50 protein-coding genes (1 of these 50 running past the window's edge) are annotated in these 57,671 nt (G+C 34.5%); 33 read left to right on the forward strand and 17 right to left on the reverse strand.

Annotation, left to right across the window (positions count from 1 at the left end):
* Positions 1 to 105 precede the first annotated feature (105 nt).
* The 6 genes from PKK00_06820 to PKK00_06845 all read left to right on the forward strand — a co-directional run bounded on the left by PKK00_06820 (position 106) and on the right by PKK00_06845 (position 5,001).
* Positions 106 to 330: a ferredoxin family protein gene (locus PKK00_06820; GenBank protein ID HNW98106.1), complete on the forward strand. Its 225-nt coding sequence runs from the start codon at positions 106 to 108 to the stop codon at positions 328 to 330.
* 22 nt (positions 331 to 352) lie between these two features.
* A complete protein-coding gene (locus PKK00_06825) occupies positions 353 to 1,435 on the forward strand; it encodes a 3-methyl-2-oxobutanoate dehydrogenase subunit VorB (GenBank protein HNW98107.1) in 1,083 nt (360 codons plus the stop codon).
* 3 nt (positions 1,436 to 1,438) lie between these two features.
* Complete coding sequence (locus PKK00_06830; GenBank protein ID HNW98108.1) at positions 1,439 to 2,206, forward strand: thiamine pyrophosphate-dependent enzyme; 768 nt, start codon at positions 1,439 to 1,441, stop codon at positions 2,204 to 2,206.
* Between the two features lie 42 nt (positions 2,207 to 2,248).
* A complete protein-coding gene (locus PKK00_06835) occupies positions 2,249 to 2,803 on the forward strand; it encodes a 2-oxoacid:acceptor oxidoreductase family protein (protein HNW98109.1) in 555 nt (184 codons plus the stop codon).
* Between the two features lie 59 nt (positions 2,804 to 2,862).
* A complete protein-coding gene (locus PKK00_06840) occupies positions 2,863 to 3,633 on the forward strand; it encodes a TIGR02757 family protein (GenBank protein ID HNW98110.1) in 771 nt (256 codons plus the stop codon).
* A gap of 123 nt (positions 3,634 to 3,756) precedes the next feature.
* Positions 3,757 to 5,001, forward strand: a complete 1,245-nt coding sequence (locus tag PKK00_06845; protein ID HNW98111.1) for a hypothetical protein — start codon at positions 3,757 to 3,759, stop codon at positions 4,999 to 5,001.
* A gap of 29 nt (positions 5,002 to 5,030) precedes the next feature.
* Here the strand turns inward: PKK00_06845 and PKK00_06850 are convergent, their stop codons facing one another.
* The 3 genes from PKK00_06850 to PKK00_06860 all read right to left on the reverse strand — a co-directional run bounded on the left by PKK00_06850 (position 5,031) and on the right by PKK00_06860 (position 9,225).
* Entirely contained in the window at positions 5,031 to 7,250 is a 2,220-nt protein-coding gene (locus tag PKK00_06850; protein HNW98112.1) for a cation:proton antiporter, read from the reverse strand.
* 186 nt (positions 7,251 to 7,436) lie between these two features.
* Positions 7,437 to 7,712, reverse strand: coding sequence for a hypothetical protein (locus tag PKK00_06855; GenBank protein ID HNW98113.1), 276 nt, complete (start codon positions 7,710 to 7,712; stop codon positions 7,437 to 7,439).
* Between the two features lie 199 nt (positions 7,713 to 7,911).
* Entirely contained in the window at positions 7,912 to 9,225 is a 1,314-nt protein-coding gene (locus PKK00_06860) for a HAMP domain-containing sensor histidine kinase (GenBank protein ID HNW98114.1), read from the reverse strand.
* Between the two features lie 257 nt (positions 9,226 to 9,482).
* Here PKK00_06860 and PKK00_06865 point away from each other — a divergent pair, with 257 nt between their 5' ends.
* The 8 genes from PKK00_06865 (at position 9,483) to PKK00_06900 (ending at position 17,003) form a co-directional block, all read left to right on the forward strand.
* Complete coding sequence (locus PKK00_06865; GenBank protein ID HNW98115.1) at positions 9,483 to 9,812, forward strand: PadR family transcriptional regulator; 330 nt, start codon at positions 9,483 to 9,485, stop codon at positions 9,810 to 9,812.
* 30 nt (positions 9,813 to 9,842) lie between these two features.
* On the forward strand, positions 9,843 to 11,492 hold the full coding sequence (locus PKK00_06870) for a PspC domain-containing protein (protein ID HNW98116.1): 1,650 nt from the start codon (positions 9,843 to 9,845) through the stop codon (positions 11,490 to 11,492).
* Positions 11,493 to 11,607: 115 nt separating this feature from the next.
* Positions 11,608 to 12,405: an N-acetylmuramic acid 6-phosphate etherase gene (gene murQ, locus PKK00_06875; protein HNW98117.1), complete on the forward strand. Its 798-nt coding sequence runs from the start codon at positions 11,608 to 11,610 to the stop codon at positions 12,403 to 12,405.
* A gap of 27 nt (positions 12,406 to 12,432) precedes the next feature.
* Positions 12,433 to 13,107 (forward strand): hypothetical protein, encoded by a 675-nt coding sequence (locus tag PKK00_06880; GenBank protein ID HNW98118.1) that lies wholly within the window; start codon positions 12,433 to 12,435, stop codon positions 13,105 to 13,107.
* A 127-nt stretch (positions 13,108 to 13,234) separates the two neighbouring features.
* Positions 13,235 to 13,804 (forward strand): hypothetical protein, encoded by a 570-nt coding sequence (locus PKK00_06885; protein ID HNW98119.1) that lies wholly within the window; start codon positions 13,235 to 13,237, stop codon positions 13,802 to 13,804.
* A gap of 23 nt (positions 13,805 to 13,827) precedes the next feature.
* Complete coding sequence (locus PKK00_06890; GenBank protein ID HNW98120.1) at positions 13,828 to 15,039, forward strand: serine hydrolase; 1,212 nt, start codon at positions 13,828 to 13,830, stop codon at positions 15,037 to 15,039.
* A 12-nt stretch (positions 15,040 to 15,051) separates the two neighbouring features.
* Complete coding sequence (locus PKK00_06895) at positions 15,052 to 15,612, forward strand: DNA-3-methyladenine glycosylase I (GenBank protein ID HNW98121.1); 561 nt, start codon at positions 15,052 to 15,054, stop codon at positions 15,610 to 15,612.
* A complete protein-coding gene (locus PKK00_06900; protein HNW98122.1) occupies positions 15,588 to 17,003 on the forward strand; it encodes a M20/M25/M40 family metallo-hydrolase in 1,416 nt (471 codons plus the stop codon). Before PKK00_06895 ends, PKK00_06900 begins: the two co-directional genes overlap by 25 nt.
* Before the next feature lie 2 nt (positions 17,004 to 17,005).
* Here PKK00_06900 and PKK00_06905 read toward each other — a convergent pair whose 3' ends face one another.
* Together PKK00_06905 and PKK00_06910 are read right to left on the reverse strand one after the other, a co-directional pair.
* Entirely contained in the window at positions 17,006 to 18,265 is a 1,260-nt protein-coding gene (locus tag PKK00_06905) for a tetratricopeptide repeat protein (protein HNW98123.1), read from the reverse strand.
* The gene (locus PKK00_06910) at positions 18,255 to 18,839 is read right to left on the reverse strand and encodes a sigma-70 family RNA polymerase sigma factor (protein HNW98124.1); all 585 of its coding nucleotides are present in this window, start codon (positions 18,837 to 18,839) and stop codon (positions 18,255 to 18,257) included. Before PKK00_06910 ends, PKK00_06905 begins: the two co-directional genes overlap by 11 nt.
* 250 nt (positions 18,840 to 19,089) lie before the next feature.
* On the opposite strand from PKK00_06910, the gene PKK00_06915 reads away from it, so the two are divergent.
* From PKK00_06915 to PKK00_06940, 6 genes are all read left to right on the forward strand, one after another.
* Positions 19,090 to 20,373: a KamA family radical SAM protein gene (locus PKK00_06915; protein ID HNW98125.1), complete on the forward strand. Its 1,284-nt coding sequence runs from the start codon at positions 19,090 to 19,092 to the stop codon at positions 20,371 to 20,373.
* Between the two features lie 31 nt (positions 20,374 to 20,404).
* A complete protein-coding gene (locus PKK00_06920) occupies positions 20,405 to 21,382 on the forward strand; it encodes a hypothetical protein (protein ID HNW98126.1) in 978 nt (325 codons plus the stop codon).
* A gap of 2 nt (positions 21,383 to 21,384) precedes the next feature.
* Positions 21,385 to 22,356, forward strand: coding sequence for an ATP-grasp domain-containing protein (locus PKK00_06925; protein HNW98127.1), 972 nt, complete (start codon positions 21,385 to 21,387; stop codon positions 22,354 to 22,356).
* Positions 22,357 to 22,365: 9 nt separating this feature from the next.
* A complete protein-coding gene (locus PKK00_06930) occupies positions 22,366 to 22,845 on the forward strand; it encodes a GNAT family N-acetyltransferase (protein ID HNW98128.1) in 480 nt (159 codons plus the stop codon).
* Between the two features lie 207 nt (positions 22,846 to 23,052).
* A complete protein-coding gene (locus tag PKK00_06935) occupies positions 23,053 to 24,939 on the forward strand; it encodes a YgiQ family radical SAM protein (protein ID HNW98129.1) in 1,887 nt (628 codons plus the stop codon).
* Positions 24,936 to 26,186, forward strand: a complete 1,251-nt coding sequence (locus tag PKK00_06940; GenBank protein HNW98130.1) for an NAD(P)/FAD-dependent oxidoreductase — start codon at positions 24,936 to 24,938, stop codon at positions 26,184 to 26,186. Before PKK00_06935 ends, PKK00_06940 begins: the two co-directional genes overlap by 4 nt.
* A gap of 84 nt (positions 26,187 to 26,270) precedes the next feature.
* Here the strand turns inward: PKK00_06940 and PKK00_06945 are convergent, their stop codons facing one another.
* The 5 genes from PKK00_06945 to PKK00_06965 form a co-directional block, all read right to left on the reverse strand.
* Positions 26,271 to 27,437 (reverse strand): hypothetical protein, encoded by a 1,167-nt coding sequence (locus PKK00_06945; GenBank protein ID HNW98131.1) that lies wholly within the window; start codon positions 27,435 to 27,437, stop codon positions 26,271 to 26,273.
* 131 nt (positions 27,438 to 27,568) lie between these two features.
* A complete protein-coding gene (locus tag PKK00_06950; protein HNW98132.1) occupies positions 27,569 to 28,195 on the reverse strand; it encodes a hypothetical protein in 627 nt (208 codons plus the stop codon).
* 61 nt (positions 28,196 to 28,256) lie between these two features.
* Complete coding sequence (locus PKK00_06955; protein HNW98133.1) at positions 28,257 to 30,422, reverse strand: tetratricopeptide repeat protein; 2,166 nt, start codon at positions 30,420 to 30,422, stop codon at positions 28,257 to 28,259.
* A 22-nt stretch (positions 30,423 to 30,444) separates the two neighbouring features.
* On the reverse strand, positions 30,445 to 32,586 hold the full coding sequence (locus PKK00_06960) for a glycosyltransferase family 39 protein (protein ID HNW98134.1): 2,142 nt from the start codon (positions 32,584 to 32,586) through the stop codon (positions 30,445 to 30,447).
* A 37-nt stretch (positions 32,587 to 32,623) separates the two neighbouring features.
* The gene (locus PKK00_06965; GenBank protein HNW98135.1) at positions 32,624 to 33,832 is read right to left on the reverse strand and encodes a DUF1343 domain-containing protein; all 1,209 of its coding nucleotides are present in this window, start codon (positions 33,830 to 33,832) and stop codon (positions 32,624 to 32,626) included.
* Positions 33,833 to 34,198: 366 nt separating this feature from the next.
* Between PKK00_06965 and PKK00_06970 the strand changes: the two genes are divergently transcribed.
* The 9 genes from PKK00_06970 (at position 34,199) to PKK00_07010 (ending at position 45,295) form a co-directional block, all read left to right on the forward strand.
* Entirely contained in the window at positions 34,199 to 35,428 is a 1,230-nt protein-coding gene (locus PKK00_06970) for an ABC transporter permease (protein ID HNW98136.1), read from the forward strand.
* 23 nt (positions 35,429 to 35,451) lie between these two features.
* Positions 35,452 to 36,435, forward strand: coding sequence for a two-component regulator propeller domain-containing protein (locus PKK00_06975; protein HNW98137.1), 984 nt, complete (start codon positions 35,452 to 35,454; stop codon positions 36,433 to 36,435).
* Positions 36,435 to 37,115 carry a DNA alkylation repair protein gene (locus tag PKK00_06980; GenBank protein HNW98138.1) on the forward strand — a complete coding sequence of 227 codons (681 nt, stop codon included), beginning with the start codon at positions 36,435 to 36,437 and terminating at the stop codon, positions 37,113 to 37,115. Before PKK00_06975 ends, PKK00_06980 begins: the two co-directional genes overlap by 1 nt.
* Before the next feature lie 128 nt (positions 37,116 to 37,243).
* On the forward strand, positions 37,244 to 37,999 hold the full coding sequence (locus tag PKK00_06985; protein HNW98139.1) for an NADPH-dependent oxidoreductase: 756 nt from the start codon (positions 37,244 to 37,246) through the stop codon (positions 37,997 to 37,999).
* Between the two features lie 237 nt (positions 38,000 to 38,236).
* Positions 38,237 to 42,625 (forward strand): gliding motility-associated C-terminal domain-containing protein, encoded by a 4,389-nt coding sequence (locus PKK00_06990; GenBank protein HNW98140.1) that lies wholly within the window; start codon positions 38,237 to 38,239, stop codon positions 42,623 to 42,625.
* A gap of 99 nt (positions 42,626 to 42,724) precedes the next feature.
* Positions 42,725 to 43,138 carry a secondary thiamine-phosphate synthase enzyme YjbQ gene (locus PKK00_06995; GenBank protein ID HNW98141.1) on the forward strand — a complete coding sequence of 138 codons (414 nt, stop codon included), beginning with the start codon at positions 42,725 to 42,727 and terminating at the stop codon, positions 43,136 to 43,138.
* A gap of 263 nt (positions 43,139 to 43,401) precedes the next feature.
* Positions 43,402 to 43,974 (forward strand): redoxin domain-containing protein, encoded by a 573-nt coding sequence (locus PKK00_07000; GenBank protein HNW98142.1) that lies wholly within the window; start codon positions 43,402 to 43,404, stop codon positions 43,972 to 43,974.
* 29 nt (positions 43,975 to 44,003) lie between these two features.
* Complete coding sequence (locus tag PKK00_07005) at positions 44,004 to 45,104, forward strand: DUF6485 family protein (GenBank protein ID HNW98143.1); 1,101 nt, start codon at positions 44,004 to 44,006, stop codon at positions 45,102 to 45,104.
* Positions 45,105 to 45,109: 5 nt separating this feature from the next.
* Positions 45,110 to 45,295, forward strand: a complete 186-nt coding sequence (locus PKK00_07010; GenBank protein HNW98144.1) for a hypothetical protein — start codon at positions 45,110 to 45,112, stop codon at positions 45,293 to 45,295.
* 73 nt (positions 45,296 to 45,368) lie between these two features.
* Here PKK00_07010 and PKK00_07015 read toward each other — a convergent pair whose 3' ends face one another.
* The 3 genes from PKK00_07015 to PKK00_07025 form a co-directional block, all read right to left on the reverse strand.
* A complete protein-coding gene (locus PKK00_07015; GenBank protein HNW98145.1) occupies positions 45,369 to 46,982 on the reverse strand; it encodes a S41 family peptidase in 1,614 nt (537 codons plus the stop codon).
* Positions 46,983 to 47,079: 97 nt separating this feature from the next.
* Entirely contained in the window at positions 47,080 to 47,934 is an 855-nt protein-coding gene (locus PKK00_07020; protein ID HNW98146.1) for a zinc ribbon domain-containing protein, read from the reverse strand.
* Positions 47,935 to 47,937: 3 nt separating this feature from the next.
* A complete protein-coding gene (locus PKK00_07025) occupies positions 47,938 to 48,720 on the reverse strand; it encodes an SAM-dependent chlorinase/fluorinase (GenBank protein ID HNW98147.1) in 783 nt (260 codons plus the stop codon).
* 141 nt (positions 48,721 to 48,861) lie between these two features.
* Between PKK00_07025 and PKK00_07030 the strand changes: the two genes are divergently transcribed.
* Entirely contained in the window at positions 48,862 to 49,809 is a 948-nt protein-coding gene (locus tag PKK00_07030) for a PhoH family protein (GenBank protein HNW98148.1), read from the forward strand.
* A gap of 153 nt (positions 49,810 to 49,962) precedes the next feature.
* On the opposite strand, the gene PKK00_07035 is transcribed toward PKK00_07030, so the two are convergent.
* Positions 49,963 to 50,406 (reverse strand): hypothetical protein, encoded by a 444-nt coding sequence (locus PKK00_07035; protein ID HNW98149.1) that lies wholly within the window; start codon positions 50,404 to 50,406, stop codon positions 49,963 to 49,965.
* 273 nt (positions 50,407 to 50,679) lie between these two features.
* On the opposite strand from PKK00_07035, the gene PKK00_07040 reads away from it, so the two are divergent.
* A complete protein-coding gene (locus tag PKK00_07040; GenBank protein HNW98150.1) occupies positions 50,680 to 51,636 on the forward strand; it encodes a phosphoribosylaminoimidazolesuccinocarboxamide synthase in 957 nt (318 codons plus the stop codon).
* A 145-nt stretch (positions 51,637 to 51,781) separates the two neighbouring features.
* On the opposite strand, the gene PKK00_07045 is transcribed toward PKK00_07040, so the two are convergent.
* From PKK00_07045 to PKK00_07055, 3 genes are read right to left on the reverse strand one after another with little or no spacing between them, the layout of a single operon-like run.
* Positions 51,782 to 53,425 carry a S8 family peptidase gene (locus PKK00_07045; protein HNW98151.1) on the reverse strand — a complete coding sequence of 548 codons (1,644 nt, stop codon included), beginning with the start codon at positions 53,423 to 53,425 and terminating at the stop codon, positions 51,782 to 51,784.
* Positions 53,426 to 53,467: 42 nt separating this feature from the next.
* Positions 53,468 to 54,349: a transglutaminase-like domain-containing protein gene (locus PKK00_07050; GenBank protein HNW98152.1), complete on the reverse strand. Its 882-nt coding sequence runs from the start codon at positions 54,347 to 54,349 to the stop codon at positions 53,468 to 53,470.
* A gap of 10 nt (positions 54,350 to 54,359) precedes the next feature.
* Entirely contained in the window at positions 54,360 to 55,232 is an 873-nt protein-coding gene (locus tag PKK00_07055; GenBank protein HNW98153.1) for a nucleoside phosphorylase, read from the reverse strand.
* A gap of 90 nt (positions 55,233 to 55,322) precedes the next feature.
* Here PKK00_07055 and PKK00_07060 point away from each other — a divergent pair, with 90 nt between their 5' ends.
* Together PKK00_07060 and PKK00_07065 are read left to right on the forward strand one after the other, a co-directional pair.
* Positions 55,323 to 56,198 (forward strand): universal stress protein, encoded by an 876-nt coding sequence (locus tag PKK00_07060; protein HNW98154.1) that lies wholly within the window; start codon positions 55,323 to 55,325, stop codon positions 56,196 to 56,198.
* A gap of 253 nt (positions 56,199 to 56,451) precedes the next feature.
* Positions 56,452 to 57,671, forward strand: partial view of a PAS domain S-box protein gene (locus tag PKK00_07065; protein ID HNW98155.1) — the 5' portion only. Its footprint extends 79 nt past the window's final position; the window shows 1,220 of its 1,299 coding nt (coding positions 1–1,220); the start codon lies at positions 56,452 to 56,454; the stop codon falls past the right edge of the window.

A 57,671-nucleotide genomic window follows, 5' to 3' on the forward strand; every position in this document is an offset into this window, starting at 1 on the left:
ACACTATTAAAGCGTTTTGATTTTTCCCTGCTTTTTTCCTGAGGAAACTCCAAATTTTTTTATAACTTAGCAGCAATTAATAAAAATTATTAGGAGACATATAAAATGGCAAAATTAAAAGGTGCAATCGTTATTGATATCGAACGATGCAAAGGATGCGAAGTATGTTTAGGCGCATGCCCCGAAGAAGTTATTGCTATGGCAAAAGCAGTAAATGGCAAGGGATATCATTATGCCGAACCGGTAAAAAGTGATAATTGTACCGGCTGTACTAATTGTGCAGTTGTATGCCCTGACGGCGTTATCACAGTTTACAGAGTTAAAATTTAAAAATTAATAAAATATTTTTAAAATGAAAGAATTAAGATTAATGAAAGGTAACGAAGCAGTTGCAGAAGCTGCAATTCGTGCCGGTGCTGACGGATATTTCGGATACCCGATTACACCTCAATCGGAAGTGCTCGAATACCTGATGGCAGAGAAACCCTATGAAAGAACAGGAATGGTTGTTCTTCAGGCTGAAAGTGAAGTAGCAGCAATCAATATGTGTTATGGCGGCGCTTCCTCAGGAAAAAAAGTAATGACATCATCTTCAAGTCCGGGAATAAGTCTGAAAATGGAAGGTATATCCTATATGGCAGGTGCTGAATTGCCTTGCCTTATACTCAATGTAGTTCGCGGAGGCCCCGGTCTTGGAACTATACAGCCTTCACAATCTGATTACTTCCAGGCAACAAAAGGCGGCGGACATGGCGACTACAGGCTCATTGTTTTAGCTCCCGCATCAGTTCAGGAAACATATGATTTTGTAAAACTCGGTTTCGACCTTGCTTTCCAATATAGAAATCCTGTAATGATTTTGTCTGACGGCGTTATCGGACAGATGATGGAAAAAGTTGAACTTGATGAACAGGTTCCCCGTCGTACTCACGAACAAGTAGTTAAAGAATGTCCCTGGGCTACAACCGGAAAAACTCCCGACAGGCAAAGAAATATCATCACTTCGCTTGACCTCGATTCAGCAAAACAGGAAAAACATGTTTTGAAACTTGGCGAAAAATATAAAAAGATAGAAGAAACAGAAGTTCGTTTTGAAAAAATAAATTGCGATGATGCCGAATATATTTTTGTAGCATTCGGTTCAAGCGCACGAATTTGTCAGAAAGCTGTTGACCTTGGAAGAGCTAAAGGTATTAAAGTGGGATTGCTAAGACCAATCACTTTATTCCCTTTCCCTAAAAAACCAATTGCCGAACTGGCAAACAAAGTAAAAGGAATGTTGACTGTAGAAATGAATCTTGGACAAATGATAGAAGATGTAAAACTTGCAGTTAACGGTAAAGTAAAAGTTGAGCATTTTGGACGTACCGGTGGTATCATCCCATCACCCGAAGAAGTTTTAAAGGCTCTTGAACAAAAAATTATAGGAGGTTAAAAAATGACAAGAGAAGAAATTATAAAACCCGAAAATTTAGTTTATAAAAAAACAAAACTTTTCACTGACAAACCTCTTAGTTATTGCCCGGGTTGCGGTCATGGTACTACTCACCGCCTCATCCTTGAAACTATTGAAGAAATGGGTATCCAGGATAAAACTATTGGTGTTGCACCTGTAGGTTGTTCTGTTCTTGCATACGAATTCATGGATATTGATATGCAGCAGGCTGCTCACGGTCGTGCTCCTGCACTGGCAACTGCAATAAAAAGATTAAACCCCGATCAGTTTGTGTTTACCTACCAGGGCGATGGCGACCTTGCTGCTATTGGTACTGCTGAAACCATTCATGCATGTAACAGAGGCGAAAACATTACTATTATTTTTATAAATAATGGAATATATGGTATGACCGGTGGACAAATGGCTCCAACAACATTACCGGGAATGAAAGCATCAACCTGTCCTTATGGAAGAGATGTTGCGATGATGGGAAACCCATTAAAAATGACCGAGATTGTTGCTACTTTACCCGGTACATATTATGTTACACGCCAATCTGTTCATACACCGGCAGCAGTTCGTAAATGTAAAAAGGCTATACGTAAGGCATTCGAAAATCAGAAATTAAATAAAGGAGTATCGTTTGTTGAAGTGGTTTCAAATTGTAACTCCGGTTGGAAAATGACTCCCGTTGCTGCTAACAAATGGATGGAAGAAAATATGTTTCCTTTCTATCCACTTGGAGACATTAAAGTCCCGAAAGAATAATCAACTTTGAACATTGAAACTTAAACTTAAACTTTAGAAAAAATGACCGAAGAAATAATCATAGCCGGATTTGGCGGACAAGGCGTACTCTCAATGGGAAAAATTCTTGCTTATTCAGGAATCATGGGAAATAAAGAAGTCAGCTGGATGCCTTCATACGGCCCCGAAATGAGAGGCGGTACTGCCAATGTAACTGTAATCATCAGCGATGAAAGAATCAGTTCACCTATTCTTTCTGAATTTGATACAGCAATTATCCTGAACCAGCAATCGATGGATAAATTTGAAAAATCGGTAAAAAAAGGCGGTTGCCTTATTTATGATGGTAATGGAATTACTCGCCATCCCGAAAGAAAAGATATCAATATCTATCGTATCGATGCTAATGATGAAGCCGCAAAACGCGGAATCCAGAAAGTTTTTAACATGATGGTATTAGGTGGTTATCTTAAAATTAAACCTATTGTATCATCTGAATTCATTCATAAAGGACTGGAGAAATCTTTACCCAAAAGACATCACAACCTTATTCCTGATAACGAAAAAGCTGTGGAAATAGGAAAAGAAATCATCAAACAAATTCACAAAGCGAATTAATAAAATTTTATTTTTTCAAAAGCCTTCCTGGTAAGGAAGGCTTTTTTTTGCTTTAAAATATGGATGAAAAAAGTTTAAAAAAACTTCTCGATTTAAAATATAAACAATTCAATACGGTAGAATTTATTTCCTCCGATCCGGTTTCTATTCCTCATCTTTTCTCAAAAAAAGAAGATATTGAGATTTCAGGATTTCTCACTTCAACCATTGCATGGGGGCAAAGAACTACTATCATAAAAAATTCATTAAAACTAATGGATATGATGGATATGAATCCGCATGATTATGTTTTAAATGCCAATAAATACGATTTACGAATATTAAGAAAATTCGTTCACCGCACTTTCAATGGAAATGATTGTTTGTATTTCATAAAGTCATTGAAACATATTTATAAAAAGTACGGCTCCCTGGAAAATGCATTTCTGGTGGGTTATGATAAGGATAAAACTATTCGTACATCAATTATTGAATTCAGAAAAATATTTTTCTCACTGGTTCACGACCCGCATACAGAAAAACACATTTCCGATCCTCTTAAAAATTCATCATGTAAAAGATTAAATCTTTTTCTTCGTTGGATGGTTCGCAAAGACAATAATGGCGTTGACTTTGGAATATGGAAAAAAATTCCTTCCTCTGCCCTGCTTTGCCCGCTTGATTTACATACCGGCAATGTTTCAAGAGAACTCAGAATTACAACCAGGACAAAAAACGACTGGATTGCCGTAGAAGAAATTACTGATAAACTAAAAAAATTCGACCCTACAGATCCTGCAAAATATGATTTTGCACTTTTTGGTATAGGTGTTAATAATATTCAAAAATAATTCCTGTCATGCTGAGTTCATCGAAGTGTGACCAAGCGAAAATAAGTCATGCTTTGCATAAACTTAGCATGACATAACATATCAAAAAGAATTTTGTAATTTTACAATAGAAAAAATATTTTTATGAAAATTGCAGTAGTAGGTTTTGGCGCAGCAGCCATAGGTTTTATTGAAAAACTTAAAAATTCGGAACATGAAATTCATGTTTTCGAAAAAAGTCCTGATATATATTCTTCAAGTATTTCAGGTATCCGTGCCGACGGAAAACTTTTTGTTTCAAAGGAAATGGGCGGCGATATCGACATTGACCTTATGCTTCAAAAAAAACTGGTTGATTTTTATATCAACCACACCGAAAATAAAAGTATTGAAAGAGGAACATCATTCGGCAATACCGAATATTACGATAAGTTTTACAAAAAAGGATTTCAGCCTATCAATGCAGAGTTCTATCACTTAGGAACCGACCAGCTGAAAGAAGTACTTTATCATATTTATGAAAATTTTAAATCCTGTACCAATATTCATTTTCATTTCGATTTCAATGTTACCTCTGTTGAAAAATCGAACGGACAAATAAAAATAAACCACACCGAACTGTTCGATAAAGCCGTGGTTGCCGTGGGACGCAGCGGTCATCCCCTGATAAAGACCATCATAAAAAAATCACCAAAATTAATTCTTGATAATACCAAAGTAGATCTAGGAATACGCTTTGAACTTCCTGATCATATCGTTGCTGACCTTAATAAAGAAATGTACGAATTTAAAGTTCGTTATAAAAGCCGCACCGGGTATATTGTCCGCACATTCTGCAACAACCCATCCGGCTTTGTAGTGCTCGAAAATTATGGTGATTTCACAACTGTTAATGGTCATTCCAAATTGAAAGAGAAAAGCAGGAACACTAATTTCGCTATTCTTTCTACCATACAGCTAACCGAACCTTTCAATGATCCAACAGGATATGGTTCACATATTGCAAAAATGTCAAATTTACTTGCCGGACAAGGTAAAGTGATTTTGCAAACCTATCAGCATTTCAAAGATTCTAAACGAACCAAAAATCTTTATCGTGTTCATCCTACTCTTGAAAAAGACAAATATATACTTGGCGATATAAACCTTGCTTTCCCGCGCCGAATCATCGAAAGCATTATTGATTTTATTGAACATCTAAATGATGTGATACAGGGAATTTCAAATCCAGACAACCTGGTTTATGCACCCGAAATAAAATTTTATTCAAATAAATTAAATAACAATTTGTATCCGAATTTAAAATTCATTGGTGATTGTTCGGGGCATACCCGTTCCATTATTTATGCAACAGCGCACGGATATATGATTGCAGAAAGTTTTAATTAAAATTTTCAAAACGATAATGCTATTTCAATTTAACCTGTAAATTCTTTCATTAAAATTTTTATTCGTTTCTCATTTCCTACTATCCATACTTTATCATTTATCTCAAATACAAGGTCGGATTCAGGGTTTAGAATACGGCTGCCATTCCTTTCTATCCCCACCACTAAACTGTTAGAACGTTCACGGATTTTTGATTCACGAATATTTTTATTGATAAGTTTAGATTTTTCACCAACAGTAAAATGATGCAGCGATACTTTTTGCTTTGTATTTTCAATCAGTGATTCTCTAACAGAAGACTCAAGGTAAATTTTAAATTTCTGTAATTGCTCATCTGTTCCTATTACTGAAATCTTATCATGAGGATATAAACGCTGCTGCCTTGTTGGCACATTAATCACAATATCGCCACGTTCGATCATTGCGATATTAACTCCGAATACTTCTCGTACCTGTATTTCCGATAAGGTTTTCCCAACATAGGGTGATTGCGCATTTAATTCAAAAACCGTAATATGCGTGTCCCATGGGGTTAAAGCTTCATTTTTATCTGCAGTCTTCGTTTCCCGTCCATTGAAATTATTAAAAAAACTCGTTTCAATTTTTCCATAAAATGTCTTTATCTTTTTTGAAAAGATCACAAGTATGATACAAGAAACAATAGCAGCTCTAAAGGCTGTCCATGGGGAAAACAAGCGATCAAACAAAAAGCCCATATAAAAAACCGCTAATGCAATTCTTGATAATTGTAAAATAATCAGAGGTCCGCGTTGTGATGTTTTTAACCATACATTAGCATACGCCTGGCCATGTATTCTGCGGAAAGCAAGCGCCCACAAAAATGGCGATAATACAATAAAAGCAAAAACAGCAATAAATATTTGATTCCATCCATTATTAATAAATAACGGGGCAACGTATTTCGTAATTAATATAATGATTGTGATAATAATTACTGAATAAACTATAAGGTTAATAAAATAAGAACGTAATAATATTTTCCAATCGCTTATCTCATTTATGTTTTGCGCTCCTACACTATATGTTTCCAATGCCTTCTTCCACTTCTTTGGGAGTTTGATCTCAATAAGTTTATAAACAGGTTCAGATAAGCGAATCATATAAGGTGTAGTGAATGTAGTTAGTATTGATACAGCTACTGCTATGGGATATAGAAAATCGCCTGTTACTTTTAGCGAAAGCCCTAAGGCTGCAATAATAAAAGAAAATTCACCAATTTGCGAAAGGCTCATCCCCGACTGTACAGCAATTTTCAGAGGTGTACCGGCAGCTAATGCTCCTATTGCAACAAAAAATGGTTTGCCAAGTAATAACACAAATATTGCTGCAATAATGGGAATAATATGTTGTAGTATCATTTGAGGAACGATCAACATACCCACGGATACAAAGAAAATTGCACCAAAAAGATTTTTTACAGGTTTAATGATAATCTCAATTTTATCCGCTTTAATAGTTTCTGCCAGGATAGAACCCATTATGAATGCACCGAGCGCTGATGAAAACCCTGCGTATGTTGCCAGTACAACCATAGCAAAACATAATGCCAATGATACAATCAGAAGTGTTTCTTCATTCATCAATGAACGAAGTTTTTTTAAAATAGTAGGTATAAAAAATATTCCCGAAACAAACCAAAGTACAATAAAAAAAACCAATTTTAAAACAGACATGAACATTTCGCTTCCCGAAAAAGTCTTGCTTACAGCCACTGTTGAAAGTAAAACCATAAGTATAACAGCAGTTAAATCCTCAATGATTAATACCCCGGTTACAATACCTGCAAACTTTTGGTTCTTCACACCCAATTCATCAAAAGCGCGAATAATAATAGTAGTAGATGCAATAGCAAGTATTCCGCCCAGGAACAAACTATTTATTGTGTTCCATCCTAACATAATACCTACGCCATAACCTAAAAGCATGGTAAGCGTTATTTCTGTCAGTGCTGTTACAGCTGCTACTCCGCCAACTTTTAATAATTTTTTAAAACTGAACTCCAGTCCCAGTCCGAATAGAAGAAATATCACACCAATATCTGCCCATGTTCTGATACTTTTAATTTCAACAATGGTAGGAAACAAATGGAAATTCGGACCTACTAAAAACCCTGCAATGATATACCCCAATACCACCGGTTGTTTTAATTTTTTAAATACCAGGGTAACAATTGCAGCGGAACCAAGAATAAGCGCCAAATCATTTATAAGCGGAGGTAAATGTAACATGATAATAACAGGAGTATTTCTTTATCTGTTGTTATAATTTAGATTTTCTATTTTCAAAAATACAAAAATCAGCCGATAATTCTCTTTTAATAATTTTTGAATTTTGAAAATTTTATAAATTGGGAAAACAAATAAGTATTAAAATATGATAGAAATATTAAAGAAACAAATACAGGAATATTTTGATTATTCTTTCTTTTTATACCAGCCTGCTAAAAACAAAATCCCTATCAGTAAAGCAATCCCTGCAAATTCAATAGAATAAGCAAGCATGTACCATTCAAATGAATAAATCATCACATTCGCCACCATCTGTCCGATATACAGCAACCCTGCAAGAATAAAAACAATACCCCCAACAATTTCATATTTCCATGAAATAATTAGTACTGCCAATAAAATAAGTGTTGGTATATTGTGTATGAACAAACCTAAAAGCATTTGCCAAAAAGTTAATTGCATCGAAAAAATATCTAATGACATTAATGCTAGGAACAATATAAATAACAGTGAAAGTACCCGCGGTAACCAATATACAAAACGGTTAATTTTATATTGCATGATTAATTCTATGTTTGAAAATTTTTCGAGATACTTTTTCCAAATATATTAAATTAATATTCCCTGTAACCGCTTGAATGAATTTATAAAATCAAACTATTTATTTAGGAAGGGTAAATTTAAAAGTACTGCCTGAATTCAATTTACTTATGACCCAAATCCTGCCATTATGTTTTTCAACGAATTCCTTGCAAAGTATAAGTCCAAGGCCTGTACCAAATTCATTTGAAGTACCCGGAGTGGAATATTTTACCTCAATTTTGAAAAGTTTTGACATATCTTCCTCGGGAATTCCAACACCTTCGTCGGTTATTGAAATTTCCACTTCGTTATGTTTGTTTATTTCTGAACGGATAAATATTTTACCATCGGAATGTGAATATTTTATTGCATTTGTCAGAAGGTTCCTGATTATAATTTTTAACATATTATAATCTGCCTTTACTACCATTCGCTTATCAACATCCTCTATTAAATTTATTTTCTTTTCCGACATCTGGCTTTCAATAACCAACAAACATTCCTGTATCACATCGTGCAAATTAAGTTCAGAAGGTTCGAATTGAATGGTGCCTTTCTGTGTCATTGACCATTCCAAAAGGTTTTCAAGTAAATTATAACCCCGCTTTGATGATTCCTCGATCATTTTTAATCGAATGAGAATTTCTGAGGATGAAAAATTTTCATAGTCTGCTAAGAGCTGACGCGAAAGACCTAATAAATTATTGAACGGATTCTTCAGATCATGAGAAATGATAGAGAAAAACTTGTCTTTGGTTGCATTCAGGCTTTTCAGCTTTTCGGCATGTTGTTCAACTTTTAATCTTTCCTTGTCGTAATTCTGTTTTAGCAAAACAGCAATAACTCCAAAAATAACAAGGGAAATAATCATACTCGTTGACAGATCAAGTATCCTGGTCTCCTGGCTGGCATACTTTAAAACAAAATCAGGATATTTAAGTCCTATTAGCACATAAGCTATTGCAAGGGAAAGGTAAATACCAAATATCAGCCAGTATTTTTTTTTCGAATTACTGTATATAAAAGCAAAAGTTCCTAAAAAGAAATAAAATGTACCTGCACCTTCCACACCCTGGCTGTAATACCAAATCATTGAAAGTGCACTAATACAAATTATTTGAAAATATATTTCAAGATATTTGGTTATTTTTTTATATGATGATAAATAAAAAAACAAACCGAAAATAACACCGTATAAAACCAAAGCTATATTGAACTCCAAAGGAAATCCTACAAAAATATTAGCTATTATTGATAGGAAACATGCAAATGCCGCAAAAAAAGTAAGGATATTGAAAATTAAATTTTCAATAGGTAGTTCTTTCTGGTTGCCCACCAAAAAAAGACCAATTTTATTTAATACTCTTGACATCTTTAATTTTAACTGTTTCAAAGTTAAGAAATTTTAATTAAACTATAAAATTTTATTTGAAGTCGAATTTATGCTCAATTTATTTATAAAACCTAAAATTACCGTTACAGAAAATATAAACCTCCGGATAAATATTCTCATGTAAAATATTATAATTTTTACTCACTGATTATCAGCATATATGAAAATATTTTAAAATATTTTAGTACTATGTCTTGCATAATACTAATTTTATTATGTATCTTTGTATCGCAATATTCTATTTAAAACATATAAACATGAATACAGATAATTCACAAGCACAAATGAGAAAAGGAGTTCTTGAACTTTGCATCCTTTCCATACTTGCAAAAGAAGACTCTTATGTGCCCGACATTATTGATAAGTTGAAAGAATCAAAACTTATAGTAGTGGAAGGCACACTTTACCCCCTGATGACCCGATTAAAAAATGACGGCTTCCTGACCTATAACTGGGAGGAATCGCGCTCGGGTCCGCCCCGGAAATATTATAAGCTTACAGCCTTAGGTAAAACATTATTAAAAGATCAGAAAAAATCATGGGACGATCTTGTTGATTCTGTTAATAAAATAGTTTATTCAAAATAACTTATATTTAAACTTTAAAACTTTTATAAAATGAAAAAAACGTTCACCATAAATATCAGCGGCATCATCTTCCACATTGATGAAGATGCTTTTGAGAAACTGAACATTTACCTCGATACTATTAAAGGGTATTTCACAAACTCGGAAGGTAAAGATGAAATCATTGCCGACATTGAAGCAAGAGTAGCCGAAATGCTTCAATCAAAAATTTCGGAACAAAAACAAGTCATCAATATTGATGATATAAATGAAGTGATAACTATAATGGGCAAACCCGAACAGATAGGTGGCGAGCAGGCTTCCGATGATAAAAAACAAACTCACGAAACAAGAAAAAGCCGCAGGCTTTATCGCGACCCCGACAATAAAGTGCTGGGAGGTGTTTGCGGTGGTATAAGTGCGTATTTCAATATGGACCCTATTTGGATTCGTATTGCATTTGTTGTTGCTCTTTTTGTTTTTGGTTCAGGTCCTTTATTATATATCATACTTTGGATTATTATTCCTGAAGCTCGTACTACTGCAGAAAGGCTGGAAATGCGGGGGGAGCCCGTTAATATTTCCAACATTGAAAAAACCATCAATGAGGAAATAGACGGACTCAAAAAAAGATTAAACAACCTGAAGAACGATACTAAGGATGCTTATAACAAAAATTTTAAATCGATCCATCCTCAATCTGTAGCTGAGAAATTCATTGATTTTTGCCTGATTTTGTTAAAACTTTTTATTCGTTTTATTGCAATATTCATTGGTGTTATTTTTATAATAATAGGGATTTTCCTGGTAACCGGGTTTATTTCATCTTTCATTAATTCAAATGATATTATATGGATATCGTCAATGGGAATTTCAAATTTTTCATTTCCTGTTTTCCTGAAACTCTTTATCAGCTCCCCTGCTCAAATCACATTTGCTCTTACAGGACTGTCGCTGCTTATAGGAATTCCCTTACTTATGCTTATTTATAACGGAATAAAACTTATATTTAATTTTAAATCGAAAAAACGTTTTGTTGGAATTTCTTCTGTATCGCTATGGTTTGCCGGGCTTATCATTTGCATTATTGTCAGCCTGGGAGTACTGAATAATTTTTCGCATAAAGCTGTTGTAACAAAAAGTCATACCATTACTCAACCCACAAATGGTTTATTAAAAGTGTATGTGAAAAAAGATAATACTATCGACAACCTTTCAGAATACGATAACCGGTTTTATATCGGACAATGGAACCTTCTTTCAGTAAATGATAAAAGCATGCATTTTGGTTTACCAGAACTGGTAATAGTAAGAAGTGAAAACGATAATTACCAGATGCTAACATATTACAGTTCCAAAGGCGCAAATAAAAGTGATGCAGAATTCAATATCAGTAAAATCAATTATAACTTTTTACAGAATGATACCGCTTTAACTCTTGAACCATTTTATAAACTTCCGGAAAAAGAAAAATGGAGAGCACAGAATATTCGTATTGTAATAAAAGTTCCTTTATGGAAATGCATCTACTTAAGTCCGGAAACAGGAAACATGCTTCAATATAAAAATGACCATTATGATTATGAAAGAGAAATTGCAGGAAAAACAATGGTTATGACAGATAACGGGTTAAAAGAATATTCGCCCTCAATTCCTGCAAGCAATACAAACACTGTAAAAAGTGATACTTTAAAAAAATAAAATTTGATTGATTAATAAATTTTGATTGTGTAAAAAAGGTCATGAATGTCATGACCTTTTTTTATTGGAAGTAGTAATATTTTTTATATACTTTTGATCAATATAAAAAATTAAAATGATCACCGAAAAAGAATCGAATTATAGCAACATAGAACAGATGAGTGTTGCAGAAATTATCAGTCATATCAATAATGAAGACAAAAGCGTTGCTTTAGCTATTGAGAAAGCGCTTCCGCAAATCGAAAAAGTAATTGATGTTGTTATCGAAAAAATGCAAAATGAAGGACGCTTATTTTATATTGGCTCGGGAACCAGCGGAAGACTCGGTATTATTGATGCTGCCGAATGCCCTCCCACATTTGGCGTTGACTATGATACCGTGATCGGATTGATTGCCGGCGGTGATAAAGCTATACGCAAAGCCCAGGAACACGCTGAAGACAGCTTCATATCAGGTTGGGAAGACCTTCTCGCACATGAACTGAATGAAAATGATTTTGTAATCGGAATTTCCGCATCGGGAAATACTCCCTATGTTGTTGGTGCTTTGCAGAAATGCAGCCAGTATGGAATTTCCACTGCATGTATTACCAACAACGAAAATACCCCTCTTGCTAAAGAAGCTCTTATTCCTATTGAAATCATCACCGGCCCTGAATTTATTACCGGAAGCACCCGAATGAAAGCTGGTACCGCAACAAAAATGATTTTGAATATGATCAGCACTACGGTAATGATTAAACTGGGAAAAGTGAAAGGCAATAAAATGATTGATATGAAACTGTTAAATAATAAACTTATTGAAAGAGGCACAAAAATAATCATGGATACACTTTCGCTTGATCATGATGAAGCAAACGCATTATTGTTAAAAAAAGGAAGTGTCAGAAAAGCCATCGAAAATCCGGAATAATTTTTTTATCTTTGATAAAACTATTTTATGAAAACCAAATATTTTATAATTATCTTCCTGCTTATTACTGCTGCTTCCATTTCTACATTAACCGTTTCATGTAAAAAAAATAAAAATGTTATTACTATTAACGGGCATATCTTTAATCCTTATTCAAATCAATATGTTGAAAATGCAACAATAATCATATCATCATCTAAAATAACTTCCGGTTTTTATAACTCCAACTATACTGATATTGCAACTACCACATCCGATGCAAGCGGTGCTTTCAGCTTTGAATTCGACCAGGAAAAATCATCAGGTTACCGTTTTTATATATACAAGGAAAATTATTTTGACAGAACCATTGATATTGCTGATGCCGATATTCAACCTGAAAATACCTATACTCCTACTTTTGAACTCTATTCGGAAGGGTATCTTAAACTGCATGTAAAAAATTCAAGTCCTTTTAATGATAACGATTTCATTGGGTATTCATATAATGATATCGATGAAATAAACTGCGCTACCTGTTGTTCAAACACTGTTTTTAAAGGTTATGGCAAAACATACGACACTACTTATAAATGCAAAACATACGGCAGTAAGGATGTTAAAATAAACTGGCATGTTACCAAATTCGGATCTGATGTAGCCTTTTCTGATACTTTATTCTGCAACCCTTTCGATACTACATACTACGAAATCCTATATTAACAGAATACCATTTCCCTTATTCCCCTATTCCATATACCTCTATACCAAATAACTTTTTTAACTTTTCACACTTTTACTTTTAATTTTCAGAAAAATTTCATTAAATTTATACCTTAAATACATTAGCATGCACGACATTGAGCCATACTGGTCATGGAGGGAATTGTACATAGCATCAGAAGATGAGCGTTCACCATTCTATCGAAGGAGATACAGCGAGTTTGAATTTTCAAATACCATATATAATTATTACATCCATCCACAATGGGATTTTTTTGGTTCACGAACCCTGTATTTAAAAATCCTTTATACTGATTACGATACTGGCTTTTGTATATTGGAATTTATAGGTGAATGGAACGATTGTTTGTATAACGACATTATGTTCCTGAAAAGAAATATTATTGAGCACCTTGAAAAAGAAGGAATAAAAAAATTTATTCTGATTGGTGAAAATGTTTTAAACTTTCATTCTTCTGACGACTGCTACTACCAGGAATGGTTTGAAGACATTGAAGACGGGTGGATTGCAGCAGTAAATTTCAGAAATCATGTATTACAGGATTTCAAAACAGCAAGGATACATTATTATATTACATTCCATAAAGAATTAAACGACCTGAACTGGCGAAATTATTTACCTTTTCAAATGTTTGAGAAAGTTGAAAGTGTGATGACAAAACGCTTATCTTTCTAAATTCACTTTTACTTAACACAAGTATGAAAAAAAATATCTTAGTTATCATTTCTGCACTTTTCATTATTTCATTGTTAATGCAATCGTGTTATGTGGGACGTTTCTTCTACTGGAATTTTGCAGACATAAATGACTATAAAAAATTTCCATATATGGAAATTTCAAAACCCGGAACAGCATTCACTTTTCACAAAACATCATCATCTTATAAATTCGATACTATTGGTTATAATAAAACAACCTATCCATTCGATGACTTCATTAAACAAAATAATAGCGTCGCATTTCTGGTTATAAGAAACGACACGATTCTTTATGAGAAATATTTTATGGATAGAGATCAGTCATCCTATGTACCTTCTTTCTCAATGGCAAAATCATTTATATCGGCACTTGTAGGCATAGCTGTTTCTGAAGGAAAAATAAAAAGTGTTCAGCAACCTGTTACCGACTATATTCCTGAACTTAAAGATAATGATGAAAACTTTTCAAAGATCACAATTGAGAATTTGCTCAACATGCGTTCGGGAATTCTTTTTAAAGAAAATTATTTTAGTCCGTTCGGAAATATTGCAAAAGGATATTACGGACAAAACCTTACGGGTCAGATAAAAAAATTAAAAATTAAAAATGATCCCGATACCGAATTTGAATATGTAAGCGAAAACACTCAACTCCTTGCATTCATAGTTGAGCGCGCCACTGGAAAAAAAATCCCTGAATACTTACAGGAAAAAATATGGCAGCCACTCGGAATGGAATATGATGCTACATGGAGCATCGACAGCAGGAAACACAAAGAAGCAAAAGCATTCTGCTGCCTTAATGCAGTAGCACGTGATTATGCAAAATTCGGCAGACTCTTTCTGAATAAAGGGAACTGGAACGGAAAACAAATCATTCCGGAAGATTGGGTAAAAAAGTCAACAGTTATCGATAATAATTCAAAAGATTTATTTTATTCATACCAGTGGTGGCATAATATAGATTATAAAAAAATTGAAGATACTGCCAGTATAGCCGGTACCGAAAAAAAATTCATAAGAACAATCAAAAATAAAAAAGACGAAAGTGTAACTTATCTTCGTATACCTATGAACGATTTTTTTGCTGATGGATTCCTGGGTCAGTTCATTTATGTTTATCCTGAAAAAAATATTATTATGATCAGGCTGGGAAAAGCATCGAAAGTGAATTGGACGAAAATCATGAATAATATTGCTCAGAAACTTTAATAAAGAACCATTATGAAAAACCGCTGCCCATGGCCTAATGATGACAAACTTATGATTGCATACCATGATAAAGAATGGGGTATTCCGGTACATGACGACCGTAAACTTTTTGAATTCATGGTGCTTGATGCATTCCAGGCAGGGTTGAGCTGGAAAACAATCCTACACCGTCGTGAAAATTTCTGTAAAGCCTTTGATAATTTCGATTATCATAAAATTGCAAAATATTCGGAAATTAAATATCAAAAACTTCTTACCGATGAATCTATAATCAGGAATCGCCTGAAGATACAAGCAACTATTGAAAATGCAAAAGCTTTTATTAAAGTGCAAAAAGAGTTTGGCAGTTTTGATAAATACATCTGGCAGTTTGTAAACAACAAACCTATTGTCAACAAATGGAAATCGATTTCAGAAATCCCTGCTTTTTCAAAAGAATCGGACTTAATGAGCAAAGACCTTAAAAAACGCGGGTTCAAATTCGTAGGAACAACAATTTGTTACGCATTCATGCAGGCTGCCGGGTTGGTTAACGATCATATTGTTTCATGTTTCAGATACGAAGAAGTATAAAAAAGATATATAAAATATCGCTCGTAATTTTTATATGCTCAATAAGCATACAATATTCATTTTCTCAAACCGACACACCCGAAAAAATTCTTTCTGACTATATTAAAATTAAATCAACACAAGGGTACGAAAGCGAAGCAGGAATTTTTCTTTCCAATTTCTGTTCATCAAAAGGTTTGCATGTGAAAATATTTTCCGATGAAGATTCATCATACAATTTCGCGGCATCACTTTACCCGTTATCAACAAACAAACCCAATATCATTCTGCTTAATCATCTTGATGTTGTTCCGGCTAATGATTCAACCGAATGGCAATTTCCACCTTTTTCAGGAACCATATATAATAATAAGGTATGGGGTCGTGGTGCAATAGATTGCAAAGGTCTTGCCGTAATTCAGCTTATGGCTATGCTTCCCTTTATTGATGCTGCAAAAGAAAAAGATTTGCCTTATAATGTTACCTTATTATCTGTATCGGGCGAAGAAACAAACTCTGAAAAAGGCGCAGGGCTTATTACTTCAAAATTTTTAAATGAATTAAACCCTATAGTTGTTTTTGGTGAAGGCGGCGCGGGAGTAAAAAATGTGATATCGTCTGACACCACAAAACTGATTTTTGGAATTTCCGTTTCCGAAAAAAAATCATTATGGCTTAAACTGGATGTTTATTCCGAATCCTTTTCGCATGGAGCAGTTTCATCCGACCTGTATGCAAATAAAAAACTTTTAAGGGTTCTTATTAAACTCCTTGATGAAAAAAAATATATAAAATTCGATGATGTCCTAAGAAATATGTTTCGCAAACTTGGGAATATGGAAGGCGGAATCAGAGGGTTTTTCATTAAGCGGATCAATTGGGATATTTTCTGGCCACTTTTAAAAAAGGAGTTTGAAGAAGGCAAACCATTACATCTTTTAGTTTATAACACTTTTACCATTACCAATATTTCCAACCCCAATGTTCCATCAAATCAAATAGCCAGCAATGCATCAGCTATCCTTGATTGCAGGTTATTACCGGGAACCGATTCTGCAAAATTTATAAAAAAAATTAAAAACACAGTTGGACCAAAAGTTAAAGTTACAGTTCTTTCTTCAAATCCAGATGCTTTGGCATCGCCACTGGATACCTTTTATTTATGCATGGAAAAAAAACTTAAAGAAAAATACCCGGGTTGCGAAGTTATGCCCGTTCTATTCCCTGCCACTACCGATAATAACTATTTCAGGAATAAAGGAATCAATACATACGGTATTATACCGGTGTATTTAAGTATGCAATCCATACAGAGTACTCATAACAAAAACGAACAAATTTCGATTGAGGAATTATATAAAGGAATAGAGGTCTTTAAAAGTTTTATTTCGGATATCAATAAGAAAGAATAAAATTAATTTTTTATCTCTTTCAGTTTTTCTTCAGCCTGTTTTTTAAAATTGCCTTTTGCTTTAATAATGTCTTTCAGTATTTTTTCAGCTTCCGAATTATTTTTCTTTTCAAGATAGCATAATGCAAGATACCATTGAGCGGTTTCGAAATATTCGCTCTTTTTATCTTTTACAACTTTTGATAAATTCGTTATTGCCGAATCATATTTTGCAAGATTGTATTCCGAAACACCTATATAATAATATGCATTCAAATCACCAGGAATATCTTTCACATACGATTCCATCTGTTGCTTACATCCGTCATAATCGGCATCCCGGTATAACTGTATCCCCGACAAATAACGATTATCCTGGCTAACAGCAACAGTATCCGTTTCAGTTTGAGCAGCACCGGCTGCTACATTATTTTTATTTTTATCTTCTTTTGATTTTTTAGAACCCTCACTTTTGGTTTTGACATCTTTTATTTCATATGATTGATATGCTGTTACTTTATTATTTGCATAGGGTACTTCAGCATTTCTTGCTTCCGATTTATCAGTAACAGTATTAATGTTGCTGTTGCTTACGGTAGTTGGTGAACTTACAGCTACTTCTTTTTCAGCAAGTGCATCGTTTGCATTTTTGGTTTCGTCAGCTTTATAATAATCAGCATATGATGGAGCCTGAACAGCACTTTGTTCTGTTGAGTTTATAACAACACTTTCTGAGATATTATTATTAACATCTTCAACCGGTTCTGATTTTTTTTCCAGATGCTGATTAATAATTACAGCTACACTATCCGCTTTTTTATAATTATTCTGTTTTTGAACCAAACTTTTTTCTAAAGATTTTTCTTGATTTTCATTTTCACCACCTATTATTTTTTCCTCCTTAGCTTCATTTTCATTTCTCAGGGCAACCATTTTATCTTTTTCCTGGTTAACCAAAAAATATCTTATGACAAATGTCAACCCAACAAGAACAATGATTATAGCCGCGGCAGCCATGCGCATCCTGAAATTGAAATAAACAACTTTAGGTTTAGATTTCGAGTCTATTTTTTTTAATATATCTTCAACTGCCGGTTTAAATTTCGATTTATTCTTTATCAAAGAAATTCCTTCCAAAGCATCGGAACATAGCTGGCAATCGAGCAAATGTTTTTCTACAAGGTGCATCTCTTCCTGGCTTAGCCTGTTTTCAGAATAGGCCAGAAGGACATCGGACGACAAACAATCTGTTTCCGAAAAAATATTGTTTAACTTATTGTTCATACCTGTCGCCTATAAAAATTTTCAAATTTCTTTTTCCGTTCTGAATATAGCTTTTAACCTGATTCATGCTGTATCCCGTAATTTCTGCCACCTCCTGGTAACATTTGCCTTGCAGGTAAAACAGCTCTACACAGGTTTTCTGTTCTTCATTCAAACTTTTCAATCCTTCATTCAGATAAAAAAGATTTGTTTCGTCCCCGTTTCTGTTATCAAGATGCAAAGAATAGTCTGATTCCATAATTACCGGGAAATCTTTTTTCATCTCTTCCGACTTCAGCAACAGCGATTGCTCCTGCCTTAGCTTCATCAGGCAATGATTTCTTGCAGTAGAATGAAGCCAGCTTTTAAAATTTCCGACGTTGTACTTTTTTAAATCTTCGAAAAGTTTTTCAAAAATCTGCATCACGGCATCTTTACTTTCATCTTCGTCTTTCATGTATTTCAAACATACTGCATAAACAAGATGAGCATATTTTTTGTAAAGCTCGCCAACAAAGCATTTATCACCTGTCCTCTTGTAGGAAGCAATCAAATCGGGATCTTCAGCAATATTTGATTTTTTGAAACGAAACAAAATATTTTTTCTTTTTGTAAATTTAAGAATAAATCACCATCTAAAAATATATTTTATAAATGTTGAAAATGAAATTTTATCTCAACAATACTTCACAAAAAAAAGTTAATAAAATCTTAATAAAATTTTTTGAAATGTATTTTTTTAAAAGCAAAAACATATTAGTATTGCAGTATAAAATTTTTTATTTAAAATATTATCCATATATATAAACCCAAAACATCAATCTACACCGAAAATAAAGGAGAAAATGAAAAATCCGAATCAACGGGAAACAGAAAATAAAAAAATTGAAATTACCATCGACGACGAACCTCCAAGCCAAAAAAGCTTAATTGATTTCCGGCAAGAATTTTTATCCAACTTTAAACAAACAATTGCAATAGAGAAAGAACCTGATTTTAATATAATCAGTGACAACTCTAGAAAATTCATGAAGAAACATTTCCCGAACGTCAGCGACACAGAATGGCTTGACTGGAAATGGCAAATCAGAAATTCCATCACTTCAAAAAATCAGTTGCAGCAATTAGTACAACTCAACATCAAGGAAAAGAATTTTTATTTCTTTAGTGAAGATTCGCTCCCATTGCGCATTACGCCGTATTACGCAAGTTTGCTTGAAGAAAAACCACGCACCAACCCAATTCGTAAATGCGTGATTCCTTTGGAAGACGAATACATAAAATCGGAAGGAGAAAATGCCGACCCGTTGTGCGAAGAGCACGATAGTCCTGTTCCAAATCTCGTACATCGATACCCCGACAGGGTTTTACTCTTAGTTACAGGATTCTGTTCTACCTATTGCAGGTATTGCACCCGTTCACGAATGGTTGCAAAAGAAAAAAATTACAAGTTCGAAAAAACAGACCTTGAAAAAGCTTTTGAATACATTGCTTCAAAAAAACAAATCCGTGATGTACTTCTTTCCGGCGGCGACCCGTTAACCTTAGGCGATAATCAACTTGATTATATTCTAACGCGACTGAGAAAAATTCCGCATGTTGAATTTATCCGCATAGGAACAAAAGTTCCGGTTGTGTTGCCACACAGAATTACTCCATCGTTAATTTCTGTTCTGAAAAAACATTCACCTATCTGGTTGAGCATTCATTTTACTCACCCTGTTGAAATGACTCCCGAAACCAAGGAAGCCTGCGACCGCCTTGCTGATGCAGGAATTCCTTTAGGAAGCCAGACTGTTCTACTGAAAGGAATAAACGATGAAGTAGCTACCATGAAAAAACTGGTTCACGAACTTTTGAAAATAAGAGTTCGTCCGTATTACTTATACCAGTGCGACCCTATTTCAGGTTCATCGCATTTTAAAACTACTGTTGAACGCGGGCTTGAAATCATACAAGGGTTACGTGGTTATACTTCAGGATATGCTGTGCCTACCTACGTAATTGATGCTCCCGGTGGTGGCGGAAAGATTCCGATACTACCTGAATATTTTATCGGACGTGAAGGCGGCTATGTGTTACTGAAAAATTATTCAGGTAAAGAATACAAATATCCTGACTTCTGTTAATTAATCATTTTAATTTTAAATTTCCATTAGCATGAAAGTAGGAATAGCATACGATTTAAAATCCGATTATATTGCCGATGGATTTACCGAAGAACAAGCTGCCGAATTCGACAGCGAAGAAACCATTGAAGGTATTGAATCAGCATTAAAAGCAAACGGACATCGCACACAGCGCATAGGAAATGTTCGTTCGCTTTTAAGCATGCTGCATAACGGAAAAAAATGGGACATCGTTTTTAATATTTGCGAAGGTTACTACGGAATAGGCCGTGAGGCACAGGTTCCCGCAATACTCGACATTTATAACATTCCCTATACTTTTTCCGATGTACTGGTAAATTCACTCACGCTTCACAAAGGAATGACCAAAAGGGTTATGCGTGATTTAGGAGTTCCTACTGCCGATTTTGAAATTGTTGAATACGAAGATGACATCAACCGTATTGATCTACCTTTCCCGCTTTTTGTAAAACCTGTTGCTGAAGGAACCGGAAAAGGTATTGACGCTACTTCAAAAGTTAATAATGTCAGCGAACTTAAAGAAGCTTGCATGGAAAGACTTCTTCAATACAAACAACCTGTATTGGTAGAAACCTTTTTACCCGGCCGTGAATTCACTGTTGGAATAATCGGCACCGGCAAAAATGCCGAAGCTGTAGGATTAATGGAAGTTTGCTTCCGCGAAAATGAAACATCAAAAATTTATTCATACAACTCAAAAGCACATTACCAGGATTTGATCGATTATAAAATTCCTGAAGATGAACTTACCCAGAAATGCAAAGACGTTGCCTTGCAAGCTTGGCGTGGACTGGGTTGCCGCGATGGGGGAAGAATTGATTTGAGGCTCGATAATAACGGCATTCCCAATTTTATTGAAGTGAATCCTTTGGCAGGACTCAATCCTATTCATTCCGACCTTCCCATCCTTTGTCGTATGGCTGGAATCAGCTATAACGAACTCATCGGAAAAATTATGGATTCAGCAATAAAGCGAATAAAAAAATAATAATGAAGAAAAAAATTCTGATTTTATACAGTGAAGTGTTTCCCGATTCGAAACAGGATGAACTGGATGTGCTCGAACAAGTGGATGTCGTAAGAGATGCTTTAAAAGAAAAAGAATATGAAGTTTTGCAAATGCCGGCTTCATTAAAGTTAGATGAACTCATTGAAAAAATTAATGAAATAAAACCTGATGTCATTTTCAACCTGGTTGAAACCATTCAACATACCGGTGAAATATTGTACATCGTTCCCGCATTGTTGCAACACTTACACATTCCTTACACCGGCTCACCTATAGAAGCCCTGTTCATCACTACTTCAAAGGTGCTGACAAAAAAAATGATGCGTTGGAATGGAATCCCCACGGCCGATTGGTTTGAAATGGACCAGCTTCATTTGCTCGACCCAAAGAAACGATACATCCTGAAACCAATATGGGAAGATGGTTCGCTGGGTATTGAAGAAGAAAATGTTTTTTACGGGAACAATGCAAATTATATTAAAGGCCTTGCAAAATATCCGGCAAGAAAATATTTTATTGAAGAATATATTGACGGACGCGAATTCAATATTTCAGTTTGGGAAGGTATGACAGAACCTGATGTTCTTCCTCATGCAGAAATGCAATTCTTTGATTACCCTGAAGGAAAACCAAAGATAATGGGGTTTTCAGGCAAATGGGTTGAAGGTGCTTTTGAATACGAGAACACTGCCCGCACATTTGAAGTTAAAGAAGAAGATATAGAACTTCATAGAAATATTGACAAGGTTGCACGCGACTGCTGGAATGTTTTCAAACTGCAAGGTTATGCACGCGTTGATATGCGCGTTGACAAGAACGGAAATATTTATGTGCTGGAAGTGAATGCCAATCCTTGTATTGCTGAAAACAGCGGATTCTATGCTGCATCGCTTAAAGCTGGATATTCATTTCCCGATGTTGTTCATCGTATTGTTGAAAGAGCTGTAATTTAAAAAGTAAAAATGGAAATCAAATACAGAGAAGAAGTTCTTGAAAGCGACATTGCCAATGTTCGTGAAATCATCGAATCATCTGGTTTTTTTCATTCTTACGAAATTGATGTGGCTGTTGAACTTGTTGAAGAACGTTTGAAAAAAGGAAAAGAAAGCGGTTACTATTTCATTTTTGCTGAACAAAACGGGAAAACAATTGGCTACACTTGCTTTGGAAATATTCCCTGTACACTTTATAGTTTCGATTTATACTGGATTGCTGTCCATAACGATTTCCGCAGTCTCGGACTTGGAAAAATATTAATGGATAAAACCGAAACAGCTATAAAGCAAATGGGAGGCAAAGCAATTTATATTGAAACTTCTTCACAAGAAAAATATATTCCCACTCAAAAATTCTACGATAAATGCAACTGCGAGCTCATTGCCCGCTTCACCGATTTCTATGCCGATGGTGATGATAAGCTAGTATACAGGAAGAAGGTTTGATTGTCGTTTGTCGTTAGTTGTTTGTGGTTTTGTTGTTAGATGTTCAATTTCTTTTTTGACTTTTTTATTTTTCACCACTCCATTAGGCAGACTTGATTTTATAATAATCTTCTAATTCCAACAAAGCCCAACTTACTACTTACTACTTGAGACTTACTACTTGCTCCTAACTTTTTCGTACTTTTGTTCTGACTTTCAAATTCAAACTTGAGTAATTCAAAATTATCGGAATCAGCATGGCTTCCTATTTCAAAAAAAGAAATTGAAGCAAGAGGTTGGGAACAGCCCGATATTATTATTGTCAGCGGTGATGCTTATGTTGACCATCCATCGTTCGGGCATGCAGTAATAGCACGCATTCTGGAAAAGGACGGATTTAAAGTTGCTATTCTTCCCCAACCAAACTGGCGCGATGATTTAAGAGATTTTAAAAAGCTTGGCACTCCAAAACTTTTTTTCGGAGTTACTGCGGGATGCATGGATTCTATGATAAATCATTACACAGCCAACAAACGCTTGCGTTCTGATGATGCTTACACTCCCGGTGGACAAGCTGGTTTTCGTCCTGATTATGCAAGTATCGTTTATACAAAAATCCTGAAAAAACTTTTTCCTGAAATTCCAGTTATTCTTGGGGGAGTTGAAGCATCACTTCGCCGTTTCACACATTATGATTACTGGTCGGATTCATTGAAGCCTTCTATTCTTTTTGAATCGGGCGCTGATATGTTGGTTTATGGAATGGGTGAAATGGCTATTCGTAAAATTGCTGCCCAACTTTCGGAAGGAAAAAAAATAAATGAATTAAAAAATATTGAACAGACCGCTTACATTGATAATACAAAACTTGTAATACCTGATGCGATTGAACTTTCATCATACGAAAAATGTTTGAAAGATAAAATTGCTTATGCGAAAAATTTTGTTCAAATCGAAATCGAATCGAATTCATTAAAAGCAAAAACTATAATTCAGCAACATGGCGAAAAATGGTTGGTTGTAAATACTCCTTTTCCTCCATTGTCTTCATCACAAATTGATGCATCGTTCGATTTGCCTTTTACAAGAATGCCACATCCACGTTATGAAAGCCGTGGACAAATTCCTGCATACGAGATGATAAAATTCTCGGTGAATATTCATCGCGGATGTTTTGGTGGATGCAGCTTCTGCACGATATCAGCTCACCAGGGAAAATTTGTTTCGAGTCGTTCAGAAAAATCAATTTTAAAAGAAGTTGAAACCATTACTAAACAAAACGATTTCAAAGGACACATTACCGATCTTGGCGGACCTTCAGCCAACATGTACCAAATGCAGGGAAAAGATTTAAAGCTTTGTGAAACTTGCAAACGATATTCTTGTATTTATCCTAGCGTATGTAAAAATCTTGACATAAATCACAAGCCGATTTTGGATATATATAATAAGGTGTCGAAAATTCAGGGAATAAAAAAAGTTACTATCGGAAGCGGAATCCGTTACGACATGCTGCAAACCAATGACAGCAAGGTTGACAAAGAAAATCATTTATCGGAATATGCAAAGCAAGTTATTTGCGAGCATGTTTCGGGCAGGTTAAAAGTTGCACCCGAACATACTTCCGATGAAGTTTTAAAAATGATGCGTAAACCTTCTTTCGACAGTTTCCGGAAATTCAATTCCACCTTCAATAAAATTTGTCGTGAAGAAAAATTAAACCAACAACTCATTCCTTATTTTATTTCCAGTCATCCCGGCTGTAAACTGGCGCAGATGGCCGAGCTTGCTGCCGAAACAAAAAATATGGGATTTCACCTGGAGCAGGTTCAGGACTTCACTCCTACTCCAATGACTTTATCAACAGAAATATTTTATACCGGCATCGACCCGTATTCATTGAAGCATGTTTATGTTGCACATTCTTCAAAAGATAAACATGAACAACAGAAATTTTTCTTCTGGTATAAAAAAGAAAATGTGAATTGGATAAAAGACACTTTATTAAAATTGCATCGCGAAGATCTGCTTCCCAAGCTAATCAAGGATTACAAGGAAAATAAAAAAGATTTTCGCCAGGAAAAGAAACAAAATAAAAGATTCGGAAGAAGATGATAAATGATGTTGTAATCATTGGTGGCGGTCCTGCCGGAATAATGGCCGGAATATTTGCAGCGCAAAACGGCGCAAAAGTTTTGCTTCTTGAAAAAATGCGCGAACCTTTACGAAAATTAAAAATCACCGGCAAAGGAAGATGCAACATCACCAATACCGCGCCTATGGCTGCATTCCTTACCGAAACGGGTCCGCAGCCAAATTTCTTAAAACCTTCTTTCCTTCGATTTTTTAATGATGACACAGTTGCTTTCTTTGAACAGATAGGTGTTAAAACAGTTGTTGAACGTGGCGGTCGTGTTTTTCCCGAAAGCAATTCGGCAGTTGATGTGGCAAATAAAATGCTTGATTACGCCAGATCATGCGGAGTTGAAATTCGCTGCAACAGTAAAATAAAAAGATTTATTACAGAAGAAAATAAAGTTACAGCTGTTGAAGTTGCTCCCAACGAAATTATTTACGGAAAAACTTTTATCCTTGCAACCGGCGGAGCTTCTTATCCTGCTACAGGTTCGTCGGGTGAAGGCTATCCAATTGCCAGAAATCTTGGGCATCAGGTAACACCTATTCGTCCGGCACTTGTTCCTGTTGAGACAAAAGGTGATTCGGCAAAAAATTTGCAAGGCTTAAGTTTAATTAATGTTAAAGTTAATGTGTGGATTGACGGGAAAAAAGCCGGTGATGAATTCGGCGAAATGTTGTTCACTCATTTTGGTTTATCAGGTCCAATCATTCTTACTTTAAGTCGAAGATTCAATGATGCTATTCAGCAAAAGAAAAAAATTATTTTTTCGATTGACCTAAAACCCGCACTGGATGAGCAAAAGCTCGACAACCGCCTGCAGCGCGATCTGGATGAAAACGGAAAAATGAAACTGGTAAATATTTTCAGGAAATGGCTACCTGCAAAATTAATTCCTGAATTCATCAGGTTACTAAATCTTGACGGAGAAAAAATAGCAGGACAGATTAAATCCGAAGAAAGAAAAAAAATCCGTTTGCTGTTAAAAGATTTTCGTTTTGAGGTTACCGCACTTCGCCCGTTCAGCGAGGCAATCATTACTTCAGGCGGCATCAGTCTTGAACAAATAAATTCAAAAACACTGGCATCGAAAATTTATCCTAACCTTTTCTTTGCAGGTGAAGTCCTTGATCTGGATGCCAACACCGGAGGTTATAATTTGCAAATTGCTTTTTCAACAGGAGTATTGGCCGGAGAACAGGCTGCGTGGATGGCACTGGGCTAAAAATTTCAATTCATTTTTACAGATTGTCTTGAAGTTTTTTCACGAAATATAAACTGAGTTTTTATAGTTATCTAAAAACTTTGATTATTTCAAAACTTCAATTCCAAGAAGTCTACAGGCACAATTCAATAATTCCTTGCAATCGCCGGGGAATATCAGATGATGGTTACCAAGCGGATTTTGCTTTAAAAGTTTTACTTCATTTTCATTTAACTTCACTTCAATCTGAGTACGACAGGCTGTAGCTGACTTTGGGCGACCTGTAATTTTTGTAGTTGCAATAAATGCTTTGCTTAACTTATTATCAAAACGGAAAATCGTAATCAAATCACTTTTGAAATCGCCTTCAATTGCAGTGCCTTTGTTTGTTTCGAAATGTGTCTTCACAGAATAATCAGAAACCAGAGCCGGTGCAATTGTGCAATGCGAAAACATGCAAACATCATCAGTAACCTTGTTAACATTGGCAATCCATGGAACAATTCCTGTTATTTCTTTGCAAAGCATCATACCTGCTATTGCAGTAATATCGCCTTCACAACCGGCAGGAAAACCTTCGTGATTTAATTTTGCAAGTGGCAGGCATGCCGTAACACTATCCTTCTGAACCATCGGAAAACATTCAACTGTAATTGCATCAAGGTTCCATTTTTTTATTGCGTCGTTCAAGAGTTCATCAACTTTTGCTGTATCAGTTAAATCAAAATTCTTTTTTTCAGAATAAAATTTTAGAAATGATTCAGAAGGTTTGTACTCAGAAAAATGATTCAGTTTACTCCATGAAATTTCTATTAGTTTAATTCCTAATTTATTTTCCAATATTGTTGAAGGAATTGCAGAAGCGATGAGCCAATCCGAAACTTGCCCTATTAGCCCTAGCTTTTTCCCTTTTAAATCTTCCAATGCTTTTTTTACTACAGAAAAGTTTTTAAGAATTTCTTTTGTTTCGGGTTCTTCTTCATCTAACAATATTGAAGAAATATTTTTTTCATTCAGGTATGCCTTGACTTCCGTAGCTGAAGCATACGAATTATCGTGTTGCGAACCTATAAGTAAATAAAAGCATCCTTCCAAAACCTGCATCTTTGCTGGTTGTTCAGAGCCACCAGTTAGAAAAAACAAAACATCAGCATTATTTTCAACAATCTCATATTTTTCTTTAGAAATTAATTTTTCAATTCGTTTAATCGCATTTTTATAAACAGATTCTGCTGCTCCATTAAATGCTAATAATTTTATTTTTATGTTCATTATTTTATTTTAATTATAACAAATTAATATTTAAACAAAATTTCAAAACTCTTCTAACGCAATTAAATAATGACTTTTAATGTTAAGCTTATAATAGAATAGCAATCTCTACAGTATTATAATTTTTCATTTTAAAATCCAAATCCAAAATTAATCCCACACCTTATTCCAGGTATCCAGCCAAATCCATCATCCCATGGCATTGAATACAAACTTAACCCATCAGGAATATACCCTAATTGAGTACCGACAAACAAATCTATAACCATACCTGAATATATAGTCTGATGCCCGATTGTAAAACCAAATTTATAGGAGTTTGATTTTTCAATCCCAAAGTCACATTCTGGGTAAACATGTTCTATTATATGAGAATATCTAAAGAATGATGACATATAATTTCCATTTAATTTATTATTTTTTTTATGACATAAAAAATATCTCTTGTAATTAATTATGGTCATAAAGCCAATAATTTTATATGTCAGATTAGGTTTATCGATATAATTAAATAGAAACGCATTTGTGGTATTGTATTTATAATTTGCATAGATCTCTATTGAATTTCGACTATTAATAAATCTTTCGTATGATAATTGATAACTTCCCCATAGCATACCCCAAGGATTAATTTTAATATAATTTTTATCATGACAATTTCTAAGATCAATAGATAAAGTGTCCTGAGAAAAACTATTATTAAGACTAAACATTAATAATAGCAGGAATACAATTATTATATGAGTTTTTTTAATCATAACAAATAATAAAAAATATTGTGTATATTTAGAATTATTAATTTTCTATTTTGAAATATTTTTATTCTTTACTTACTACCTGCCCTTTACTACTCTCCTCTTTCTTCTGCAACTCTGCTGCCTTTTGCAAACATTCTTTTGCTTTTGCATCGTTACCCATATTGTGATATGTTCCGCTCATATTTGAATATATCCTGTAATTATCGGGAGATACAACAAGCGCTTTTTCAAAATATAAAATGGATTGTGCATAATCTTTTTTTATTCCATAAGCAATTCCTAAGTTCTCAAGCAGCGATGCATCATCAGCTTTTATTGAATACGCTTTTAATAAATATTCAAGCGACTTATCAATATTATTTAAAACCTTTCCGTAAATCTCACCCATTTTGCTGTATGCAGGAGCATACTGAGGATTTCTCAATATCAGTGTATCAAGCGTAGCAATTGCGGAATCGGTTTTTCCGGCATCTTCATAAACTGTAGCAATCTGAATATATAAGTCATCGTCAAGCTTTTTATATTGCAAAAGACCTTTGTAACTTTCAACAGCTTCAGCATAATCTTTATTCTTGGCGCTTTGTTGTGCACAGTAAAGCCAGTTGTTCAGCGCTTCTTTCTGTGTAGGATTTAATGTCAGTGTTATTTTAAAATACTCACGGGCTTTTTTATAATCTTCAAGAAAAATCATGGCACGCCCCAGTAACACCCAACCAGCATCGTATTTTGGATGAATGGTAACTCCTTTATTCAAATAGGTCAACGCATCTTCAATATATTTCTTTTTCTTAACCGGGTCTTTTTCTTCGCTAGCCATATCGAGCGAAAGTCCTCCTGCTGAAACATTACACTTTGCCGAATTCGGCGAAACTTTAACATCGGTAGTAAACAACGTGTAATCGTTCTTCCAAACAAAATTCCTGCTGAATGTTTTTACTGAATAACCCAACAACAAAACACTTCCTATAAGAATAATAGTTTTTTCAGAAACATTTTTTTTCGTCATAAGCCAGTTGAAAAAATATGCAGCAATTATTGTGAAGCCCAGCAATGGCATATACATGAAACGGTCGTTCATAAATGTTCCTATCGAAAACACCAGGTTCGAAACAATTGAAAAGGTAAACATGAAATATAAAATCCCATACGAAACAACATTTCTTTTCTTCAATTTCAGTATTGCAAACACAATAAGTCCTACATATATTAATAACGGAATTATTGCCCTGACATCCGTCATATTAATTATCGGTATTTGTTTCGGATAATAATCATGGGTAAGTGGATGCGGGAACACCAGCAATATCAAGTATTTTCCCCATGTCAGTAAAACTGTTGCGAATTTTTGCATGGCAGTTGCATCAATAAATGGATTATTCAAAAGTTCATTGTCAATGGAAGCGCCCATAAAAAATCCCAGAACTTTATATCGTATCAAAATAAAAACTATACTTGTAATAAATAAAAATACGGTCTGTTTGATTGTTTCAATAATATTTGCTTTCCTGAAAAACAATAGGGTTAGCGGAACTACAGCAACAAATGTTATTGTATTTTCTTTCGACATCAGTCCTACAAAAAATATAAGCTGCGCCAAAATAAGATGAAGAATTTTTTTATCTTCAAGATATTTTAAAATAAAATACAATGCAGCAAACGAACCTAAAAAACTCATCAGTTCATCACGGCCTTTAATATTGGCAACACACTCAACATGCAACGGATGAGCTGCAAATAGTACACTCGCCAGGAATGGAATAGTCAAATACCATTTTGTATTTTTATCAGCAGGAAATAGCATCAGCAAAACTTTATATATCAGCACACATGAAAATGCATACATTAATATATTAATAAGGTGGCTGATAAACGGGCTTAAGCCAAACAGCTGATACTCGAGTGCAAATGTAATAAGCGACATCGGTCTGTAACGCCCACCTGCTACAAGGTTTTTCTGTATACCAAAAAATCCAACAAACGTATCATGACTTAAAATATCATCAATGCCTTTAACACCCTGCTTTGTAAACGCATTGTCAGTAATGGTCAGACGGTCGTCGAGCGTGTAAGCATTAAAAAGTGAATTGGAATAAATCAGAAAAGCAATCAAAAATAAGATATAGTACGGATTGGTATCAGGTTTTTTTTTCAACTGTTTCTGGGTATTCTGCTGAGAAATATTTTTTTGATTTTTATTGCCTGAATTTTTCTGGTTTGTATTTTTCATTTTCCGGGTAAAATATTTGAATTTATTTTTGTTTCGACAGATACATTGCTTTTACAAAATAATAATTAGCTTTTTCCGCATTACCAAGTGCATCATATGTTTTACCGATATTCCTGCAAACTGAAGCATTTGTAGAATCCAGTTGTAATGCTTTTTCAAGATATAGAAGTGAGTTTTTATAATCCGATTTCATTCCATATATAATTCCCAAATTCTCTAATGTTGGTTGAAATTTCGGATTGATCGAATATGCTTTTTCCAAACATTCCAACGATTTTTTAAAATCTTTTTTATCTAATGCATAATACTTTGCCAGTTGGTTGTATGCATCAATATAATCGGGTTTCATTTTCAAAGCATAATTAATAATAGTAATGGCTGTATCGGTATTGCCTTTCCTGTTATATATATCAGCAATATTAGAATAGTAATTCACTTCGGGTTTTTGCGAATTCAGATAATTATAAACTGTTAATGCTTTATCATCCTGTTTTAATTCCTGGTAATGAAAAGCAATATATGAATAGTTATGCAACGCCGATTCATTGAGTGTGTCGAGCTTCAAAACTTTTTTTAATGCCACTTCTGCTTCATCATATTTTTCGAGGTAAATAGAAACTTCACCTAAGCAATTCCAACCTTCAATATTTCGTTCATATATCCCGACACCTTTTTTAAATAATTCATAAGCTTCCTGGTAATATGTATTTTTCTTTTCTTCATTTTTTTCATCACGACCTTTAGCCAAATACATGGAACCTGCGATAACATTACACCTGCTGCTGTTTACCGAGGTCTTTGCATCAGTAGTATAAAGTGTATAATTATCTTTCCATGCTGTATTTCGCGAAATGGTTTTTACAGAATATAAAAGCAATACACACGATAAAATCAGCGGTACATAATTTTTTAAATTTCTTTCTTTAACTATTTTAAATAAGGTAATGAATAAATATGTTAAAACAATGATAAACCCTAACGATGGGATAAACATAAAACGCTCGTTCATGAATAATCCCAGGTTAAATAAAAGATTCGATGTTACCGAAAATGTGATGAGATAAAACAAAATTCCAAAAGAAATAATATTCCTGCTTTTTATTTTCAATAAAGCATATACACCCATAGCCACATAAATTATTAAGGGAACTATAGCTCTAACATCAGCCCAGTTAATAATAGGAATTTGTTTAGGATAATAATCATGAGTAAGCGGATGCGGGAATACAAGTAATATCAAATACTTCAGCCATGTGAACATAACTGTTGCATATCGTTCGGAAGTAGTTGCATACAAAAACGGGTTATGAAATAATTCTGTTATTACAACCTCTTTCGTTGAGAATCCTATCACTAAAAATCGTATTATAAAATATACAATTGTTCCGGCAACCAACGGGAGTATAGTATAAATATATTTTTTCAATTCTGCTTTTCTGAAAAAATAAATTGTCAGCGGGATGACAGCAATGAATGTAACAGCATTCTCTTTTGAGAATACGCCAAAGACCATGAAAAGAAACGAATAAAAAAGGTATATCCGTTTTTCTTCATCAATATATTTAAGCGAAAAATACAGCGACATGATTGCACCGATCATACACATTACTTCATCGGCACTCTTGATATTCGCAGCAACTTCGGTATGAATGGGATGTGCAGCAAATAACAGAGCTGCAACAAATGGTATCGAGGTATACCATTTATCGGCTTTAAATTCAGAAAATATTTTTTTTAGAGTAATAAAAAGTAAAAAGCAAAGCAAGGAATACATAAATATATGTACCAAATGCATAGGAAATGCTTTCATTCCGAAAAGCTGAACTTCAATAGCAAAAAGTACTTGAGACAACGGACGATAACGTCCTCCCTGGTAAATTGCAGAAGCATCACTACCTTGCCCTCCCAGTTGGTCGTGAGTTAAAATATCAGTAATACCGGAAAAACCTTTTTTAGTAAAATTATTATTTTCAATCATCAACCCGTCGTCAAGGGCATAACCATTTACCAGTGTATTTGTATAAAGAAAAAAAGCAAATAAAAAAATTATCAGCGATGGGTACTTGTTGAACAGGATAATAAATTTATTTTTTTTTTCGGGCGCTTTCTTCTGGATTGGCTTTTGCCCACTCCTATTCATGGAAGTTGATTTTATCTTACTCATAATATTTTATTCCTGTTCTTTAAAACAGATAATATTTTTATTCAAAATCGGGATACAGAATATATTTCTTTCTTATTGCTTTATATGCATCAAGTCCGCTTTTCCACGACTCACGGATTTCTTCTTCACTTTTACCTGAAATTATTTGTTCTTTCAGAACGGCGTTTCCGGCAAGGTTATTAAAATAGTTATTAAAGAAATTAAGCGAATCGTTCATTTCTTTATATGTTGCCTGTAGCCAGTAAATATATATCTGGCGAAGGCTTTTTACATAAATTTCCGAAAAATTAGTAAGATCGTAACCGTAACATTTCTCACCCTTGTATGGCGGATTTGCACAACCTGCAACGCTTTGAGGAGTAAATGAAAATTTTTTATTTTTTATAAATGGACTGCCAATAACCTGGAAAGGTTTTTCGGTGCCCCTACCCACTGAAATTTTTGTTCCTTCAAATAAACCAAGCGAAGGATACAAATACACTGCATCCATATTCGGAAGGTTTGGTGATGGAGGAATAGGAAGAATATACATATAAGAATGATTATAATCATCAACTGTTATATATCTAAGATTGCATTTTACGCCATTCTTCAGCCACCCTTCGCCATTAACCATGCAGGCATACTCAGCAGCCGTTAATCCATATACTATAGGAACCGGATGTAATCCGGCAAAAGATGTAAATTCTTTTTCAAGCACCGGACCGTCAATATAATATCCATTCGGGTTAGGCCTGTCGAGAATTAAAAATTCAATATTGTTTTCGGCACAAGCCTCCATAACATAGGTCATTGTAGAAATGTATGTATAAAATCGAACGCCAACATCTTGTATATCGTACACAACAATGTCAATGCCTTTAAGGTCGGCATTTTTAGGTTTGTAATGCTTGCCATACAACGAAACTATTGGTAATCCGGTAATGGAGTCTACAGAGTTTGAAATATTTTTTCCTGCTTCGGTCTTTCCGCGAAAACCATGCTCAGGGCAGAATATTTTTTTTATGGTAATCCCTGCATTTAACAAACTATCAACAAGGCTTACCTTTCCTATTTTAGATGTTTGATTAGCAACAATAGCAACATTTTTTCCTTTAAGCACGGGGAAATAAAGTTCAGTTCTTTCTGCTCCATTCCTGATACTGTCGTCTGTTATAGTCTTTGCAGATGTATCAACATACCTAATCTGCGCCTCTGCATTATAACCGCATAATAATACAAATACTATTATTATAATCTGCCTCATAGTTTTATTGTAAAAATGCAAATATAATTCCTATTTTAAATAGTTGAAAGAAATAATTTTAGATTTTAGATTTGATGATTTAAGATTTATTTATTCGCTATCTACTCTTGAAAAATAACAAGTATATAACCAGCAGTAAAGAATAAATGACCACCTATGACTATGCCGGAAGGCGGATAATGACAATTAATAACCAAGCCACAGGCTGAAAATAAAAGCGAAGTATTTTAATGATGAATGATAATTTTTAAATGTGTGCAAGTAGTATTCACTCAAAATATCATTTCCTTTCTTTCAAATAATATTTTCAGAACTTAGTTTTATTTATCTACTTTTGTGATTATGATTTCTCTATAATATTTTTTATTGAATTTTGAATTATACATATCGCGTAAAATTCTTTCCATTAAAGAGAAAGGCAAACTTACCAAACCGGCAGTAAATATTGCTGTTATAAGCATTATCATAAGTATTGCTGTTATGATCGTATCGGTTGCTATTTTATCCGGGTTTCAAAAAGGCATCCGTAATAAAGTTATCGGTTTCGGCTCTCATATTCAAATAACAAAATTCGATTCCAACGAATCAATGGAAGAACAACCTATTGATAAAAATCAGGATTTTTATCCTTCCTTTAATTCCGTTGATGGAATTCGCCACATACAGGTATTTGCAACCAAAGCAGGGATCATAAAAACAAAAGACGAAATTGAAGGAGTTGTACTTAAAGGAGTAGGAAGCGATTACGACTGGAGTTTTTTTCAAAACAGTATTACTGAAGGAAGAATCCCGCAGTTAAAAGATTCATCAAAATCAAAAGAGGTTATAATATCAAAACGGCTTGCAAAAAAATTAAAACTTAATTGCAATGATTCCATCAGGATGTTTTTCATCATGAAAGACAAAACACAACCTAAAGGAAGAAAATTTATTATCACAGGTATTTATGAAACAGGTCTTGAAGAATATGATAATGTATATGTAATTGGCGATATTGCACAAATCCAGTCGCTGAACAAATGGGACAAGAACCAGGTAGGAGGATTTGAAATCCTTATAAACGATTTCAAAAATCTTGACGCTATGAGTGAATATGTTTATAAAAATATTTCTTATGACCTCGACACAAAAAATATCAAACAATTAAACCCGCAGATATTCGACTGGCTTGACCTGATGGACATGAATGTAATAATCATCCTTATACTAATGATAGTTGTATCGGCAATAAATATGATTTCCACATTACTGATTTTAATACTTGAACGGACAAAAATGATAGGTATACTGAAAGCACTGGGAACAGAAAATGTAAGCATCCGAAAAATATTTTTATATACTTCAGGCTATTTAATTGCCAAAGGAATATTTTGGGGAAACGTTATTGCCATTGGATTATGCCTTATTCAGAAATATACCGGGATTATTACTCTTCCACAAGAAGAGTATTATCTTTCACAGGTTCCTATTCATTTAAATATCATCCACATTTTATTACTTGATATCGGAACAATTATAATTTGCAGCTTTATACTGGTCATACCTTCTTATATCATAGCAAGGATTTCACCGGTAAAAGCAATTCGTTTCGATTGATGTAGAAAATGTATTTTAAAAAAATGGAAAGAATAAAAATTCTGTTCGTTATAATATTATTTCCTGTAGTTGGGTTTTGCCAGCAATTTTTAGTTCTCGATACAAGCAACTCTGCTATCCCCAGCAATATTATTAAAACATTAAATACCGATTCAGCAGGAAACATCTGGTTTGTAACAGGTGATTGCTTTTCTGGCGGAAACCTGGTTTGTTATAATAATAAAACTTTTATTGAATACGATACAACCAACGGTATTCCTGATAATTTTATCACCTGCATCGCATTTGATAATAACGGGAGACTGTGGGCGGGGAGCCGCTATCATGGCATATCATCGTTCAACGGGAAAACATGGATAAATTATAATCCTTTAAATTCGGCACTTCCCGACATACATGCAAGATGTATTACCATTGATAAACTTAACAGGTTATGGATTGGAACCGATAATGGGTTGGCCGTTTTTTATAATAACAAATGGGAAGTGTTTAACAAAGCAAATTCCGCATTGCCCGATAATACAGTAAACTCAATAGCATGTGATAATAAAAGCAATGCTATTTGGATTGCCACCGATAAAGGAATTTTATATGCTTATAATTACAGCGCTATTAAAGAAATGATAAACCCGGCACCAATCGTTTACACTAAAAAAAATTCGGCATTGCCCGATGATTTAACAACACAGGTATTGCTTGACGATAGCAGCAACGTATGGATATCATCATGGGGTGGAATTGTAAAAATTGAAAATGATAAATGGAAAGTTATAACTCCAAATGACAGCAAGCTGCCTTCGTTTGTTGAATACATCATTACACCACACCTGAATCAACTATGGATTGCCACAAATATGGGCTTATATATTTTAAAAAATGATCAGTGGCAAATTTATACTCCATCGAACTCCAATATTCCTAATTTTTTTATTAATAAAGTTATTTTTGATAAAACAGGAAATGCATGGATAGCAACGCAAAGCGGTTTAGTTAAATGTTCAAGATAATGGATGTAAAAGAAATTATAATTTATTTAAAGAAGAACAGCAAGGAAGAAAACCGAATTGGAATGGCAAGGTATGGCATTAATGTTGAAAATGCATTGGGCTGTTCCATTCCTTTGTTGCGTGATATTGCAAAGCAACATAAAAACAATCATGAACTGGCACTGGAATTATGGAACACAGGATTTCATGAAGCCCGTATTCTTGCAACTATGGTCGATGATGCAAAAAAAGTTGATGTAACACAAATGGAATCATGGGTAAAAGATTTCGATTCATGGGATTTGTGCGACCAGTGTTGTTCCAACTTATTTGAATATACAACAGATGCATGGAAAAAATCATTGGAATGGGTTGAAAGAAAAGAAGAATTTGTAAAACGTGCAGGGTTTGTATTAATGGCTTGTTTCTCGGTTCACGATAAAAAAGCCGGAGATGAAAAATTTATTCCTCTTTTAGACTTGATAAAAAAACATTCCACCGATGAACGCAATATGGTGAAAAAGGCTGTTAACTGGGCATTGCGACAAATAGGAAAAAGAAATAAAAAATTAAATCCCATTGCAATTAGTTATGCTGAACAAATATTACAAATCGATTCAAAAACCGCGAAATGGATCGCAACAGATGCATTGCGGGAATTAAAAAGCGAAAAGATTCAGAATAAAATAAATAAAAAATAAAGGTGGTTTCTTCTGCGGCCGCCGGCGCAGCCGGCGGCCTTAACTCTGATTATTATCCTTTCTATACATATTTCTGTTTTTAAATAATATCAAAACATTTACCTTTGCTACACTAAAAATAATTATTTATGGATACAATAAAAACCTTGATGGAACACCGCAGCATCAGAAAATATAAGAACACTCCTATCCCGGAAAACATTTTAAAACAAATACTGGAAGCCAGTTTCCGCGCTTCAACTACGGGCAATATGCAAGTTTATAGTATCATTGTTTCGCAGGAAAAAGAGATGCGTAAAAAACTTTGGGAACTGCATTTCAAACAGGATATGATTTTGCAGGCTCCGGTAACACTTACATTCTGTGCCGATTTTAACCGGTTCAATAAATGGTGCAAACAACGTAAAGCAGAACCGGGCTATGATAATTTCCTTTCCTTCTTTACTGCTGCTATCGATGCATTGCTTGCTGCACAGAACTGTGCCATTGCAGCAGAATCATTCGGACTTGGAATTTGTTATTTAGGAACCGTAACTTATATGTCCGATAAAATTGCTGAACTTTTAAAATGCCCTGAAGGTGTTGTTCCTGTTGCCACTTTAGTTGTAGGTTATCCTGACGAATCCCCTGAACTTACCGATCGCCTTCCTTATAAAGGTATTGTTCATCACGAAACTTACCACGATTATTCAGAAGACGACATCAATGAAATTTACCGCGAAAAAGAAGCACTGCCTCAAACTGCGGAACTTTTAAGAGTTAATGAACTGGAAACACTTGCACAAATATTTGCACAAAAACGATATGCTAAAAAAGACAATGTATTTTTCTCAAAACAATTTTTAAAAGTTATAAAGGATAAAGGATTTATGAATAATGATTAAAATTTTTATATACATATAAATCTAATTATCAATATATTACCATATAATAATATTTATTATTATCTTTGTATTCTAAAAAATTATTAAATAATAAGGTATCGAAGCAACTTTTTTATCGAATTCACGTCCTTTTATATCGAACATAATTCTTTCTGAAAAAAGATAAAAATAACGATGTTGATCAATTGCCTGAATTTTAAGCTTCGAATTATAAAATAATTATTGGGAATAAATATTATGAAGATAAAAAATATCCTCATTTTAAGTCTTTTTATTTTCTCATCATTTTTTTGCTTTTCTCAACGCAGTAAAGACGGCTCAAAAACTATCACCGCTGCCAATACTGTTGTAAATGAATATACCAGCCTAACATCAAATGCAAATGCAGGCGCTACCTCAATAAGCGTTGCAGCCAGCGGATTAAATTCCAACAATCGTTTTTCGGGTTCACTAAGCGCCGGCGATCTTATTATGATAATACAAGTGCAAGGAGCTTCAATTTCCACAGGAGCACAGGAACTTTATTGGGGCCAAATCACAAATTATAATAATTGCGGTTTGTATGAATTTGCACAGGTATTATCTGTTCCCAACTCTACAACAATAAACATTGAATGTTCGTTAACCAATAATTATACGGCTTCCGGTCATACTGTTGTTGTTCGCATGCCCCGCTATTCTTCTCTAACAGTTAACAGTGGCGGCGTTCTCACTTGTGATACATGGAATGGAACAACCGGAGGAATTCTTGCAGTAGAAATTGAAGTCGCTACAACAATTATTTCTGGTGGCTCAATAGATGTTTCAGGAAAAGGTTTTCGTGGAGGTTTAATTTCGAATAATACCAAAACGGCACTAGGTATTGGAGAGTATTATTTTCCTAAAGATACATTTGGTTCTGAAAAAGGTGAAGGTATCGCAGGGTTTCAGGCAGATTATGATGTAATAGGTGGAAGGTATTGCCGTGGCGCTGCTGCAAACGGTGGCGGTGGCGGTAATGCTCACAACCATGGCGGTGGCGGCGGGGCTAATGCAGGAGATACTTCGTTATGGACAGGCAAGGGTATTCCTGATATAAGTACAGCTAACTGGGCTCAAGCATGGGAACTTGAAGAAACTGGTTTTTCCACCTCATCATCATCCGGTGGTGGCAGAGGTGGTTATTCTTTTTCATCTAAAAATTTAAATGCACTTACTGTAGGACCATGGACACCAACAAATCAAATTATCGCATGGGGCGGTGATTTTCGCTGTACTCGAGGAGGGTTAGGTGGCAGACCCTTAGACTATAGTACCGGAAGAATTTTTATGGGTGGCGGTGGAGGCAGCGGCAACGAAAATGACGGCTATGGTTCTTCCGGGGCAAATGGTGGCGGAATTATTTTAATACAATCATATGGAACTATTTCCGGTTCAGGACAAATATTAAGCAATGGCGCTAACGCAGCAAATGCAACATCTGGTAATGGTATTTCAAATTCTTATTCTGATGCTGCCGGTGGTGGTGGTGCAGGCGGAACTATTTTACTAAAATCTGTTGGAAATATTTCTGGTATCAATGCTTGTGCTAACGGAGGCAAAGGTGGAAATCAGGTAATCGCATCAACAAATACCACATTGCAGGCTGAAGGACCCGGTGGCGGCGGTGGCGGCGGATATATTGCCATTACTAACGGCACAATCACACGTACAGCAACAGGCGGAAATAATGGAACAACAAATTCTACCAGCCTCACCGAATTCCCGCCAAATGGTGCTACCAAAGGTAGTGCTGGCATCAACAATGCATTTGCTTCTATTTATTATATCATTGCTGAAGATGATTCCATATGTGAAGGAAATACGGCAACGCTTACAGCATCTATAGGAGGAACACCACTACAGGGAACAACAATCATTTGGTACGATGCAATAGTTGGAGGAAATATTTTGGGTACCGGTGCAACTTTTACTACGCCTGTACTTAATACCACAACAACATATTATGTTGGAACATGCCCGGGAACATATCATCAACCGGTTATTGTCTACGTTAACAATATAAAAGCGGATGCAGGATCTGATGTTACTATTTGCAACGGTGCCAGCACATACTTAAATGCAACGGGCGGAACCATTTATTCATGGTCTCCTTCTACTGGTTTAAATAATGCATCAATAGCAAATCCTGTTGCTTCACCAACTTCAACGACTACATATGTTGTAACAATTACTGATGCAGTTGGATGTTCTGCAACAGATGATGTTATTGTTACTTTAAGCGGCTCAATAAATGCCAACGCAGGATTGGATGTTACAATTTGTCCTAATACTACTACAACTTTAAATGCTTTAGGTGGAGATACCTATTCATGGTCACCTGCAGCCAGCCTTAGCAGTACTACAATTGCCAATCCGGTTGCAAGCCCTAATTCCACAACTACTTATACTGTTACGATATCAAACACCGCAGGATGTTCTGTTGTTGATTCAGTTATTGTAAATGTTCTTCAACCAGTTCCTGCTAATGCAGGTCAAGACACAACAATATGTACATCAACCAGTGCACAGCTTAATGCTACCGGAGGAATAATGTACAACTGGTCACCAGCAACAGGATTAAGCAATGCTGCAATTGCCAACCCTATTGCCTCACCCTTATCTCCAATTACGTATACTGTATTAGTTACTGATAATAACGGATGTTCTGAAACCGATGATATTTTTATTGATGTGTCTTCATCATTAAATGTTAGTATCATTCCAACTTCAACAAATATTTGCCCCGGTGAAAATATTTCACTTTCAGCAAATGGAGGTTCAAATTACACATGGTCTGCTGATTCTATAACGCCATCTGCAAATGGAGCAATTATAACTGTTTCCCCTCTGGTAACTTCAACATATACGGTAACGGCTACATCAACCGGAGGATGCTCGGGATCAGCAACTGTAACCATTAATGTGAATCCAAGCATTCCTGTTACGGTTACACCCTCGGACACCAATATCTGTCCCGGCTCTTCTGTTCAATTAATAGCAACAGGCGCCAACAGTTATACATGGGCTTCTTCTTCAACGCTATCTTCAACAAACGGAAATATAGTAACCGCTTCACCTATAACAACAGAAATATATACTGTTACAGGAACAAGCTTATCAGGTTGTACCGGCAGTGCATCAGTTACTGTTAATGTAGGTACTTCATTAACTGCAACAACCTCTTCAACAAATGCAAATTGCGGACAACCTAATGGAACAGTTTCAGTAATACCATCAGGCGGAAGTGGCTTACCATATGATTATACATGGAATACTTCACCGATACAAACAACGCAGACAGCAACCAATCTGGCAGCCGGAACATACACTGTTACTGTATCATGCGGAGGTTGCAGTATTTCTGTTACAGCAACAGTTGACAATTCTAATGGACCAACGGTTACCACAACTCTTATTTCCAATGCCGGTTGCGGAATTGCAAATGGAAGCGTATCAGCTACTGTTTCCGGAGGCTCTGCTCCATATGCGTATTTATGGTCAAATGGAATAACTGACTCTACACTTACTAATGTGGCATCAGGGACTTACTATATAACCGTTAGAGATGCCGCCGGATGTATAAGTTCTGCTTCTGTAATCATATCAAGTTTACCCGGACCATCAGTTTCTGTAGCAAGCATTACCAACGCAACTTGTTATTTGCCTAATGGTGAAGCCATAGTTAATGTTACTGGAACAGGCCCTTACACTTATTCATGGAATTCAGTTCCTGTTCAAACAACAGATACGCTACAAAATGTTCCTGAAGGAAGTTATACTGTTACTGTTACTGATGCAGGAGGATGTTCTTCATCTATTAATGTCAACATTACACAATCGGGAGGATTAGCATTATCAACATCATCAACAAATGAGGATTGCAGGTTGCTGAATGGAACAGCTACTGTTGTTGCTACTTCAGGCTCCGGAAACTATTCATATACATGGAGTACAAACCCGGTACAATCTACAGCAACAATAACAGGTATTGGATCCGGTTTATATACTGTAACCGTAACAGATGGAATATGTACTGTAACTTCAGATATAGCGATTCAAAGCAACCCCGGTCCTACTGCTGATTTCAGCCTCGACCCTAATGTTATTAACTCCGGTGAAATGGTTAATTTCTATGACAGTTCTTCTGGAAATGTAGTAAGCTGGGATTGGGAATTTGGCGATGGACATTCTTCATCAGTATTGCAAAATCCTTTTCACGAATTTACCAAAGATGGGTATTACCTTGTTACTCTTATTATCACTGATGACAGGGGATGTACTGATTCAACTGATGAATGGGTTCAGGTTAATGATATCAGCACATTTTATATTCCCAGTTCATTTACACCAAATGGTGATGGTAAAAACGATTTGTTTATGCCAATAGGAATCAACTTCAACTCTGAAAATTACGAGATGTCGATTTATGACAGATGGGGTAAACTTATTTTCCACACGGCCACATGGGGCGAAGGATGGAATGGAACGTATAACAACGAAGGCGGATATGATGATGTGGTAATGGATGTTTACATTTATAAGATAACCCGCTTGATAAACGGTCGTAAACACGATGACTACGGCAGGGTAACAATATTCTTTTAATTCATCATTCTAAAATATTTTATGCTATCTGAAAAAACAGGTAGCATTTTTTTATTTTAGTATCAGTATAAAATATATTTTTGAAAACAAATTCATCTTATGAAAACTTTCAGAAAAGAATTATTTTTCAATACCGAACAGCGTTACCAGTTTGTACATATTACTCCTAAAGTTGAAGCAGCAGTTAATGAAAGCGGAGTAAAAGAAGGTCTGTGCCTGGTAAACGCCATGCACATTACCGCAAGCGTATTTATTAATGATAATGAACACGGTCTTCACCATGATTACATGGAGTGGCTCGAAAAGCTTGCGCCATATAGTCGTAACGGATATCACCATAATGTTGGCGAAGATAATGGAGATGCACATCTGAAACGACAGGTCATGGGCAGGGAAGTTGTTGTTGCTATTACTAATGGCAAACTTGACCTTGGTCCATGGGAAGAAATTTTCTACGGTGAGTTTGATGGGAAAAGACAAAAAAGAGTTTTAATAAAAATTATTGGTGAATAAAAAATTCAGAATGCAGTCCCAATAGCTATCGGGAGCAGAATGCAGAAGTTTTCAATATCAATACAAAGAGTTATACTTCGGCTGAATGAATTTGAAAAATAATGCAAATTCGTCAAGATTCAGTATATTTATACCGACAGAAAAGAGTTTTGCAAAAATATTTTTTGTTCTCTGTACGATATAACTCGTTCTAAACAGTTTTGCCTTTGCAAACCTGCTAAGAACGAGTATAATTAAAATATTTTATGTTTAAAACCAAATATGTGAAACCACTGCTAATCGTTATCATTTTATCATTGTTATCTTTTATCATTTTTAAAAATTATTTTTCAGGAAACGATATCATCACAAATAAAAATAATAATTGTAAAAAAACTGAAAAAGATACAGTTTATAACAACGATATATTTACCGAAGATGTTTTTGTAAAAAATATTGACGACAAAGAATTAAATTTAAAGAATATTGAAATAACCAAGGACACCGTTATGATTATTGTATGGTGTAAAACATGTGGCGCTTGTATAAAATATATGGATTGGTATAAAACCAAAAACAAAGAAAAGAATTATCAAATACTTGCGATTGCAATAAATAAAAATGATACTATTGATAAAGAAAAAGAAATTATCAATAAACACCAATGGCCATTTCAAATTTTCTTTGATAAAAATCAGAACCTGGCAAAATTCTTAAATAAAAAAGGATTCTACAGGAATCCGAACTATAAGATTAGAGGAGAAGGATTCACTTCATTTCCTTATATATTCATGTTTGTAAAGAATAAGTTTTTCTGTATCAGTTGCGATAAATATGCGAATCCATTCTGTAATTAAAAATTCTTTATTAATCAAAAATATAATATATGAAAACCTGTTCTGTTGATGAAAATAAAAAAAATTGTAATTGCTCCTACCCTTGTTCACGAAAAGGAATATGTTGCGAATGCATCGAATATCATAGGAGTAGCGGGGAATTACCTGCCTGTTATTTCAATAAAGAATATGAAGCGACTTACGACAGGTCGATGAAGAATTATTTAAAAATGAAAAGAATATTAAGATTTGTTTTTATACAATTACTATTTATAACTTTAATTACTGATAATGGAATATCGCAAACTGAAAATTTTCCATATAGTTGGTATTATAAATATATAAGTAAAGCTGAGGTATACAAAACCAGAAATAATTTAGATTCTGCATTTTGTTATTATAAAAAAGCATTTGTTGTTGAAAAAGCAACACCTTATGATTTATATAAAGCTACTGATATAGCAGTAAAATTAGATAGTATTAATTGTCTTACTAAATATATCAGGCAATTAATATTATTTGGAAATGATAGTTCATATTTATGCTCTAAATATCTATCAAAATTAACATCCGAAAAATTAAACGAGGTAAAACTTTATGTTTTTTCTGATTACGATTCCCTTCATAATACATATTTAAAAAATATTAATCAACCCTTGCGCGACACATTATTGAAAATGGCAAAAGATGACCAGTATTACAGGATAAGCAAACACGGGCTTAATGATTCGTTATGGGGAATTGAACTAAAAAAGACAGATATAAGAATTTTTAATCACTTAACTCAAATAGTAAAACAATATGGCTGGCCAAATTATAAAAAAGTTGGTATTGCTGCTGCCGGTGCATTTAATATAATGCTTTTACATGGAGCAAGGCGTTTTGCAATTGACAGTGAGGAATGGTTATTTTTTGAAAAAATAATGAAAGAAGAAGTACAAAATGGTAACGTTTCTCCAATAACATTTGGACAATGGATAGACCAGCATCTTACTTTAGTTGAAAAAAAGCCACAGCGTTATGGAACATCTTGGGATTTACAGAATAAGCTCGATCCGATTGAAGATATTGAAAACGTTGATAAACGTAGGGCAGAAGTAGGGCTTGGCAGTTTAGAAGATTTTATGATTACACATGGTCTTTCAAAATAGTTTTTATGATATTGATTCTTTCTGACGAAAAAGATTTTTCAACAAATGATGTTATCGATTGGTTGAACTTTTATAAAGCTAAATATATTAAAATAAATATTGAAGAATGTGGCTCAAATACCAAAGAAAAAGGTTTTGTAATTGATAAACGGAAAGTAAATAAGCTGAATGAACAGATTTGGAAAGAATAAAAATATACGCTTCTAAAATTCCTTCCCCCAATTTAAAATCAGATATAGTCTATTGGTTTCCATTTATCCTTTCTTATTCAATTTTATATTTTTTAAAAGTAGTTTTATCATTAATCGCTTTGATAGCATCCTGATAAACATCATCTATCTCGGTAGAAATAAGGAAATACGCGTTGATATCAAACAAGCCTCTTCCGATATTTGCCTTTAATTGATTTACAATATATTCTTTCGATAATTCAAAACCTTTTTCATCTTTCTTCAAGCTATCGGCTTCAGTGAATTTTATAAATTCATTAAGCAAGGCATCGCTGATCTTGAAATTTTTATTAAAAGCAGCAATATCTTTATACGTGCTTTTAAGGCTGTCGCGCTTTACATCAACATACTGTAAAGAGAACTGGTATATCAATCCTTTGCGAAGGATATTGGTATAATAATCAGAAATCTTTGAAGTATCGGCAGGAATAAAAACATCGGGCATAATACCACCTCCGCCATATACCAGACGTTTTTTAGGAGTATAAAATTTCAGTGAATCGGGAAATTTAATACTGTCGGAATGAAATATCTCACCATGTTTGTAACGATCAGTAAGGTCTTTAAAATATTTATCTGTTCCTTCATTATACGGTTTCTGAATACAACGTCCTGTAGGAGTAAAATATTTTGCAGTAGTAAGTCTTATCGATGAACCATCAGGCAGCGGGAAAGGCTTTTGCACCAATCCTTTTCCAAACGATCGTCTTCCTATTATTAAACCTCTGTCCCAGTCCTGTATTGCACCGGAAACAATTTCGCTGGCAGAAGCTGAAGATTCATTAATAAGAACGACCAGTTTTCCTTTTTCAAAATCGCCTTTATCTGTAGCATTATATGATACTTTAGAACTGTTGATTCCCTGGGTATATACCACTAACTTATCTTTTCCAAGAAATTCATCAGCAAGATCAACAGCTGTTTGAAGATAACCGCCACCGTTATCTCTTAAATCGAGTATCAGACTTTTCATTCCTGATGATTTCAATTGAGTAAGAGAAGTGTGAAATTCTTCCATAGTGGTTCCACCAAAACGGTTCAGTTTAATATAACCTATGGTTTCATCAGCCATAAAAGTTGCATCAATGCTGTTAACAGGAATTTTATCACGGGTGATTGTATATTCCAAAAGTTCTTTCTTTCCTCTTCGTAAAATACTTACGTTAACCTTAGTTCCTTTATTTCCGCGCAAATGCTTAAATACCCAGTTGTTGTTGATTGTCGGACCGGTTGCATTTTCACCGTCAATCTTAATTAACTTATCGCCCGATTGTATTCCTAATTTTTCTGAAGGGCCACCGGGAGTGGGTGTTACCACCATTATCGTATCTTTGATAATGCTGAACTGGATGCCTACACCTTCAAAATTTCCCTGTAGTGATTCATTGGCTTCTTTCATTTCTTCCCTGTTCATGTAAACAGAATGCGGATCCAGCTCCTTCAACATATTATTGATTGCCGTTTCAACAAGCTTATTGTTGTTAACGGTATCTACATAGAAAAGATCGATTATCTGTAAAGCCGATTCCAGTTTTTTGCTGTCGGTTTCAAAATTATTCTTCTTTGATTGTGCTTTTACATTATTTGCAAATACAATAAAAGCAATGAGAAAAATGAAAATAAGTTTGGAAAAAATTCTTGACTTCATATAGAACAAATGTTTCAAAATTTATAATATGATAAGCAAATATACTTCAATTTTAAAGGAGCAGAACCATATTTTAGTTAAAAAATTATAATACAAATCAGCGACTTATGTTTTTGAAATACCCGATGATTTTTAAAGCTGCAGGTAATTCATTATTTGGAACGGGAACATTAACAGTATATTCATCCCTGCTATAACGCGACATTGCGGAATATACAAAATGCAAAATCTTATTATCATCCGAAATCATTACTCTTTCAAATCGTGCCGACATGCCTACCCACGAATGATAAGAACCATTAAGGTAAATTCCATCCTTGGCAATAATTACCTGTCCTAAATGTTTTCTATTCTGATTATCCGGAAGCTTGTATGATAAAAACGCTGTAAGAGCAATGAGCAGCATTAGTCCAACCTGGACAAATAAAAAAATAATTATACCATCAGGATGGATTATAGACATGATGGTATTTACCACAAATGCAATAACCGTGATCACCCAAAACAGCGCCCACTTCTCGCTTTTACGTTGTTTTAGTTCTTCCGATGTATATTCTCTCCATTCTTCAGGCGAATAAACCCAATATACTAAAACATTTTGCCCGGACAAAATTCTGCTTAAACGCGATGCTCTTTTAAAATAAAAAGGAGTAACAATAACACTTGTAATAAACATTACCAATCCAATCATTATCATAGCACCGCCACCTTCAAACATATCCATATCAGAAATAAACGGGTATAAAAAACAGAACAGGAATATTATGGTCATTGCAAACCATGTCCATGCATAATATTTCTGACGATTATAAGGCTTTTGATATTCGAGAGGAGTTCGAGTTGTTAGAGTTTGAATTGGAGTTGAATTAGAATTAAAAATTGCACAACCACAGTTATGACAAAATTTTGCATTTGGCTTAAGTAACGAATTACACTGCGGACATTGATTCATATTTTACTTTTCTTCAAAATCAATACGAACAGAATCTTTAAGTTTCAAACCAAGAAGGCTGCTTGCATTACCCATGTTTATTGCTATTTCAAGGAAACCCGATGAGCCGAATAAAGCCAGTTTTTCTCCGGGCTCCACATCCTTGTATGCATGCGAAATTTCTGTAATATCATATCCTCCGCGAAAAGATACAGTAAAAGATTTTCCTTTGCCTGCTTCACGAAAAAGTTCTTCATTGATATTTGTAATCACATTTTCGTAAGAATCGATATAAACAACACTTCCCTTTATAGCATTCGCTTCAACAACAGGTTTGAGAGGCAAAAGTTCTCTAATCGATTTTTTTTCAAAACCCATGGTTTCGATGTTTTCACCTTTTGAAATAAAATATGCAGCTTTAACAAAAACATCACGGGTTGAAAAGGTAAAATAATCGGAATCCTGCGTAATATCAAGTTCAATAATTTTTTCGGGTTGATGATCGAAGATAAGCGAAAATATTCCGTTATCTGCACCAATAAAATAATGACCATCATATAACGCAAGCGTATGTGGCGAATCAGTAGATGCTTCGGTATTGATTCCAATAATATGAATGGTTCCTTCCGGAAAATTTTTAAAACAATTACGGATTACAAATGAAGCCGGACCAATATCAAAAGTAGGTATATCATGAGTAATATCAACAATAGTGGCATCAGGCATCAGTGAAAGCAAAGCGCCTTTCACAGCACCGGTATAATGGTCTTTGTTACCCCAGTCGGTAGTAAGAGTTATGATTGCCATTTCTTCACAAAATTATTTCATCTGAGTGAACAGATGAAATTTGTTTTATTTTTGCGTTAGCCAAAAGTACTAAATATCTTTTATGTTGATTCGGGCAAAAAAATTTTATATAAACAATCATTTGTTAAATATGTCAATGTGATGATGGAAAAAATAATTATTCTGGAATCGATAGCGCCAATAGAAATATTCGGCATCAATGACAACCATCTTGAGAAGATTCGCAGTTATTATCCTAAGGTAAAAATTGTGGCAAGAGGCGATACGGTTAAAGCTATCGGGGAAAATGAAGAAGTTAATGTTTTTGCAGAACGTTTTAACCTGTTATTAAAACATTATGAAAAATTCGGAAAGATAACCGAACAGGATATTGATTACATAATGAATGCGGAACAACAATACAGCGGCAAAGAAGAAACAGATAAAGAAATTCTTGTTCACGGAAAACACGGGATGCCTGTAAAAGCACGCACCATCAATCAACAGCGAATGGTTGAAAGCTCGGCAAACAATGATCTGATTTTTGCCATTGGTCCGGCAGGTACCGGAAAAACATACACAGCCGTAGCCCTGGCTGTTCGCGCTTTAAAAAATAAAGAAGTAAAACGTATTGTTCTTACACGCCCTGCCGTTGAAGCTGGCGAAAATCTTGGCTTCCTGCCCGGCGACCTGAAAGACAAACTCGACCCATACTTACAACCCTTATACGACGCGCTTCGCGACATGCTTCCTTCGCAAAAGCTTTATTCATACATGGAAGATGGAACCATTGAAGTTGCACCACTCGCCTTTATGCGCGGACGTACGCTCGAAAATGCATATGCAATTTTAGATGAAGGACAGAATACAACCGAAAGCCAGATGAAAATGTTCCTGACCAGGATGGGACGAAGTTCTAAATTCATAGTTACCGGCGACATTACACAAATTGATTTACCACGCAACCAGGCATCGGGCTTGCTCCATTCCATGAGAATTTTAAAAAATATTGAAGGCATTGAAATTATAATGCTTGATGAAAGAGATATTGTTCGTCACCGGCTGGTAAACCGCATTGTGGAAGCTTATGGGAAGGAAAGTAAAAAGTAAACAAGTTGACAAGTAGACAAGCTTACAAGTTGAAAAGCTGATACACCGCTGCGAAAGCATTAGTATGCTTATGTAAAATTGATGATTGAAAAATGAAAATGTAAAATTTGAATTTACTTTAAATTATCTTATCGACAGTTTAACCTGAAATATTTAAACATTTAATATTTCTTTCTTTACTCTTTCAATTTCATTAACAAAGCTATCTAGTAATTTATGTCCTATTTTTGTTGCTCTCAATCTAAATACCTTTTTACCATTTTCATATATTGAGAAAACTTTTTCTTTCGAAGGCAATCCTGCGTATTCATCTTTATAAGAGTATAATAATTTGCATAGATCAAATTCCATTTCTTTTTTTTTCAATAAAAAGCGTTCACGTTTAAAAATTATTTTTCGCTTTTCATTATCCACTATCAAATGGGTGTATTCAAAATAAGGAACTATAAATATAAAAACTAATAATGCAATGATAACAAATCCATATAATGATATATTAGATAATTTAATTTTATAATTTTCAATTAGTATTAATACAAACGTTGATATAAGATATGCTATAAAATATTTGTAAATATAAACCCTAAAAACCTTCATAATTACTTTTATCTTTATTATACCTTGGTGTTCATTATGTTTGTTCTGAATCTTGATTAAAGCTTTAACTCATATTACTGAGTAGCTAAAATAATCAGTATTTCTTAAAACATCCAAAATTTTTAAATCTAAATAAATTCCAGCTTATCAACTTATGCCTTGTCAACTTGTCTACTTAAATTCTTAATAATTTTTAATAACTATTTTTTTACCTGATTTTTTAATATCGGGTTTTAAATTAATTTTGCAGCACACTTCAAAAACATCACACATATGAACAATGCAATAGTTGAAACAAAATTTAATTTTCCGGGACAGAAAAGTTTTTATAAAGGAAAAGTCAGAGACGTTTATAATATTAATGATGAATTTTTAGTAATGGTTGTTAGCGACCGCATCTCCGCATTCGACGTGGTTTTGCCAAAAGGCATTCCCTACAAAGGACAGGTGCTTAACCAGATTGCTGCTAAATTCCTTGACGCTACCACCGACATTGTTCCCAACTGGAAAATTGCTACCCCCGACCCTATGGTTACTATTGGGCATCGTTGTGAGCCTTATGCTGTAGAGATGATTGTTCGTGGTTACCTCACCGGAAGCTCATGGCGTGAATATAAAAAAGGTGCACGCCAGATTTGCGGTGTTCCTATTCCAGATGGAATGAAAGAACATGAAAGATTTCCCAATCCGATACTAACTCCTACAACCAAAGCAGAACAAGGCAGACACGATGAAAATATTTCGCGCGAAGAAATCATTAATGAAGGTTTGGTTCCTGAAGCAGAATACAAATTACTGGAAAAATATTCGATCGAACTTTTTAAACGTGGTTCCGAAATAGCCAGCAAAATGGGGCTGATACTCGTTGATACAAAATATGAATTCGGAAAGAAAGATGGAAAAATAATTTTGATTGATGAAATTCACACTCCCGATTCATCACGCTATTTCTACAAAGAAGGTTATGAAGAACGCCAGGCAAAAGGTGAAGCACAGAAACAACTTTCAAAAGAGTTTGTTCGCGAATGGCTCATGGCTCATGGTTTCCAGGGACAGGCAGGAGAAAAACTTCCTGAGTTGACAGACGATTTTGTAAAAGAAATCTCGGAACGTTATATCGAATTATACGAAAATATTATCGGTGAAAAATTTGTAAAAGGCAATACCGATAATGTTGTGGAACGAGTGAAGAACAATATTGATAATTTCCTGAAGACTTATAAAAAATAGTTTGGGCTAAAGCCCGGAGATAGAAAGATTCTTCAGCCCCGACCTAAAGGTCGGGGCTAATTTTTTGTATTCTTTTTTCTTTTTAAAATAAAGAGTGGCGGGACTTAAGTCCCGCCACTCTTTTTAAATATCATTTTAATCTGATTTATTTTTTCTTACCCGTTCCATTCACAAATTTCTCAGCAGCAACAAGAGCTTTATATGCATTAGCCTCACCACCTGTTTTGCATAGTTCAGCAAAGGACACTTTCTTTACTTCAGCTTTTTTTGAATCCAAATTTGGTAAATTGACTTTTAATTTTTTATAACTCACTACCGATTGTAATAAAATATCTTTTAACTGAACCGCTGTCAACCGTGGGTAATACGACCAAACCAATGCAGCTATGCCCGAAACAACCGGGCATGAAAAACTGGTACCATTGGCATCATCATATTTATTATTGGGAGTTGTAGTAACAATGCTTACGCCGGGAGCAAACAAATCAACACTTTGTCCGTAATTTGAAAATACCGCAGCAAATTTATTATCTTTTAGTTTAGACGAAGCGCCAACATTCATAAGGTTCTTCACTATCGAGTTATCATTTAATATTTTTGAAGGATAATGTTCAATACTATCATTATTTAAGCCATCATTTCCTGCTGCATGAATCAATAAAACATTTTTTGTTTCGGCATATTTTATTGCATCATCAACAAATTGTTTCTGAGGAGAGAATGCTTTTCCAAAACTCATATTAATAATATTGGCCCCGTTATCAGCAGCATAACGAATTGCAAGAGCAACGTCTTTATCGCGCTCATCGCCATCAGGTACAACACGCAAAACCATTATCTCAACATTATCGGCTATGCCGTTTATTCCAATACCATTATTTCTTTTCGCGGCAATTATTCCGGCAACCATAGTGCCATGACCGGCATCAGGGCCTTCCACATCATTATTGCCATAATCTTTATTTAAAATATTTTTAGGATCATCACCTATAATTTTATTTCTTTCATTAAAATCAAAATTCAAATATTTGTCGAGATATAAATCGTTATGCTTCTGGTAACTTTCCAGTGCTGATTTTGAAATTTTTTTATCATAAACATTCAAAAGGAATTTTTGCGCATCATTAATTTCCTTGTCAGTTGATGAAATGCTTTTAACATCTTCGGCAATCAACGTATCTTTTTTCAGGAACTTTTTTATTACAGCCTGCGAATCATCAATTTTATTAATAAAGCTATTGATCGCATCTTTTGAACTGGTGTATTCCTTTAATTTTTTATCATACATAACCTTGCTTGCAAGATACATTTTGTAATCTTTTAATTTTCTTACAGGAACATCATTTTCCGATTTCACATCTTTGAACCCGGTCTGCATATCTCTTATGATCCTTGTATATTCAAGGTTTTCCTGGTTCAGGTTCTCCCCTTTCGCGTTACCCAGAAAATTCCAACCATGAACATCATCAATATAACCGTTGTTATCATCATCTTTTCCGTTACCGGGAATTTCGTTTTTATTTGTCCAGATAACATCTTTTAAATCTTCATGTTCAATATCAACACCACCATCAATTACCGCAACAATAATTTTCTTTGAAGGAGTTTTTCCTTTCAATAAAACGCTATAAGCTTTTTCTGTTGAAACACCTGCAATTTTATTTTTCTTTAAATCGAGGTTATACCAGTTAAAATTTTCTTTATAAACGGAATCGAGGTGCGATTCACTAGTTTGAGCGTGCAGAAATTGAATTGATATAATCACAATAAAAACAGGGATTATACTCATGCAAATTTTTTTCATTTCTTCTGAAATATTGGTTTTGAATTATTATAAATTGTTTATGATTTTAAAAAGAATCTGTATTTCGTCAACCTTTTCTTTGTCGCCAATCTTTTGATATGCCATAGAAAGATTATTCAATAAACGATTAACAATATCGGTATTGTTACATGGCTGATAAAAAGAATCCTGCGGTTGCTGGTTTATCTGTGATAAAAATTGTTCCACTTCTTTTTTTGAAAATACAGCTCCTTTGCTGAAAGGATTAATATAAAAAAGCACTTCTTTCTCATCAAGAAAACCAAGCCGGTCGATTTTATTTTCATTGGTATAAGCCAGGATAAAATGTTCCGGTAAATTCACTCCATACACGGGGATATTCATTTCGTTTGAAATGATAATATACAATAAGCCCAATGATAAAGGATTTCCTTTTTTTGTTTCCAGCAGCGTGTTCAGGTACATATTGCTCAGCGCATAGAAATCGCTGACATTTCCGGCAAACTTGTGTATATCGAAAAGAATATGATTTATCACCCTCACTTTTTCCAATGGAGTCAGGTTATCATTCATTTCGAGCCATACATCTTTCTTTATATTTTCCAGCTTATCATGAACATCTTTCTCGTTCAGCATAGGATATTGAAATTTACTGATAAGGATAAATGCTGTGAACATATTACCAAAAGGTGTCTGTGCCCATATTTTCAGCTGATTGCATATATTTTCAAACTGTATCTTATGAATAATATTAAGTACGCGTTCCTGTAAAATATTATCCAGTGAGTTTTCCCATTTCTCTTCAAGAAAAGGAATTGCTTCTTTTCCGTATGAAATAATTTTTTGTATGATCTCGGACAATATCCTATCATCCGGCTCGTCTGCCAGGCTAATCAATGCTTTTAGTTCACGTTCAGCATTCGGATCCATCATTTAATTTTTATGCTGTTATTCTGTCGAGAACAAGTTGTATCATTTTTTCAACGGGTTTTTTATAATCTTCGCTGAACTGCTTAATCACCCTGTTGGCAATAATGGTGCATATAGTAAGTGTGTTATGCCCCAGAACAGCGCCCAATCCGTATAATGCAGATGTTTCCATTTCAAAATTAGTAATGCGGTTGTTCTTGTATTGAAACGTTTGCATTTTATCATTCAATTCCACATCAAGAGGTTCAATTCGTAACTGCCTTCCCTGCGGACCATAAAAACCGGAAGCGGTTGCCGTAATTCCTTTAAACAAACCTTCGCCTAATTTTTTCATTAACATATCCGATGCTTTCACAACGTAAGGGTATGCCAGTTTAGACGACCATTCGGAATGACGTACAAATGCATCGGCCATTTCTGTTTCAAAAATATTTTTATTCGTTTTATAAAAATTCAGAAGCCCGTCGAATCCTAATCCGTATTCCGACATTACATAATTATCAACTGGAATATCGCCCTGCAATGCGCCCGAAGTACCAAGCCTTACAATATTAAGTGATGTAAGTTTTTCTTTTATACAACGATTTTTAAGGTCAATATTTACAAGAGCATCCAATTCATTAATAACAATATCAATATTGTCAGTCCCTATACCTGTAGATAATGCAGTTATACGTTTCCCATTATAAGTGCCTGTATGTGTTAAAAATTCACGACTCTGAATTTTACATTCAATATTAGTGAAGTATTTGGAAATAGTCTCTACGCGGCCCTGATCGCCAACAAGAAGTATCGTGTCGGATATATTTTCAGGTCTGAGTTTCAAGTGATATACGCTTCCATCCGGATTTAATATCAGCTCTGAATCTGCGATTTTTTTCATGATTTTTGAATTTAATAAACAATTTTTGTTATTTTGCAAGATGCAAAAGTAAGGAATTATCCTGACAGCATTAAGTAATTATTTATTTATATGAAAGGTCATTACAGTAATATATTAGTCCCTACCGATTTTTCCGAACAATCATTGCTGGCGCTGGAGCAGGCATACGCTTTAGCTACATTGCTTAACGTAGAAATCACCTTGCTACATGTTATTCCAGAAGGAGGAATATCACTGAATATCCCTATTCCTTTTTTATCAAAAGAACATTCTGTAGATGAAAACAAATCTTATGAAGAGATTTGTTATCAGCGGTTGCAGCAAATAGCCGGGAATGCCATGGAAAAATCATGGATAAAAGTGAATCCATTAATTTTAAAAGGGAAAATCCATGAGCAAATCATTCAAACTGCAAAGGACATCTATGCACGTTTCATTGTTCTGGCAACGAACAGCTCCGACCCCGAACATAAAAGTCATTCGATAGGACCTACAACATCACGTATCATTGGCGAAACCTCATGCCCTGTGCTTACTTTCAATGGCACTAACATACGTGAACAGTTCGATACAATCATTCTTCCGCTCGACCTGACCAAAGAAACTCAACAAAAAATTTCCAAGGCAATCGAAGTTGCTAAATTTTATAATTCAACAATAAGAGTGGTATCGGTAATCCTTACTGATGATAAGGAAATCATTGATCATCTTACGGAACAAATCAATGTAGTAAAAGACCATATTGAAAAGAGGGATATTTATACTACCACAAAAATTATTCATGGCAGTAAGGTTATTAGCAACATTAATGATTATATTCTTGATTATGCTTACGAAACAGAAGGAGATTTGATTGTAATTATGATCGGACAGGAAGAAGGATGGCGTACACGTTTCCTTGGTTCGGCGGTATCATATATGATCAGCAACTCAAAAATTCCTGTACTATCGGTTATTGCGAAGTAATTTTTATTGTTGAATTTTAACGTTAAAGAAATTAAATATTCGAAACCTTTTGTGCTATTGAACTATAAAATACTAACTGTCAGGCAGAGCTACGAAGCCATATTTCGACAAGCTCAATATGACATCGACAGGCTCAATATGACATTTGATTATCAATAAAATTAAAAAGCAAAAAGCAAAATGCTTTATTCTTAATAAGAACTTAAAAGGGTACAACTTATATTTTTTGTAATTCATCGGAAAAACAATTTTTATGTATACATACATCTGGCTTATTTTATCTATTATTCTCCAGGTCATTTTAATTATTCTCGCAATACGAATAATTCGCCTTGCAAAAAGCCGTCTATCATGGATTTTAATTTCCATAAGTTTTGCAATGATGGCTATACGCCAGATAGCACAACTTATGTTCTTTATCCAAAATCCAGGAAGATATCAATTTGAAATTTACAACTCAATTATTGATATTTCTATTTCAGTTATAATGATCATAAGCCTTGAATACCTGAAACGGGTTTTAATATCATTGAAAAAAACAGAAACAGAACGGTCGGAATCGGAAATCAGGTTTCGTACTTTATTTAATAATAGCAGCGATGAAATATTTCTTGCCGACCTGAAAGGAAATATTCTTGAAGTAAACAAAGAAGTTACAAAAAAACTTGGATATTCCCGCGAGGAGCTGATCAAAATGAATTTTACCGACCTTAAAACACCAAAATATTTTAATAAAGTTCAGGATAATCTTGATAAAATAATCAGACAGGGAACACTCATTTATGAATCGGAACATATCTCGAAAGATAAAAAAATAATATCGCTTGAAATGAGCAGCCGAACTATCAGGTATAAAGGGGAAAAAGTTGTTTTTACTATTGCCAGGGATATTTCGGAAAGAAAAGAATTTGAACGCAAGATATTAAGTGCAGTTATTGACGCTGAAGAGCGCGAAAGGAAAAGATTTGCAAAAGAGATACATGATGGCTTAGGTCCCTTGTTATATACCATAAAAATTTATCTGAATGAAATTTACAGCGAAGATATATCGATTGAAGAAAAAGCTAAACTCATCAATTTTACAAATGAAATGCTTGACGATGCGGTATCAAATATCCGTACCATTTCCGACAACCTGATGCCTACAGTAATTACTGAATATGGTCTTATAAAAGCAATTGAATCCCTGGTGAAAAAAATAAATATATCCGATAAAATAAAAATAAAATTCACCTGTAATAACAACATGTTAAAACTCGACAAAGCAATTGAAATGATATTATACAGGATCACCGAGGAATTAATCAATAATACATTAAAACATGCTTCCGCTTCAACTGCTGAGATCATTTTAGATGTTTCATCATCCAAACTAATATTAGATTATAATGATAATGGCTTAGGATGTATTGTGAATGAAGAACTCCTCGATTCTAAAAACGGAATGGGATTAAAAAATATCATCAGCCGCTC

It is taken from the genome of Bacteroidales bacterium, assembly GCA_035353855.1.
Lineage (GTDB): Bacteria > Bacteroidota > Bacteroidia > Bacteroidales > CG2-30-32-10 > DAOQAK01.

Excerpts from the sequence above, each read along its gene's own strand:
- PKK00_07060 (HNW98154.1), top strand. The coding sequence starts at position 55,323 with ATGAAAGGTCATTACAGTAATATATTAGTCCCTACCGATTTTTCCGAA.
- PKK00_06985 (HNW98139.1), top strand. The coding sequence starts at position 37,244 with ATGGATACAATAAAAACCTTGATGGAACACCGCAGCATCAGAAAATAT.
- PKK00_06830 (HNW98108.1), top strand. The coding sequence starts at position 1,439 with ATGACAAGAGAAGAAATTATAAAACCCGAAAATTTAGTTTATAAAAAA.
- PKK00_06820 (HNW98106.1), top strand. The coding sequence starts at position 106 with ATGGCAAAATTAAAAGGTGCAATCGTTATTGATATCGAACGATGCAAA.
- PKK00_07010 (HNW98144.1), top strand. The coding sequence starts at position 45,110 with ATGATATTGATTCTTTCTGACGAAAAAGATTTTTCAACAAATGATGTT.
- PKK00_07040 (HNW98150.1), top strand. The coding sequence starts at position 50,680 with ATGAACAATGCAATAGTTGAAACAAAATTTAATTTTCCGGGACAGAAA.
- PKK00_06870 (HNW98116.1), top strand. The coding sequence starts at position 9,843 with ATGAAAAAAACGTTCACCATAAATATCAGCGGCATCATCTTCCACATT.
- PKK00_06940 (HNW98130.1), top strand. The coding sequence starts at position 24,936 with ATGATAAATGATGTTGTAATCATTGGTGGCGGTCCTGCCGGAATAATG.
- PKK00_06905 (HNW98123.1), bottom strand. The coding sequence starts at position 18,265 with ATGAACAATAAGTTAAACAATATTTTTTCGGAAACAGATTGTTTGTCG.
- PKK00_06915 (HNW98125.1), top strand. The coding sequence starts at position 19,090 with ATGAAAAATCCGAATCAACGGGAAACAGAAAATAAAAAAATTGAAATT.
- PKK00_07015 (HNW98145.1), bottom strand. The coding sequence starts at position 46,982 with ATGAAGTCAAGAATTTTTTCCAAACTTATTTTCATTTTTCTCATTGCT.
- PKK00_07035 (HNW98149.1), bottom strand. The coding sequence starts at position 50,406 with ATGAAGGTTTTTAGGGTTTATATTTACAAATATTTTATAGCATATCTT.
- PKK00_06995 (HNW98141.1), top strand. The coding sequence starts at position 42,725 with ATGAAAACTTTCAGAAAAGAATTATTTTTCAATACCGAACAGCGTTAC.
- PKK00_06925 (HNW98127.1), top strand. The coding sequence starts at position 21,385 with ATGAAGAAAAAAATTCTGATTTTATACAGTGAAGTGTTTCCCGATTCG.
- PKK00_06945 (HNW98131.1), bottom strand. The coding sequence starts at position 27,437 with ATGAACATAAAAATAAAATTATTAGCATTTAATGGAGCAGCAGAATCT.
- PKK00_06900 (HNW98122.1), top strand. The coding sequence starts at position 15,588 with ATGTTTCAGATACGAAGAAGTATAAAAAAGATATATAAAATATCGCTC.
- PKK00_06850 (HNW98112.1), bottom strand. The coding sequence starts at position 7,250 with ATGTTACATTTACCTCCGCTTATAAATGATTTGGCGCTTATTCTTGGT.
- PKK00_06980 (HNW98138.1), top strand. The coding sequence starts at position 36,435 with ATGGATGTAAAAGAAATTATAATTTATTTAAAGAAGAACAGCAAGGAA.
- PKK00_06965 (HNW98135.1), bottom strand. The coding sequence starts at position 33,832 with ATGAGGCAGATTATAATAATAGTATTTGTATTATTATGCGGTTATAAT.
- PKK00_07030 (HNW98148.1), top strand. The coding sequence starts at position 48,862 with ATGATGGAAAAAATAATTATTCTGGAATCGATAGCGCCAATAGAAATA.
- PKK00_07020 (HNW98146.1), bottom strand. The coding sequence starts at position 47,934 with ATGAATCAATGTCCGCAGTGTAATTCGTTACTTAAGCCAAATGCAAAA.
- PKK00_06895 (HNW98121.1), top strand. The coding sequence starts at position 15,052 with ATGAAAAACCGCTGCCCATGGCCTAATGATGACAAACTTATGATTGCA.
- PKK00_07025 (HNW98147.1), bottom strand. The coding sequence starts at position 48,720 with ATGGCAATCATAACTCTTACTACCGACTGGGGTAACAAAGACCATTAT.
- murQ (HNW98117.1), top strand. The coding sequence starts at position 11,608 with ATGATCACCGAAAAAGAATCGAATTATAGCAACATAGAACAGATGAGT.
- PKK00_06950 (HNW98132.1), bottom strand. The coding sequence starts at position 28,195 with ATGATTAAAAAAACTCATATAATAATTGTATTCCTGCTATTATTAATG.
- PKK00_06975 (HNW98137.1), top strand. The coding sequence starts at position 35,452 with ATGGAAAGAATAAAAATTCTGTTCGTTATAATATTATTTCCTGTAGTT.
- PKK00_07005 (HNW98143.1), top strand. The coding sequence starts at position 44,004 with ATGAAAACCTGTTCTGTTGATGAAAATAAAAAAAATTGTAATTGCTCC.
- PKK00_07050 (HNW98152.1), bottom strand. The coding sequence starts at position 54,349 with ATGGATCCGAATGCTGAACGTGAACTAAAAGCATTGATTAGCCTGGCA.
- PKK00_06930 (HNW98128.1), top strand. The coding sequence starts at position 22,366 with ATGGAAATCAAATACAGAGAAGAAGTTCTTGAAAGCGACATTGCCAAT.
- PKK00_06920 (HNW98126.1), top strand. The coding sequence starts at position 20,405 with ATGAAAGTAGGAATAGCATACGATTTAAAATCCGATTATATTGCCGAT.
- PKK00_06960 (HNW98134.1), bottom strand. The coding sequence starts at position 32,586 with ATGAGTAAGATAAAATCAACTTCCATGAATAGGAGTGGGCAAAAGCCA.
- PKK00_06885 (HNW98119.1), top strand. The coding sequence starts at position 13,235 with ATGCACGACATTGAGCCATACTGGTCATGGAGGGAATTGTACATAGCA.
- PKK00_07055 (HNW98153.1), bottom strand. The coding sequence starts at position 55,232 with ATGAAAAAAATCGCAGATTCAGAGCTGATATTAAATCCGGATGGAAGC.
- PKK00_07045 (HNW98151.1), bottom strand. The coding sequence starts at position 53,425 with ATGAGTATAATCCCTGTTTTTATTGTGATTATATCAATTCAATTTCTG.
- PKK00_06890 (HNW98120.1), top strand. The coding sequence starts at position 13,828 with ATGAAAAAAAATATCTTAGTTATCATTTCTGCACTTTTCATTATTTCA.
- PKK00_06835 (HNW98109.1), top strand. The coding sequence starts at position 2,249 with ATGACCGAAGAAATAATCATAGCCGGATTTGGCGGACAAGGCGTACTC.
- PKK00_06855 (HNW98113.1), bottom strand. The coding sequence starts at position 7,712 with ATGCAATTAACTTTTTGGCAAATGCTTTTAGGTTTGTTCATACACAAT.
- PKK00_06990 (HNW98140.1), top strand. The coding sequence starts at position 38,237 with ATGAAGATAAAAAATATCCTCATTTTAAGTCTTTTTATTTTCTCATCA.
- PKK00_06865 (HNW98115.1), top strand. The coding sequence starts at position 9,483 with ATGAATACAGATAATTCACAAGCACAAATGAGAAAAGGAGTTCTTGAA.
- PKK00_06845 (HNW98111.1), top strand. The coding sequence starts at position 3,757 with ATGAAAATTGCAGTAGTAGGTTTTGGCGCAGCAGCCATAGGTTTTATT.
- PKK00_06840 (HNW98110.1), top strand. The coding sequence starts at position 2,863 with ATGGATGAAAAAAGTTTAAAAAAACTTCTCGATTTAAAATATAAACAA.
- PKK00_06880 (HNW98118.1), top strand. The coding sequence starts at position 12,433 with ATGAAAACCAAATATTTTATAATTATCTTCCTGCTTATTACTGCTGCT.
- PKK00_06955 (HNW98133.1), bottom strand. The coding sequence starts at position 30,422 with ATGAAAAATACAAACCAGAAAAATTCAGGCAATAAAAATCAAAAAAAT.
- PKK00_06825 (HNW98107.1), top strand. The coding sequence starts at position 353 with ATGAAAGAATTAAGATTAATGAAAGGTAACGAAGCAGTTGCAGAAGCT.